Annotated in this window: 48 protein-coding genes (2 of these 48 cut by a window edge); 29 read left to right on the forward strand and 19 right to left on the reverse strand. The window is 44.7% G+C overall.

Features of this window, described 5'->3' with window-relative positions; genetic code table 11:
- The 3 genes in view from thiB to thiQ are tightly spaced (at most 14 nt apart) and all read left to right on the forward strand, a layout consistent with a single transcriptional unit that may run on beyond the window.
- On the forward strand, nt 1-832 hold the 3' portion of the coding sequence (gene thiB / locus KHO06_RS01680) for a thiamine ABC transporter substrate binding subunit (RefSeq protein ID WP_212582009.1). Its footprint begins 161 nt before the window's first position; 832 of the gene's 993 nt are visible here — the last part of the coding sequence; its start codon lies off the left edge, out of view; it ends in the stop codon at nt 830-832.
- 14 nt (nt 833-846) lie between these two features.
- On the forward strand, nt 847-2,433 hold the full coding sequence (thiP, locus tag KHO06_RS01685) for a thiamine/thiamine pyrophosphate ABC transporter permease ThiP (RefSeq protein WP_212582010.1): 1,587 nt from the start codon (nt 847-849) through the stop codon (nt 2,431-2,433).
- Nucleotides 2,433-3,137: a thiamine ABC transporter ATP-binding protein gene (gene thiQ / locus KHO06_RS01690; protein ID WP_045456307.1), complete on the forward strand. Its 705-nt coding sequence runs from the start codon at nt 2,433-2,435 to the stop codon at nt 3,135-3,137. The genes thiP and thiQ overlap by 1 nt, the downstream gene beginning before the upstream one ends.
- 75 nt (nt 3,138-3,212) lie before the next feature.
- Here the strand turns inward: thiQ and KHO06_RS01695 are convergent, their stop codons facing one another.
- The 4 genes from KHO06_RS01695 to argR all read right to left on the reverse strand — a co-directional run bounded on the left by KHO06_RS01695 (nt 3,213) and on the right by argR (nt 8,401).
- Nucleotides 3,213-3,650 carry a universal stress protein gene (locus KHO06_RS01695; protein ID WP_005430588.1) on the reverse strand — a complete coding sequence of 146 codons (438 nt, stop codon included), beginning with the start codon at nt 3,648-3,650 and terminating at the stop codon, nt 3,213-3,215.
- Nucleotides 3,651-3,694: 44 nt separating this feature from the next.
- Nucleotides 3,695-6,274, reverse strand: coding sequence for a TRAP transporter permease (locus KHO06_RS01700; RefSeq protein WP_182052780.1), 2,580 nt, complete (start codon nt 6,272-6,274; stop codon nt 3,695-3,697).
- A 304-nt stretch (nt 6,275-6,578) separates the two neighbouring features.
- On the reverse strand, nt 6,579-7,547 hold the full coding sequence (locus KHO06_RS01705) for a TAXI family TRAP transporter solute-binding subunit (protein WP_005430525.1): 969 nt from the start codon (nt 7,545-7,547) through the stop codon (nt 6,579-6,581).
- A 383-nt stretch (nt 7,548-7,930) separates the two neighbouring features.
- A complete protein-coding gene (gene argR, locus KHO06_RS01710; RefSeq protein ID WP_005430583.1) occupies nt 7,931-8,401 on the reverse strand; it encodes a transcriptional regulator ArgR in 471 nt (156 codons plus the stop codon).
- A gap of 359 nt (nt 8,402-8,760) precedes the next feature.
- On the opposite strand from argR, the gene mdh reads away from it, so the two are divergent.
- Nucleotides 8,761-9,696: a malate dehydrogenase gene (gene mdh / locus KHO06_RS01715; protein ID WP_212582011.1), complete on the forward strand. Its 936-nt coding sequence runs from the start codon at nt 8,761-8,763 to the stop codon at nt 9,694-9,696.
- Nucleotides 9,697-9,818: 122 nt separating this feature from the next.
- Nucleotides 9,819-10,010, forward strand: a complete 192-nt coding sequence (locus KHO06_RS01720; RefSeq protein ID WP_212582437.1) for a hypothetical protein — start codon at nt 9,819-9,821, stop codon at nt 10,008-10,010.
- Nucleotides 10,011-10,095: 85 nt separating this feature from the next.
- Here the strand turns inward: KHO06_RS01720 and ispB are convergent, their stop codons facing one another.
- On the reverse strand, nt 10,096-11,067 hold the full coding sequence (gene ispB / locus KHO06_RS01725) for an octaprenyl diphosphate synthase (RefSeq protein ID WP_012126911.1): 972 nt from the start codon (nt 11,065-11,067) through the stop codon (nt 10,096-10,098).
- A 257-nt stretch (nt 11,068-11,324) separates the two neighbouring features.
- Here ispB and rplU point away from each other — a divergent pair, with 257 nt between their 5' ends.
- The 6 genes from rplU to folA all read left to right on the forward strand — a co-directional run bounded on the left by rplU (nt 11,325) and on the right by folA (nt 15,180).
- Nucleotides 11,325-11,636, forward strand: coding sequence for a 50S ribosomal protein L21 (rplU, locus tag KHO06_RS01730; RefSeq protein ID WP_000271393.1), 312 nt, complete (start codon nt 11,325-11,327; stop codon nt 11,634-11,636).
- Nucleotides 11,637-11,656: 20 nt separating this feature from the next.
- On the forward strand, nt 11,657-11,914 hold the full coding sequence (gene rpmA, locus KHO06_RS01735; RefSeq protein WP_005383095.1) for a 50S ribosomal protein L27: 258 nt from the start codon (nt 11,657-11,659) through the stop codon (nt 11,912-11,914).
- A 211-nt stretch (nt 11,915-12,125) separates the two neighbouring features.
- On the forward strand, nt 12,126-13,301 hold the full coding sequence (gene cgtA / locus KHO06_RS01740; RefSeq protein WP_005430443.1) for an Obg family GTPase CgtA: 1,176 nt from the start codon (nt 12,126-12,128) through the stop codon (nt 13,299-13,301).
- Nucleotides 13,302-13,417: 116 nt separating this feature from the next.
- The gene (locus KHO06_RS01745; protein WP_212582012.1) at nt 13,418-14,218 is read left to right on the forward strand and encodes a threonine/serine exporter family protein; all 801 of its coding nucleotides are present in this window, start codon (nt 13,418-13,420) and stop codon (nt 14,216-14,218) included.
- Nucleotides 14,218-14,691 (forward strand): threonine/serine exporter family protein, encoded by a 474-nt coding sequence (locus tag KHO06_RS01750; RefSeq protein ID WP_005430446.1) that lies wholly within the window; start codon nt 14,218-14,220, stop codon nt 14,689-14,691. Before KHO06_RS01745 ends, KHO06_RS01750 begins: the two co-directional genes overlap by 1 nt.
- A 9-nt stretch (nt 14,692-14,700) precedes the next feature.
- Nucleotides 14,701-15,180: a type 3 dihydrofolate reductase gene (gene folA / locus KHO06_RS01755; RefSeq protein ID WP_045370107.1), complete on the forward strand. Its 480-nt coding sequence runs from the start codon at nt 14,701-14,703 to the stop codon at nt 15,178-15,180.
- A 72-nt stretch (nt 15,181-15,252) separates the two neighbouring features.
- Here the strand turns inward: folA and apaH are convergent, their stop codons facing one another.
- The 6 genes from apaH to lptD form a co-directional block, all read right to left on the reverse strand.
- Nucleotides 15,253-16,059 carry a bis(5'-nucleosyl)-tetraphosphatase (symmetrical) ApaH gene (gene apaH / locus KHO06_RS01760; protein ID WP_212582013.1) on the reverse strand — a complete coding sequence of 269 codons (807 nt, stop codon included), beginning with the start codon at nt 16,057-16,059 and terminating at the stop codon, nt 15,253-15,255.
- A 12-nt stretch (nt 16,060-16,071) separates the two neighbouring features.
- The gene (gene apaG, locus KHO06_RS01765) at nt 16,072-16,452 is read right to left on the reverse strand and encodes a Co2+/Mg2+ efflux protein ApaG (protein ID WP_005430416.1); all 381 of its coding nucleotides are present in this window, start codon (nt 16,450-16,452) and stop codon (nt 16,072-16,074) included.
- Nucleotides 16,453-16,528: 76 nt separating this feature from the next.
- Complete coding sequence (gene rsmA, locus KHO06_RS01770) at nt 16,529-17,338, reverse strand: 16S rRNA (adenine(1518)-N(6)/adenine(1519)-N(6))-dimethyltransferase RsmA (protein WP_005528601.1); 810 nt, start codon at nt 17,336-17,338, stop codon at nt 16,529-16,531.
- A complete protein-coding gene (pdxA, locus tag KHO06_RS01775; RefSeq protein WP_005430439.1) occupies nt 17,335-18,333 on the reverse strand; it encodes a 4-hydroxythreonine-4-phosphate dehydrogenase PdxA in 999 nt (332 codons plus the stop codon). The genes rsmA and pdxA overlap by 4 nt, the downstream gene beginning before the upstream one ends.
- The gene (gene surA / locus KHO06_RS01780; protein ID WP_212582014.1) at nt 18,323-19,606 is read right to left on the reverse strand and encodes a peptidylprolyl isomerase SurA; all 1,284 of its coding nucleotides are present in this window, start codon (nt 19,604-19,606) and stop codon (nt 18,323-18,325) included. Before surA ends, pdxA begins: the two co-directional genes overlap by 11 nt.
- Before the next feature lie 60 nt (nt 19,607-19,666).
- Nucleotides 19,667-22,012 (reverse strand): LPS assembly protein LptD, encoded by a 2,346-nt coding sequence (gene lptD, locus KHO06_RS01785; protein ID WP_045402412.1) that lies wholly within the window; start codon nt 22,010-22,012, stop codon nt 19,667-19,669.
- Nucleotides 22,013-22,281: 269 nt separating this feature from the next.
- On the opposite strand from lptD, the gene djlA reads away from it, so the two are divergent.
- Entirely contained in the window at nt 22,282-23,136 is an 855-nt protein-coding gene (gene djlA, locus KHO06_RS01790; RefSeq protein ID WP_005430459.1) for a co-chaperone DjlA, read from the forward strand.
- Nucleotides 23,137-23,276: 140 nt separating this feature from the next.
- On the opposite strand, the gene KHO06_RS01795 is transcribed toward djlA, so the two are convergent.
- The 5 genes from KHO06_RS01795 to leuA form a co-directional block, all read right to left on the reverse strand.
- Nucleotides 23,277-24,059 (reverse strand): DUF547 domain-containing protein, encoded by a 783-nt coding sequence (locus KHO06_RS01795; RefSeq protein ID WP_212582015.1) that lies wholly within the window; start codon nt 24,057-24,059, stop codon nt 23,277-23,279.
- 133 nt (nt 24,060-24,192) lie between these two features.
- Nucleotides 24,193-24,795 (reverse strand): 3-isopropylmalate dehydratase small subunit, encoded by a 603-nt coding sequence (gene leuD / locus KHO06_RS01800; RefSeq protein WP_005430484.1) that lies wholly within the window; start codon nt 24,793-24,795, stop codon nt 24,193-24,195.
- Nucleotides 24,796-24,806: 11 nt separating this feature from the next.
- A complete protein-coding gene (gene leuC, locus KHO06_RS01805) occupies nt 24,807-26,207 on the reverse strand; it encodes a 3-isopropylmalate dehydratase large subunit (RefSeq protein WP_039841408.1) in 1,401 nt (466 codons plus the stop codon).
- Between the two features lie 73 nt (nt 26,208-26,280).
- Nucleotides 26,281-27,372, reverse strand: a complete 1,092-nt coding sequence (gene leuB / locus KHO06_RS01810; RefSeq protein WP_005430431.1) for a 3-isopropylmalate dehydrogenase — start codon at nt 27,370-27,372, stop codon at nt 26,281-26,283.
- Nucleotides 27,373-27,466: 94 nt separating this feature from the next.
- A complete protein-coding gene (gene leuA, locus KHO06_RS01815; protein WP_010445640.1) occupies nt 27,467-29,014 on the reverse strand; it encodes a 2-isopropylmalate synthase in 1,548 nt (515 codons plus the stop codon).
- Between the two features lie 581 nt (nt 29,015-29,595).
- Here leuA and KHO06_RS01820 point away from each other — a divergent pair.
- From KHO06_RS01820 to KHO06_RS01860, 9 genes are all read left to right on the forward strand, one after another.
- Nucleotides 29,596-32,787 carry a thrombospondin type 3 repeat-containing protein gene (locus tag KHO06_RS01820; protein WP_212582016.1) on the forward strand — a complete coding sequence of 1,064 codons (3,192 nt, stop codon included), beginning with the start codon at nt 29,596-29,598 and terminating at the stop codon, nt 32,785-32,787.
- 241 nt (nt 32,788-33,028) lie between these two features.
- Nucleotides 33,029-33,820, forward strand: coding sequence for an SH3 domain-containing protein (locus KHO06_RS01825; protein ID WP_045419906.1), 792 nt, complete (start codon nt 33,029-33,031; stop codon nt 33,818-33,820).
- A gap of 210 nt (nt 33,821-34,030) precedes the next feature.
- A complete protein-coding gene (locus KHO06_RS01830) occupies nt 34,031-34,579 on the forward strand; it encodes a phosphatase PAP2 family protein (RefSeq protein WP_212582017.1) in 549 nt (182 codons plus the stop codon).
- Between the two features lie 3 nt (nt 34,580-34,582).
- On the forward strand, nt 34,583-35,629 hold the full coding sequence (locus tag KHO06_RS01835) for an MJ1255/VC2487 family glycosyltransferase (protein WP_005430440.1): 1,047 nt from the start codon (nt 34,583-34,585) through the stop codon (nt 35,627-35,629).
- A gap of 531 nt (nt 35,630-36,160) precedes the next feature.
- Nucleotides 36,161-37,120, forward strand: coding sequence for a LysR family transcriptional regulator CalR (calR, locus tag KHO06_RS01840; protein WP_005430441.1), 960 nt, complete (start codon nt 36,161-36,163; stop codon nt 37,118-37,120).
- A gap of 299 nt (nt 37,121-37,419) precedes the next feature.
- Nucleotides 37,420-39,228 (forward strand): long-chain fatty acid--CoA ligase, encoded by a 1,809-nt coding sequence (locus KHO06_RS01845; RefSeq protein ID WP_212582018.1) that lies wholly within the window; start codon nt 37,420-37,422, stop codon nt 39,226-39,228.
- 448 nt (nt 39,229-39,676) lie between these two features.
- Nucleotides 39,677-41,401 (forward strand): acetolactate synthase 3 large subunit, encoded by a 1,725-nt coding sequence (locus tag KHO06_RS01850; RefSeq protein ID WP_212582019.1) that lies wholly within the window; start codon nt 39,677-39,679, stop codon nt 41,399-41,401.
- 1 nt (nt 41,402) lies between these two features.
- Nucleotides 41,403-41,897, forward strand: a complete 495-nt coding sequence (gene ilvN / locus KHO06_RS01855; protein ID WP_005430438.1) for an acetolactate synthase small subunit — start codon at nt 41,403-41,405, stop codon at nt 41,895-41,897.
- Between the two features lie 112 nt (nt 41,898-42,009).
- Entirely contained in the window at nt 42,010-43,890 is a 1,881-nt protein-coding gene (locus tag KHO06_RS01860; RefSeq protein ID WP_212582020.1) for a diguanylate cyclase, read from the forward strand.
- Nucleotides 43,891-43,990: 100 nt separating this feature from the next.
- Here the strand turns inward: KHO06_RS01860 and KHO06_RS01865 are convergent, their stop codons facing one another.
- Nucleotides 43,991-44,668, reverse strand: a complete 678-nt coding sequence (locus KHO06_RS01865; RefSeq protein WP_005430420.1) for a GntR family transcriptional regulator — start codon at nt 44,666-44,668, stop codon at nt 43,991-43,993.
- Between the two features lie 151 nt (nt 44,669-44,819).
- Nucleotides 44,820-46,232: a pyruvate kinase PykF gene (pykF, locus tag KHO06_RS01870; protein ID WP_005528633.1), complete on the reverse strand. Its 1,413-nt coding sequence runs from the start codon at nt 46,230-46,232 to the stop codon at nt 44,820-44,822.
- A gap of 433 nt (nt 46,233-46,665) precedes the next feature.
- Between pykF and KHO06_RS01875 the strand changes: the two genes are divergently transcribed.
- The 8 genes from KHO06_RS01875 (at nt 46,666) to KHO06_RS01910 (ending at nt 57,216) form a co-directional block, all read left to right on the forward strand.
- Complete coding sequence (locus KHO06_RS01875) at nt 46,666-47,427, forward strand: DeoR family transcriptional regulator (RefSeq protein ID WP_005430429.1); 762 nt, start codon at nt 46,666-46,668, stop codon at nt 47,425-47,427.
- 115 nt (nt 47,428-47,542) lie between these two features.
- Entirely contained in the window at nt 47,543-49,375 is a 1,833-nt protein-coding gene (glmS, locus tag KHO06_RS01880; RefSeq protein ID WP_005430450.1) for a glutamine--fructose-6-phosphate transaminase (isomerizing), read from the forward strand.
- A gap of 201 nt (nt 49,376-49,576) precedes the next feature.
- Nucleotides 49,577-49,837, forward strand: coding sequence for a hypothetical protein (locus tag KHO06_RS01885; protein WP_212582021.1), 261 nt, complete (start codon nt 49,577-49,579; stop codon nt 49,835-49,837).
- Between the two features lie 305 nt (nt 49,838-50,142).
- Nucleotides 50,143-51,468, forward strand: a complete 1,326-nt coding sequence (locus KHO06_RS01890) for a DNA methyltransferase (RefSeq protein WP_212582022.1) — start codon at nt 50,143-50,145, stop codon at nt 51,466-51,468.
- Nucleotides 51,469-51,557: 89 nt separating this feature from the next.
- A complete protein-coding gene (locus KHO06_RS01895; RefSeq protein WP_212582023.1) occupies nt 51,558-52,526 on the forward strand; it encodes an ATP-binding protein in 969 nt (322 codons plus the stop codon).
- Between the two features lie 67 nt (nt 52,527-52,593).
- A complete protein-coding gene (locus KHO06_RS01900) occupies nt 52,594-53,994 on the forward strand; it encodes an ATP-binding protein (protein ID WP_212582024.1) in 1,401 nt (466 codons plus the stop codon).
- Nucleotides 53,994-55,772: a hypothetical protein gene (locus KHO06_RS01905; protein WP_212582025.1), complete on the forward strand. Its 1,779-nt coding sequence runs from the start codon at nt 53,994-53,996 to the stop codon at nt 55,770-55,772. The genes KHO06_RS01900 and KHO06_RS01905 overlap by 1 nt, the downstream gene beginning before the upstream one ends.
- Before the next feature lie 328 nt (nt 55,773-56,100).
- Entirely contained in the window at nt 56,101-57,216 is a 1,116-nt protein-coding gene (locus tag KHO06_RS01910) for a DUF481 domain-containing protein (protein WP_045419896.1), read from the forward strand.
- Between the two features lie 20 nt (nt 57,217-57,236).
- Here KHO06_RS01910 and KHO06_RS01915 read toward each other — a convergent pair whose 3' ends face one another.
- Nucleotides 57,237-57,671 carry the 3' portion of an HAD family phosphatase gene (locus KHO06_RS01915; protein ID WP_212582026.1) on the reverse strand. The gene runs 210 nt beyond the window's last position, so the window shows 435 of its 645 coding nt (coding positions 211-645); the start codon falls outside the window, past its right edge — the gene reads right to left on this strand; it ends in the stop codon at nt 57,237-57,239.

Genomic DNA, 57,671 nt, shown 5'->3' on the forward strand with positions numbered 1-57,671 from the left:
CGTTAATTTCGTTGCTCTGGATGACGGTGTTTCAATCCTTAACCGCCTTCGCTTGGAAGGAAACAATAGCAAAGCGGATATCGTGTTAGGTTTGGATAACAACCTGATGGCGGAAGCGAAAAAGACTGGGCTTCTGGCTGAGCACAATGTTGATACATCGAAGACGACCTTGCCTAACGGTTGGGATGATAAGACCTTCGTACCGTACGATTACGGCTACTTCGCGTTTGTATACAACAAGGAGAAGTTGGCGAACCCTCCAAAAAGCATGAAAGAGCTGGTGGAAGAGCGTGATGATCTGAAAGTGATTTACCAAGACCCTCGAACTTCGACGCCGGGTCAAGGCTTGATGTTGTGGATGAAGTCCATCTACGGCGATGATGCGACTCAAGCATGGAAGCAACTGGCAACGAAAACAGTTACGGTTACCAAAGGTTGGTCAGAAGCTTACTCGATGTTCTTGAACGGTGAGTCCGACCTCGTGCTGTCTTACACGACTTCTCCAGCGTACCATTTGATTGCAGAAGGTGATGCGAAATACGCCAGCGCAGACTTTACCGAAGGTCACTACATGCAAGTAGAAGTAGCGGCTAAGGTTAAAGGCTCAAAGAATGCGGAACTTGCGGATGAGTTTATGAATTTCATCTTGAGTGATGAGTTCCAATCTACAATGCCAACAGGCAACTGGATGTACCCAGTGACTGACGTTGAATTACCAAAAGGCTTTGAAACCTTGAGCGTACCAAGTAAACCATTGAGCTTTAGTGCAGATGAAGTAGCGAAAATGCGCAAGACTTGGATTCGCGAGTGGCAAAGCGCATTGACGTTCTAATATAGGTTCTACTTTTGAATTCTGTTCCGAAAATCGGGTTAGGGGTCGCGATGATTATTGCGACCTTTGTTGTTTCTGCCCTAGGTGCTTTGATTGTTCAAGCGCCTTCACTTGATGTGTCTATGGTGTGGGGAGACCCATACTATCAACACGTCACCAAGTTCAGTTTCTACCAAGCTTTCCTTTCTACACTATTGAGTGTTGGCTTTGCTATTCCTGTTGCTCACGCACTTTCTCGACGTGAGTTCTTTGGGAAGTCTCTACTACTAAAGTTGTTTGCGTCTACCTTAGTTCTGCCGGTGTTAGTTGGTGTATTTGGCTTATTGGCGATTTACGGTAACAGCGGCTTATTAGCACAATGGCTGAAAAGCATCGATTCGGAGCTGCCGTTTTCCATCTATGGCCTGAACGGTATTTTACTTGCGCATGTGTTCTTTAATATGCCTTATGCAGCGCGGCTACTTTTGCAGGCATTAGAGTCGATCCCCGCAGAGCAACATAAACTGTGTGCGCACCTTGGAATGAGCCATTGGGACAAATTCCGCTGGGTGGAATGGCCTCGCTTAAGACAACAACTGCCACACGTAAGCGGCTTGGTGTTTATGCTTTGCTTTACCAGTTTCGCCACCGTGATGGCGTTAGGTGGCGGACCGAAATCGACCACCATTGAACTTGCCATTTATCAGGCGATTAAGTTCGATTTTGATCTGCAGGCTGGGGCGCTTTTGGCACTGTGGCAAATGCTACTATGTGGCTTGTTAGCGATTGGCGTGCAGAAGTTGACGAAGCCAGTTTCAGTAAGCGCTGGCAGTACATCGGTACAGCAATATTTAACGAAGGATCATGGGTGGTCAAAAGCTTGGGATAGCTTTTGGATCATAGGTGCCTTTTTACTAGTAATACCACCACTTATGATGGTGGTGTTCAGTGGCATCAACCAGCAAGTTTGGTCGGTACTGACCGATGAGCGCTTTTGGTCCGCACTGTTCAATTCTCTCAACGTTGCGATACTGGCGAGCTCTCTTGCTGTTGCTGCTGGTGTGTCGATTTTGCTGACCAGTCGACGTTGGCGATTGCAGTATAAAAATACTCGCGCCGATCAAATTGAGCTTATCGGAACCATTATCTTAGTAACGCCGGGATTGGTGATTAGCACCGGATTGTTCCTATTACTGCGATCGTTTACCGATGTATTCAGCTTGGCGTTTTTTGTTGTCATCTTAGTTAATGGCTTGATGGCATTGCCATATGTCATTAAGACTTTATCTCAACCTATGTTGCACATTGAGCAGCAGTATCAGTACGTGTGTGCCAGCTTAGGCATGCGTGGTTGGCAACGATTTAAAGTCGTGGAATGGCAAGCGCTGCGCAAGCCGTTTGCACATGCTTTTGCTATCAGCTTTATGTTTGCAATTGGCGACTTAAGTGCGATTGCCTTGTTCGGTGGGCAAGAGTTTAGAACCTTGCCGTTGTACCTATTCCAATTGTTGGGAAGTTACCAGATGGATGCCGCTGCCGTGGTATCGGTTACTTTGCTGTTACTCAGCGTCGGCTGTTTTGCTTTGATTGAGAAAGTGTTGAAAACGAAGGAGAGAGCGTAATGTTAGTGTTGGATGATGTGCAGTACACCTATCAACGTGAACTGTTTCGTTTTGAGTTAGCTATTCAGCGTGGACAAATCGTTTCACTGATGGGGCCGAGTGGGGCGGGCAAATCAACCCTATTGGCGTTAGTTGCTGGTTTTATTAATCCAGACCATGGCGATATTCTGGTTGATAGTGAGTCTATCGTGCGTAAAGAGCCGTATCAGCGTCCGTTTTCAATGCTGTTCCAAGAGCATAATCTGTTTGCTCACCTGTCAGTAAGAGACAACATCGGTTTGGGTTTGCATCCGGGACTAAAGCTCACGGCAGACCAAAAGCTGCTTGTTGAGCAAGCGGCCAAGCAGGTCGGGGTTGCTGAGTATCTGGACCGTTTACCTGAACATCTTTCTGGTGGTCAGCGTCAGCGTGTGGCACTTGCGCGTTGTTTTGTTCAGCCGCACCCAATGTGGTTACTCGATGAACCTTTTTCTGCGTTAGACCCAGTATTGAGAGAAGAGATGCTGACACTGGTTAAACAACTTGCTGCTGAGCGTGGCATTACCGTTTTGATGGTGACGCACCACTTAAGTGACGCCAGAGCGATTGCTAGTCATTTTGCTTTTGTGGCTGCTGGTCAGGTTGAAGCTGCAGGAGAGATTGGTGAGCTTAACGCTCAACATAGCAGTACAGCATTGAAGGCTTTTGTTAAAGCGGCAGGGTGATTACCCTGAGATAGAAAAATAAAAGGTTGATGCAAGCATCAACCTTTTTTGGTTTTGGGAGTTTGAATGAGCGTATTAGCCTTGAGGCTTCACCACCATAACGTTGATTGGTGAGTTCTCAACGACTTTGCTTGCTACAGAGCCCAGCATCACTTTGTTGATCTTTGAGCGTTTGTGGCTTGGCATAATGATAAGGTCAGCACCTAAGCGTTCAGCGTAATCAAGGATGGTTGCATACGCTTTACCTTCTGCCACGTGGACTTTGTAAATTACTTCATCATCGATATGTTGGTCTGCAAAGGCTTTGAGCTGTTGCTTTACATCTTGCTTCATTTTCGCCGCCGCGTCTTTCGGGAAGTAAGTCGCGACCATCGACATATGAATACCAGGTAAGACAGTAAGCAAGTGAACTTCAGCATTGGCTTGCTTTGCTTGCCATACCGCTAATTCAACGGCACGGTCAGAAAAGCCTTGGTCATTTAGATCAACCGGAACAAGAATTTGTTTGTACATTCAATGTCTCTCATTAAGGCCCCTTATCCTCGGAGCCAAATCGGTTATGCGCTCAGCTGTTCCTTACGAGCACGACGTTTTTGGTTCAGGGCAAGTACCAGCAAAATCATCAAACAAGGCACAAATACCCATTCTTTCATTGGTCGTTCAGCATCTTGAACTACCCATTTGATCTCCCAATCGAAGTCGATTCCTGAAGATTCTGCCGGGCTGCCAAATTCAACCATGTCTACGATCATTTTGCCGTCGTTCTCGGTCAGCATTAGGCCCATTGAAGAAAGTCGTTCTTCAGCGGTTGCCGCTTTATCTTCGAACGGAAGACGTACCGTTTTTTCAACGTAGTCACCTTCAAGGTTTTCTCCAGCGACACGTAACTCTATGGATTCTCCTACATTTAACCCTTCTGTGATTTGAGCTATCTCAACACCAGGAGAAAGAACTTTCGCTGGGTAGAGCATGTCCCACCAAAAACCAGGACGGAAGAACGAGAAGGTTAATACTAATAGTAGGATCGTTTCCCACCACTTGTTACGTGTGAACCACCAACCTTGTGTTGCCGCGGAGAAGATCAACATCGCAATAATGGAAGAGATCACGGTTAACGCTAGGTGCCACCATGAATCAATGCCCATCAACAAGAGTTGAGTGTTGAAGACGAACATGAATGGCAGAATTGCGGTTCGAATATCGTAGGTAAAGCCTTGAATACCAGTACGAATTGGATCTGACTTAGCAATTGCGGCAGCGGCAAAGGCAGCTAAACCTACAGGAGGTGTATCATCTGCAAGGATACCGAAATAGAACACAAATAAGTGCACCGCAATCAGTGGGATGATCAGGCCATGAGCCGCACCCAGAGTTACGATAACCGGTGCCATTAGCGTTGATACCACGATATAGTTTGCCGTCGTTGGCAGACCCATACCCAGGATCAAGCTGATTACTGCCGTAAACAGCAACATAAGGATGATGCTACCGCCAGAGATGAACTCGACGAAGTCTGTCATAACCAAGCCGATACCAGTCAAGGTGACCACACCAACTACCGTACCTGCTGCAGCGGTTGCCACGCCGATACCGATCATGTTGCGCGCACCAGATACCAAACTCTCTGCGAGATCAACAAAACCGTCTTTGGTCTGCTCAATCAGGTCACCCTGTTTTGATAGCAATGCGATCAATGGGCGCTGCGTCAGCAAGATAAAGATCATGAACACGGTTGCCCAGAATGCTGACAGACCCGGTGAGAAGCGTTCTACAGTCAAACACCAAACCAGTACGACGATCGGTAGCAGATAGTGCAGACCAGATTTAATCGTTGGGCCTGGATCTGGTACTTCGGTGAGCTCCGCATCAATTTCAATCGCGCCATCTTTCACGTGATTTGCCGAAACCTTCACCAGACCGACGTAAGCAATTAATAGGGCGATGGTTACAATGGTTGTTGCAGCATCGCCAAATACGTCTTTAGTCCAACCCACACCGTAGTAAACCAAGGCGCTGATGACGCACAAGCCAAGGATAGTGCCAGTAAATGACAATAGGCTTTGTAGCATGGTTGGGTTGTGGCGACGGGGAAGGCCGGTCATGCCTGCTTTACATGCTTCAAGGTGAACGATGTAAATCAGAGCAATGTATGAAATAAGTGCAGGAAGTAGGGCTGCTTTGATTACCTCAACATAAGAGATACCCACATATTCAACCATTAGGAAGGCCGCAGCGCCCATGATAGGCGGCGTTAGCTGGCCATTCGTCGACGCAGCAACTTCAACCGCACCAGCTTTTGTACCCGGGAAGCCTACTCGCTTCATCAGTGGAATCGTAAAGGTACCTGTGGTTACTACGTTTGCGATGGATGAGCCCGAAACCAGACCAGATAGGCCGGATGCAACGACAGCCGCTTTTGCAGGACCGCCCTTCATGTGACCAAGCAGTGAGAAGGCGACTTTAATGAAGTAAGCACCTGCGCCCGCGCGTTCTAGCATGGCACCGAAAAGTACGAACAAGAATACAAACGAAGTCGATACGCCAAGTGCAACACCGAATACGCCTTCTGTGGTTAGCCATAAGTGTGACATTGCTTTGTTTAAGCTTGCACCTTTATGAGCAATGACATCTGGCATATATGGACCGGCAAAGGTGTAGGTCAGAAATACTGCAGCAACGACCATCAACGGTGGACCCAGTGCACGACGTGTTGCTTCAAGCAATAGAGCCATACCCGTTACTGAGACTACGATGTCAACGGTTGTCGGTGCACCAGAGCGCCCGGCCAGTTCGGTATAGAAAATATAAATGTAAGCTGCAGCAAAGCTACCCGCTAATGCCAATACCCAGTCGATTAATGGGATATGGTCACGCGGAGAGTTCTTCATTGCTGGGTAAGCAGTGAAAGCGAGGAAAGTGGCAAAAGTTAAATGAATTGCTCGCGCTTCAGTATCGTTGAGTACGCCAAAATTAAAAATAAATGGTAGCGGAGAGGCATACCATAATTGAAATAGCGACCAGCACAGTGGTACGAACCATAAGATTCTACCTTGCAAGCCCATTGGGCTACGCGCACCTGTGTCTGCCTGAGCCACCATTTCTTGCACATCTTGTGACGGAGTGTTGTTCGTCGCCATGTACTTTTTCCTTATTATTGATGGTCCTGTCTGTATTGTGTATCGAGAACCCCGCTTCGCTATAACAGTGTAGTGAATAGAGCGAAGTTTGCTTTCGAGTGAATCGCTACAAATCTGTAACCCATTGATTTGTGGGCAAAGGAAATGTGCGGTTTCTTTTTTAGGTGTGAGCGCGACTTCTGAAAGAAATCGGCAGATTGCATTATGCAAGTTGAACAAAGCATGCTGGCAAACGATCGTTACCAGCATACTTAATCAAGCAGAAAACCATCCTTTTCTGCCCGAGCTTGAAGTCAGTAGTTGCTTACTTAAGCAGACCTACTTCTTTGTAGTATTTTTCCGCACCTGGGTGAAGAGGGATAGAAAGGCCAGCTTTCACCATGTCTTCTTTCTTCAGGTTTGCAAATGCAGGGTGTAGACGTTTGAATGTGTCGAAGTTTTCGAATACTGCTTTTGCAACATTGTAAGCGACGTCATCTGAAACATCAGAGGTCGTTACCATTGTCGCCGCAACACCGAAGCTGTTTACGTCTTTATCTGTACCACGGTACATGCCAGCAGGTACTGTGCTGAATGCGTAGTAAGGGTTGTTAGCAACGATCTTTTCGATTTCTGCGCCTGTCGCTGGGACAAGTTTTGCATCACAAGAGGTTGTTGCTTCTTTGATTGAACCGTTCGGGTGACCAACCATGTAGATGAATGCATCGATCTTGTTGTCACATAGTGCTTGTGAACGCTCAGAGCCTTTTAGCTCAGATGCCAGTTTGAAGCTGTCGTTTGTCCAGCCCATTGCATCCATCACTACACCCATTGTCGCGCGGTCACCAGAGCCTGGGTTACCGATGTTGACACGTTTACCTTTAAGGTCTTGAACGTTTTCGATACCAGAATCTGCACGTGCGATGATGTTAAAAGGTTCTGTATGAAGAGAGAACATTGCACGTAGCTTTTTGTACGGGCCTTGTTCAGCAAACTTGCTCGTACCGTTATAGCCATGGTATTGCCAATCCGATTGCACGATACCAAAGTCTAGCTCGCCAGCACGGATAGTGTTGACGTTGTAAATTGAGCCGCCAGTCGATTCTACTGAACAACGAATGTTGTGATCTTTACGACCTTTGTTTACCAATTTACAAATAGCACCACCAGTAGGGTAGTAAACACCTGTAACAGAGCCAGTACCGATAGTAATAAACTCTTGAGCGTTAACTGCGCCTGCGCCCATAACTGCTGCAGCGATAGCGCCTACTTTTAGAAGTTTGTTAAATGCCATGAATTTCCTTCCTTATATTCATTATTAACCCGGAAATAACCTTAAATTATTTCAGGAGTTTCCTATTCGGAAACGGCATCTTTTCCAATCCAATCGTTTGAAAAAGCGAGCGAATCATAACAAAAAATTGGCAGAAAATTATCCGATTGTTAAAACTTATAGCGAATAAGTCTAAATCCTGCGACAAGTGTCGGAGATAAATTTGATGTGTAATTCTTTCCAGAACAAATACTTATGCTTGGTTTTGATAGGAGTATTAAAAAAATCAATAGCGTGATGTTAATCACAAAAGTGGTGGGTGAAAAATAGTCTGATAAATCAAAAAATTTACATTTTTCATGGGCTACAAAACTCAACGAATTTCATAGCCCACAAACAGTTACTTAGCCTGTGTATTCGAAAAGTTCACACACTGACTTGAACAATTGTTCTGTAGAAACTGGCATTGTTGGGGTAATGAAGATGGTGTCATCGCCGGCTACTACGCCAAGAATACCCTCAGATTTACCCAAAGAATCCAGTAGGCGGGCAATCAATTGAGCCGCACCAGGGCCAGTGTGGATGACTACTAATGCTGCGTTGTGGTCGATATCTAAGACCAACTCACGCAGAGAGCTACTTACTGTAGGTACACCTAATTCTGCTGGTAGACAGTAAACCATCTCCATTTTTGCATTACGTGTACGAACCGCACCAAACTTCGTCAGCATACGGGAGACTTTAGATTGGTTGATGCTTTCAAAACCTTGTTGTTTTAGTGCATCTACGATCTCGCCCTGTGAACCGAAGCTCTCTTCTTTTAATAAGGCTTTAAAAGCGCGAACTAAGTTATCTTGTTTTTCTGAATTGCGCATAGTCGTTATGATTCTCTTATTCAAGGGTCAGAAATTTTGCATATTCTCGCATATATATTCATGCAGTGCCAAAAAGTCACGGTAATATGTTAATTCCATCACTGTAAACCCTATACAGGACAGGGTTCTTTATGTGTAAAAATACTGACCTATTTATTGCACTGAATTTCTTGTCATTTCAACAGAATAACCGAATAATCAGCGCTCTGTTTGTAGCACGGTAACACTGAGTTGCGCGAGGTCGCAAAGCTGACGTTAATTGATTGTAATCAAGTTGTGATTCCGATAGCTTTGTTTCAGCTGGTTACAAAATACCCGACGAATACGTTTATAAGAGAAATACTCTCAAGGAGAACTACATGAAAGTAGCCGTTATTGGTGCCGCAGGTGGCATCGGTCAAGCCCTGGCCCTTCTACTTAAGAACCGCCTTCCTGCAGGTTCTGATTTAGCCCTATACGATATTGCTCCAGTAACTCCTGGTGTGGCTGCTGATCTTAGCCATATCCCAACTCCGGTTTCTATCAAAGGTTACGCTGGTGAAGATCCAACGCCTGCACTTGAAGGTGCAGATGTAGTACTGATCTCTGCTGGTGTGGCTCGTAAGCCTGGTATGGATCGTGCGGATCTGTTCAATGTAAATGCTGGCATCGTTAAATCGCTAGCAGAAAAGATCGCCGTTGTGTGTCCTACAGCATGTGTAGGTATCATCACTAACCCAGTTAACACCACAGTGCCAATCGCTGCTGAAGTTCTGAAAAAAGCGGGCGTTTACGATAAACGCAAATTGTTCGGTGTAACAACACTAGACGTTATCCGTTCAGAAACATTCGTCGCAGAGCTGAAAGACAAAGATCCAGGTGACGTTCGCGTTCCTGTGATCGGTGGCCACTCTGGCGTAACCATTCTGCCTCTACTTTCTCAAGTTGAAGGTGTTGAGTTTACTGCTGAAGAAGTGGAAGCGCTAACGAAGCGTATCCAGAACGCAGGTACAGAAGTTGTAGAAGCGAAAGCGGGTGGCGGTAGCGCAACTCTATCTATGGGTCAGGCGGCGTGTCGCTTTGGTCTAGCGCTAGTTCGCGCTCTTCAAGGTGAAGAAGACGTGGTTGAGTGTGCGTACGTCGAAGGCGACAGCGAGCATGCACCATACTTCGCACAACCTGTGAAGCTAGGTAAAGACGGCGTAGAAGAAGTACTAAGCTACGGCGCATTGAGCGACTACGAAAAGTCTGCGCTTGACGGTATGTTAGAAACGCTAAATGGCGACATTAACATTGGTGTTGAGTTTGCCAAGTAAGCTTCTTGCTCTGTAGAAGCCATATAAAAGAAGAAAGCCGATCTTACGATCGGCTTTTTTGATCCTTTCATCTCAATGCGCGTAACATAGTCAGTGTTAAGCCACTTTGTGAGGAGAAGATGATGGAAGCGAGTCGAATCCGTAAAGGTATGGTTGTAGAGTGTCAGCAAGGGGTGGGAACCATCTTAGTGGTTGACCAAGAAGCAGAAACGGTATTGTTGGCTAAGCAGGGCTCGGAAGAGCAGTTGGCGGTAAGCTTTGACGAGATCGAAGACAACCCTCAACTACATTGTAATTGTGATCAGTACTATTAGGTCTAACACCCATCCAACAAACCACAGATAACAAAAAGGAAGAGCTCGGCTCTTCCTTTTTACTTTAGGGTCTTTCTATTCAGCCTTAGCTAGTTCGCTTCACGGCCATGTGAGCGAGAGTAACCAATGCTTGCTTATAATCGGATTCAGGCAGTACAGACAGCTCAGCAATCGCTTTATCAGCTTCTTCTAGTGCTTTTTGCGTTGTGTATTCAAGAGAACCAGCTTCTTGCATGACAGCTAAGATGTCTTCTAATCGATCCATGCCGTTGGCTTTCTCGATTGCTTCACGAATCATCGCTGTGTTCTCTGGCGTTGTATTGCGCATCGCATGCAAAAGAGGGAGCGTTGGTTTGCCTTCTGCTAGGTCGTCGCCAACATTCTTACCCATGTCTTCACCGTCAGACGTATAGTCCATAACGTCATCGATAAGTTGGAATGCGGTACCCAGATATTTGCCGTAGTTTTGCAGCGCAACTTCTACGTTTTCTGGAGCGTCATTTAAGATCGCACCAATTTGCGTTGCCGACTCAAACAGACGAGCCGTTTTCGAGTAGATGACCTGCATGTAGCTTTCTTCAGTGGTGTCAGGATCATTGCAGTTCATTAACTGCTGAACTTCACCTTCTGCGATCACATTTACTGCATCACTCATTAGTTTAAGGATCTTCATTGATCCTAGCTCAGTCATCATTTGGAATGAGCGAGTGTAAATAAAGTCCCCAACTAATACGCTCGCGGCATTACCAAATGCAGCGTTCGCCGTCGCTTTACCACGACGCATGTCTGACTCATCAACTACATCATCGTGCAACAGAGTTGCTGTATGGATGAACTCGATAAACGCCGCCGCCATAGTATGGCCGTTACCTTGGTAACCAAGAGCACGTGCTGACAATATCGCCAGAAGTGGTCTTAAGCGTTTGCCTCCACCACTTACGATATAGAAACCGAGTTGGTTGATTAAAGAGACATCAGAATTTAGTTGGGCTTGAATTGTTTCATTCACTTTTGCCATGTCATCGGCAGTAAGCGCTTGGATAGTTTTAAAATCCATCGTATATCCGGCTGAAGTTAGACCCTGCAAGGCTTATTCGATTTATATAATTGTCGAATAATACACTAAAAAACGTTGATTAATACATTACTAAAGGGCATGATTGCCGCACTTTTCTTTGGCGATTAGCTTTTCGCCAATTTTTTCAAAATATGGCTTGTCATAGGGGCATCTCTTCTGTAGAATCTGCGCCCTATTGATGATTAGTTTAGCGCACACCCTCATGAAAAGGCTGTGCGGAAAAAGCGGAGTAAAATATGTACGCTGTTTTCCAATCTGGTGGTAAACAACACCGTGTAAGCGAAGGTCAAACTCTTCGTTTAGAGAAATTAGACGTTGAAACTGGTGCAACTGTAGAATTTGATAAAGTTCTTCTTGTTGCTAACGGCGAAGACATCAAAGTTGGTGCTCCTCTTGTAGAGGGCGGCAAAGTTGTTGCTGAAGTTGTACAACACGGTCGTGGCGATAAAGTTAAAATCGTTAAGTTCCGTCGTCGTAAGCACTCTCGTAAGCAACAGGGTCACCGTCAGTGGTTCACTGAAGTGAAGATCACTGGTATCAACGCTTAATCTATTAGGAGAGTTTAACAATGGCACACAAAAAAGCTGGTGGTTCTACTCGTAACGGCCGCGATTCAGAAAGCAAACGTCTAGGTGTTAAGCGTTTCGGTGGTGAATCTGTTCTTGCAGGTAACATCATCGTTCGTCAACGTGGTACTAAGTTCCACGCTGGTAACAACGTAGGTATCGGTAAAGACCACACTCTATTCGCTCTTACTGAAGGTAAAGTGAAGTTCGAGGTTAAAGGTCCTAAGAACCGTAAGTTTGTAAGCATCGAAGCTGAGTAATTTTACCTTTTAGGTTAATTACTAAAGCTTTAAAGCTGAATTCAAAAGCCCTGCCGATTCGGCGGGGTTTTTTATTTGTAGCAGTCGACATATCGAAGTTTCTCGTCCTGACCTCGAACGGTAGGTATCTGGGAGCTTAGATCTGTCATCTGCTAAAATTGTTTGATGACAAGTCAGATTTAATCCACGCACGAAGTAGTCGGAGTAAAAGATGAAGTTCGTAGATGAAGCGGTAGTAAAAGTTCAGGCTGGTGACGGCGGTAGCGGCGTTGTAAGTTTCTGGCGTGAAAAATTCATCACTAAAGGTGGCCCAGATGGTGGCGACGGTGGTGATGGTGGTGATGTATACATCCAAGCCGATGAAAACCTAAATACCCTGATCGATTACCGTTTCCAACGCTTTTACGAAGCAGAACGCGGTGAAAACGGTCGCGGCGGTAACTGTACTGGTAAACGTGGTAAAGACATCACACTTCGCGTGCCAGTAGGTACTCGCGCAGTTGATATCCATACCAATGAAATCGTTGCAGAAGTAGCAGAACACGGTAAGAAAGTGATGGTCGCTAAAGGCGGCTGGCACGGTCTTGGTAACACGCGTTTTAAATCTTCAGTAAACCGCGCTCCTCGTCAGAGAACGCTAGGTACTAAAGGTGAAATCCGTGAAATCCGTCTAGAGCTATTGCTATTGGCTGATGTTGGTATGCTTGGTCTACCTAACGCAGGTAAATCAACCTTTATCCGCGCAGTATCAGCAGCAAAACCGAAAGTAGCAGATTACCCATTTACTACGTTAATCCCAAGCTTGGGTGTGGTGAGTGTGGTTCCTGAGAAGAGCTTTGTGGTTGCAGACATTCCTGGTCTCATCGAAGGCGCAGCTGACGGTGCTGGTCTAGGTATTCGCTTTCTTAAGCACCTGGAGCGTTGCCGCGTATTGCTTCACATGATTGATATCATGCCTATCGATCAGTCAGATCCAATTCAAAATGCCCTAACCATCATTGATGAACTGGAGCAGTACAGTGAAAAACTAGCAGGCAAACCTCGTTGGCTAGTCTTCAACAAAACGGATCTGATGCCAGAAGAAGAAGCGAATGAAAAGATCCAAGAGATCTTGGATGCGCTAGGTTGGGAAGACGAGTACTTTAAGATCTCGGCGATCAACCGTAACGGTACAAAAGAGCTTTGCTACAAGTTAGCTGACTTTATGGAAAACCTACCTCGTGAAGAGGAAGAAGTTGCTGAAGAAGATAAAGTGAACTTCATGTGGGATGACTACCATAAAGACGCGATCGCTGGCAAAGACGTTATCACTGAAGAAGATGACGACGATTGGGATGATTGGGACGATGAAGAAGACGACGGTCACGTTGTTTACGTCCGCGACTAATCGCTAGCTAATTCATTAAGCCGCAATATTTATTGCGGCTTTTTTTGTATCTAAATCATGTTTAGACGATGTGATTTGCGGCACAATAATGAGCTTAACGGACTTAGGAAGTATTTATGACATCGGAAGTTTTACCGTCTTGTGCAACGACGGCATCCAACCAAAGGGCCATTTCTCGGCTTGTTGCCCAAGCTGGGCAAATGCTATTAGCCCACGGGGCAGAGAGCACGCTTGTGAGTGACATCATGCAGCGCATCGGTATTGCCTGTGGTGTCAGCGAAGTGGCAGTGGCATTATCTGCGAATGCTTTGGTGGTCACGACAGTCAAAGACGATCACTGCATTACAACAACCAGAAGTTGCGCCGATCGCGGGATCAACATGCGAGTGATCACCCAGATCCAACGCATTTGTATCATGATGGAGCGCGGCTTGCTCGATGTGAGAATGGCGCAGAAGAAACTCAACACCATTAGCCCTGAGCGCTATAACCGTTGGTTGGTGGTGTTCATGATCGGTCTTTCTTGTGCGGCTTTCAGTCATCTGGCTGGTGGAGACTTAGGTGTGTTTGTCATGACGTTTCTTGCTTCTGCTGGCGGTATGATCGTTCGACAAGAAATTGGCCATCGCCACTTTAATCCTCTTCTCAACTTCGCTGTCACGGCGTTTGTGACCACACTAATCTCTGCTCAAGCGGTGATTTTTGACATTGGTAACTTGCCAACCGTTGCGATGGCATCCTCAGTATTAATGCTGGTTCCTGGTTTTCCATTGATTAACTCGGTCGCAGATATGCTGAAAGGCCATATCAACATGGGCATTGCACGATTCACTATGGCGAGTTTGCTTACTCTCGCAACTTGCCTTGGCATTGTAGCGGCGATGGAAGTCACCGGTATCTGGGGATGGATAAGCTAATGAGTGTGTTTGATTTGGCCTTAGGGCTCTTAAACGATATGTTCTTTGCCGCTATTCCTGCCGTTGGTTTTGCAATGGTGTTTAATGTGCCACAGAAGGCGCTGAAGTACTGCGCGATAGGCGGTGCGATTGGTCACGGCAGCCGCTATTTAATGATGCACTTCGGCTTGCCAATTGAGTGGGCAACGTTTTTTGCGGCGACGTTAGTAGGTTTAATCGGTGTTCACTGGTCTCATCGTTTTCTTGCCCACCCAAAAGTCTTCACTGTGGCTGCTTTAATCCCTATGGTACCGGGAGTATTCGCATACAAGGCCATGATTGCCATGGTGGAGATAAACCATTTGGGTTACTCACCTGAACTTATTGCGACGTGTATGGAAAACTTTCTTAAAGCGATGTTTATTATTGCAGGCTTAGCGGTTGGCTTGGCGGTTCCGGGGCTGCTATTCTATCGCCGTCGACCAATAGTTTAAGGACACAGTATGATCATCAGCATGATTGCCGCGATGGCAGACAACCGAATCATCGGTAAAGACAACCAGATGCCTTGGCATCTTCCGGCAGATTTTGCATGGTTTAAGCGCTGTACAATGGGTAAGCCTGTTGTGATGGGACGTAAAACTTATGAATCAATCGGACGTCCTTTACCTGGCCGTTTGAATATTGTCATCAGCCGTGATGCTTCACTTTCCATTGAAGGTGTCACGACCGTTACGTCGATTGAGCAAGCGCTTGAGATTGCTGGTGAAGTGGAAGAAGTGATGATCATTGGTGGTGGAGCGATTTATGCTGCGTGTTTACCGATGGCTAACAAACTGTATGTCACGCATATTGAAGCCGAAATTGAGGGCGATACTCAGTTCCCTGATTGGGGGAATGAGTTTAAGGAAACATACTCTGAAGCGTATCAAGCGGATGAGAAAAACGCTTACAACATGCGTTTTACGATTTTAGAAAAATAATCAAATTGAGCCGAATAAGAAAAGCACCGCAAATGCGGTGCTTTTTGTTTTCTAGTCAGGCAATCGGGGCTGTTAACTGAGTGCTTGTTGAGTGAAAACTTGCTTGTCTTCCCAACGAATCATGGTGAGCGAGCCTCCCCAAACGCAGCCTGTATCAAGACCAATGATGCTTTCATCTATATGACCTTGCAGTGCAGCCCAGTGGCCAAACAACACCGCTTTTTCTAAAGGAACACGTTGTGGCAGTTTGAACCACGGCACGAGCTCATCTTCCGAGACCTCTTGCGGTGGTAGTTTGCAATCCATATCTAAGCGACCATCAGGGAAGCAAAAACGCATGCGAGTAAATGCATTGATGGTGTAGCGATAGCGGTCGAGTCCTGAAAGGGATTCATCCCAGAGATCAGGCTGGTTGCTGTACATATTTTCTAGCAGCCAAGGCAATTGTTTACTTCGAATGATCGCTTCCACTTCACGTGCACAGCTTCTAGCAGTATCAAGATCCCATAGTGGAGAGATGCCTGCATGACACATGACAAAGTCATCGTGTTCTGCCAACAGTGGTTGTTGTGATAGCCAAGTCAGCAGTTCTTTTTTGTCTGGAGCAGAGAAGATTGGCGCGGTCTTATCCTTGTCTTTGACCTTTTTTAGCCCTTGAGAAACGGCCATTAGGTGCAAGTCATGGTTACCCAAAACGACTTTTGCGCTGTCACCAAGAGACTTAACAAAGCGCAATGTCTCTAAAGACTTAGGCCCTCGAGCGACAAGGTCGCCAGCCAACCAAAGTTGGTCATGTGACGCAGAAAAATTGACTTGCTCTAGCAGTTGTTGCAGTTCATCAAAACAGCCTTGGATATCACCAACAATATAGGTAGCCACTGAGTCTCCTGATTAATTTAACACGTTTGGTATCGCCAAACGGAACGGGTCGATCTCGGTGATAAATTCATTGCCCTTTTCATCCAGTAGAATGTAGTGTCCTTGCATTACTCCAACCGGCGTCTCAAGTGCGGTGCCACTACTGTAGGTGTATTCGTCGCTACCGGAAATAAAAGGTTGCTGACCGACGACACCTTCGCCTTCTACGGTCATTTGCTTGCCATTGGAATCGGTAATCAACCAGCGTCGGCTGATTAATTGCACGGTTTGTTGGCTGAGGTTTTTTATCGTAATGACGTAAGCAAAAACGTAGCGTTGCAGTTCAGGGTTGGACTGTTCTTCAATGTATTTGGTATGAACTTGAATTTTGATGCAGGGTTGAATGACGTCCATGTGCACTCCTCGAGAAACGTAATATCCCAATAATAATAAGCCAAACCGGCAGGGGTTTGGCTTATCGTTTGAGTTCTTAGTGCTGCGGGTTATCCGCGAGCCAGTTCGCCATGGCGACGAATTGTTGTAGCGTCAGGTTCTCTGGACGCATGCTTGGATTGACACCAAGCTCTTCCAGCACTTCTGCACTGATCAGTGCTTTGTAACAGTTACGTACTGTTTTACGGCGTTGGTTAAAGCCTTCACGACATACTCGCTCCAGCAAACGTAAATCTTTTGCAGGATGTGGCAGCTCTTCGTAAGGCACAAGACGAACAACAGCAGAGTCTACTTTTGGTGGCGGAACAAACGCCGTTGGCGGTACTTCTAGTACAGGCACAACTTTACAGTAGTATTGAGCCATAACCGTTAGACGGCCGTAAGCTTTGCTGCCAGGGCCTGCCGCCAGACGGTTTACCACTTCTTTTTGAAGCATAAAGTGCATGTCTTGAATGTCTTTATGGAATTCAAATAAGTGGAACATCAATGGTGTAGAGATGTTGTATGGCAAGTTACCGAAGATACGTAGCTTGTTGTTTGGCTTCACCAACTGAGTGAAGTCAAAGCGCATTGCATCGCCTTCATGAATTGTAAGCTTGTCAGCCAATTCTGGGTGATTGCGTAGACGCTCTGCTAGATCTCGGTCTAACTCGATAACCGTGAACTTATCGACTTCGCGGCCAACAGGTTCGGTAATTGCACCAAGACCCGGGCCGATCTCAACAAGGTTTTGACCTGGTCTTGGGTTAATTGCTGATACGATACCGTCAATAATGTATGGATCGTTCAGGAAGTTTTGACCAAAACGTTTACGCGCTTTGTGTCCTAAATGGACATCATTTCTCATTGTTTCTTCTCTACCAATTCTATCGCATGCGTGAGCGCTGTTCGGAAGCTCCCTGTATCCGCTTGACCTGTCCCTGCCAGCTCTAATGCAGTACCGTGATCCACCGAGGTTCTTATAAATGGTAGACCAAGCGTAATGTTTACTGAACGACCAAAGCCTTTGTATTTTAATACTGGCAACACTTGATCGTGGTACATACCTAAAACAGCATCAGCATCGTTTAAATACTTTTCATTGAAAATGGTGTCTGCCGGCAATGGGCCGATCAGATTGATTCCTTTTTCTTGTCGAATCTTTTCCAATGTCGGAGTGATGGTCTCGATCTCTTCGCGACCCAAACAGCCATCTTCTCCCGCATGTGGATTTAGCCCGCAAACATAGATGTTTGGCTGCGAGATGGCAAATTTTTCTACAAGATCTTTATGAAGAATATCGATGATTTTTTCTAATCGCTCTTCCGTGACGGCTTTAGATACGTAAGCCAAAGGGATATGCGTTGTTACTAGAGCAACTCGCAGGCCTTCGGTGGCTAGCATCATCACGACCAACGGTGTGTTGGACTTCTCGGCGAAGAATTCAGTATGTCCACTGAACGCTACACCTGAGCGATTTATCACCCCCTTATGTACAGGGCCGGTGACAATAGCATCAAATTCATCATTCATACAGCCCAAAGCGGCTCTTTCTAGTGTTTTTAACACGTAGTGGCCGTTGGCTTCATTAAGTTGACCAGCTACCGCAGTCTCTGCGATTTCGATGTGGTCTACGATTAAGGTGCCAGCTTGTTGCGCCTTGGGTGCTTCTTCTGGATTGTAATCAAACAGTTGAACGTTTATGCCAAGTTGATTGGCTCTTTCTGCCAATACATTTTTGTCTGCACATACGACGATTTGGTGCGCCCAGTCTTCCTTAGATAGGGCCAGCACCAAATCAGGGCCGATGCCCGCAGGTTCCCCTGCGGTCACGACGATTCTACGAATCGAATTAGTTGCCATCATTGTCATCCACGATTTCAACGAATGCGCTTGCGCGTAGCTCTTGCATCCATGCGCCAGCTTCTTCATTAAACTTACGGTTAAATAGAATGCGGTAAGCTTTGTTCTTCATTGCTGAGTCTGTGCGGTCGACTTGGCGACGGTCTAGTACTTCAACAATATGCCAACCGTGTACGGTTTTGAACGGTGCACTGATTGAGCCTACTGGTAGTGTTTCTACTTGGTGTTTAAATTCTGGTACGTATAAATCAGGCGTTTGGTAACCCAGTTCACCATTTTGCGCCGCTGAGCCTGGGTCTTGGCTGTATTGTGTTGCTAATTGGCCAAAGGTCGACTCACCCGCTTTGATACGACGGATGAACTCGTTAAGCTCTTTCTTCGCGCCATCGTCACTTAAGATAACGGTTGGTTTGATAAGGATATGGCGAGCATTTACCTCTGTGACCGCTACGGTTTCAAGACCTTTCACATCTTCAATTTTTAGGATGTGGAAACCGATGCCACTGCGGAATGGGCCAATGATACTGCCTTTGTTTTGCATCTTGATTTGGTCAGCAAAGATGGTCGGCATTTCTTCTTTACGCATCCAACCCCAATCACCACCTTGTAGTGCTTTCGGGCCTTTTGAATAGGTGTACGCCATTTCAGAGAAATCTGCACCGTCTTTGAGTTTCTTAACCAATGCATTGGCTTCTGCTTCGACTTCTGACTTGTCTTTGTCGTCAGAGAAACGAAGTTGGATATGGCCAATCTTGTATTGAACGGTTGCGTTAGTTTCTTTCGCCAATTGGTCTGCAAGGCTATCTACCTCAGCAGGAAGAATGTTGATACGACGACGAACCAGTGCATTACGCGCTTCAGAAGCGGCAATTTCTTTACGAATCTGTTCGCGGAATTCAGAGTAGCTTAGACCTTCTGCTTGTACAGAGGCTGCCAACTGTTCCACACTTTGGTTGTTGTTGCGAGCAATCTCTGCAATCGCTTGATTAAGGCGGTTATCATCGATACGTACACCGATGCGCTCAGCTTCTTGGCCTTGAAGCGTGTCGATAATAAGCTTTTCTACCACTTGGTCTTTCAGCACGCTTGCTGAAGGTAGACTCTTGCCACTTTGGCGAGCGTTTGCTTGAAGCGTTTTCATCGCGGTATCGATGTCGCTTTGCAGAATCACACCATCGTTTACGATGACTGCAACCTTATCAAGCTCTACTGGCGCTGCTGTTACACCACAAGAAAGTAGGGTGGTGAATAAGAGTGATTTCCAAATTTTCATTAAAAATTCCGTCAGTAATAGTGATTAAGCGTCTTGTTATAGGTAAGACGCTTAATTTGATTAATTGTTCAAATAGAATGGTCGACCGTATTTGATCGCATTGTCTGAGCCATCAAGTTCTTTCGCGGCGGTATCTGCACGTTGGTTGGTTGCAAAACCCTGAATACCGAAGTTAACACTGATGTTATTTTCGTATTTCGGTGATGAACCATCGCTACCGATCGCTTTTTCATCCCAGCCCAATAGTTGGTTTGAGTAGGTTAGACCGAAGTACCAACAATCTGATTGGTAGCGCAAGCTGGCTAGCCATTCCATATCAATATTTTCATTTAGGTCGTAGTAGTACTGACCGCTTGCAGACCAGCTCGGGTTGAACTCGTATGCCGCTACGATACCCGCTTGTGAAATGCCTTTACGAGTGATCGTATCTAGGTTTTCGACAATGATCGTATCTTCGATGTACTCACGCGTTACGTAGCGGTAGTTACCTTGAATAAAACCGCCGTTAAATTGGTATTCCAAGGTGCTGTTTGCCAGTTGCATTGAGCTCAAGTCGATGTCGTACTGGAGACCACCGTGGTAGAACAGGTAATCGTTGTAGTTGAAATCGGTTTCAATTGCCCATGATGAATAGTTTGACGTTTCATCGGGCATGCTTGGGTTATTGCTGAGCTTAGTCTTCTTGTCGAAGTAGTAGATCTGACCAAACGAAACGTTCAGACGTTCTTTGTAATCATCATCGAAGAAGCGAGTACTTGCACCGTAGCTTAACTGGTTTGCAGAAGCGATCTTGTCGATACCACTGTATTTACGGCTGCGGAATAGACCGTAGTAGTCGGTTTGCAGCAAGGTGGTGTCGTAGTTGTAGATGTTGCTCTGGTCTTCATCCGGCACATACAAGTATTGCAACTGTGGCTCAAGTGTTTGGGTATAACCTTCAATCCAACTTGTATCACGCTCAAGGTACATACGCGCATGGGTACGGAATTCTGGAATGACACGTGACACGTTTTCATCCAGTGTATTACGTAGGTCTGGATCAGTCAGTCCTTCTAAGTCTTGCGAGTAGTATGTCGACAAGACGCGAGCTTCTGTAGTCCAAGTTGCCCAAGAGTTCGATAGAGGAATAGTAATGCCTGGCTCGACGTGAACACGGGTTGCATCTGGCTTCGCAGTATCATCGGTATCGAAGCGGCTAAGTTGGCTCTTCACATCGAAGTTTACGTAGCTACCCCACAGTGGCGTGTAGTAGTTCAACTCAAGTTCAGGCAGAAGACGGTATGGTTGGTTGTCTTCTTCTAGCAGGATTTGGAAGTCACGGACTCGTAATGATGCATCCCAGAAGTTTGAGCGGTATTTCACTTCACCTTCTTGGAGTAACTGGCCATCTTCACGGTTACCAATGTCAGAATCTAGATCTCGGAAGTAGTTGATATCACTCACTTTAGAGTAATCAAGGCTGACTACCCATTGCTTGTTGATAATACCATCGTGTTTAAATTGGTAACCCCAGCGCGACTCGTCATCGTATTTTTTGTCGCTGCCCATGTATTCGCCTTTGATCTCACCGTCACCCCAACCATCGGTTAGGTAGCGGAAATCAGTATCCAGCTTATTACCACGCTTTTGCATGTACATAGGTGTAATCGTCATGTCGTACTGTGGCGCGATATTCCAGTAAAATGGAAGCTCGACCTCCATACCATCACTCGAGCCATACGACATAGACGGGAATAGGAAACCCGTTTTACGTGTGTCGCCAATTGGCATGGTCATATACGGTACGTAGAAAACTGGCACATCCAATATTTCGAAACGTGGGTGGTGCAGGGTTGCTGTCTCTTCGTCTTGGTCGACATCGATGCCCGATGCAACTAATCGCCAAGCGTTATCACCCTGAGGACAAGAGGTAATCGAACCATCTTCTAGCTCATACACTGACTGACCAGTACGTGCGATGTATGCCGCTGTACCTCGACCTTGTTGGCAAAGGAACTGATAATCGGTGTTTTCGAGTGAGAAGGTATCTTGGTTGATGTCGTTGGTCACACGGTCAGAGCGTGCTTTCACTTTACCATCGTTGAAGGTCACGTTACCTTCGGCCACAACCACGTTGTCTTGCTGGTGAAGTGTTACGCTATCCGCGGTGATTTTCTTCGGGCCTTGCGTTACTTCAACGTTGCCAGAGTACTGAGCTTTGTCGCCATTGATGGCTTGTAAGCGATCTGCTTGTACGACGACTTCAGAGTTAAGCGCGTCCTCCTCACCACTTGTTTCGACCAAACATTGATCTGTGGTGGGCATTTCCTGCACACTATCATTGATATTCGCTTCAGCTTGAGTGGTAGGTACAAACAAGGCGGTGCTGATAGAGGCCGCTAAACATGTGCGGGAGAAATGTTGCATTGAATTGAACTTTCCTGTGTCACTGCTACTCGATGGCTATAGGGCTTGTTGTACCCTCGCGTTATAGCCAAATGAATCAACTATAGTTTGCAATTATCCCAGAGCATGGATTCGCTGTGGCATAATGCCGATATAAAATAGCTGCAAAGATAGCCAGGCTAAATAGCCTGATCTGAAAAAAACTAATTCCATTATCATAAAGGAAATCGTTGCGTCCGGCACTATAAGACCGCCGTCGTCGATAAAAATTCATTGATAGAGAACACATAATGCATATTTTTGGCAAAATTTTGGGTGCCTTTTTTGGCTTGTTACTCGGTGGCCCATTCGGTTTATTGTTTGGCCTATTTATCGGTCACCAATTCGATAAAGCGCGCCGTTTAAGCCAAGCTGGATTTTCTACAGGTGGTTTCGGTAAAGGGCCTAGCCAAGCTCAGCGCCAAGAAGAATTTTTTAAAGCTGCATTCGCAGTAATGGGACACGTGGCAAAAGCCAAAGGTCAAGTCACCAAAGAAGAGATCCAATTGGCTTCGACTATGATGGATCGTATGAATCTCCATGGAGAGCAACGACGTGCTGCACAAGATGCTTTTCGTGAAGGTAAAGAGAGCGATTTCCCACTAGAGGATGTGTTGGTTCGTGTGAAGATCTCTTCGGCAGGGCGCTTTGACCTGCTGCAATTCTTCCTAGAACTGCAAATCTCGGCAGCCTTTGCTGATGGCTCGATTCATCCGAGTGAACGTAATGTCCTGCATAAAATTGCCCGTGGCTTGGGTTTCTCTTCAGAGCAATTAGAGCGTCGCCTGCACATGCAAGAAGCGGCGTTCCGTTTCCAAAGCCAAGGTGGTTTCCATGGTCAGCAACAAGGACAATACCAATCCGCTGGCTGGCAACAAGCTTCGCAAGCGGATCAGTTGGCGGACGCTTATAAAATTCTGGATGTGTCTTCAGATGCAGACGGCAAAACGGTCAAACGTGCTTACCGTAAATTGATGAATGAGCATCACCCAGATAAGTTGATGGCAAAAGGCTTACCACCAGAGATGATGAACGTCGCGAAAGAAAAGTCGCAAGAGATTCAAAACGCTTACGATCTGATTAAGAAAGTCAAAGGCTTTAAGTAGCCGGAAGTTTTCTATCAAGTATTGGATTTAAAAAAGGGCACAGGGTGCCCTTTTTTCATATCTTAGTCTTTGAGTTGCCGGTAGCTTTAGCTTTTGGCCTGTCATGATCCTAACGCTAATTGACCTCAAATATCCCCAGTTTAGTTGGCTTGATTCAAGTCCCAATCGTATTCGTATTTCACGTTGCCTGAGAAGTTTTTGTATTGCGGGGCATATTGAGCAATGTGGTTGAATACTTGCTTCTTACCGCCAAAATCTTCGGCAAACCAATCATAAATAGAAGACAGCTGTGCCTTGTTACCTTGGATGGATACGCCTTTACTGCTGTTGATAAATGTTTTTGCAGCGCTTTCGAGTAAGGCTTGAGTGTTGTCGGCAGTGAATGCTTGAGTCTGTAAATTTGGGCAACCTAAGCTGGCACAGTTCACCGCGTAATGGGTTCTTGGATCATTCCAGATTGGACGCAAAATTCGATGCTCAATATCGTTTAAAGTCAAGTTCTTCCCATTTATCTCGACTACATCATCTCCCCAAGGGCCAAAGCTAAATAAGCCACCCAGTTTGGTTATCGATTTGACGGGATAGTTATCCAAAATCAGATCGACCGTGATGGCGTTGTAAAGGTTCACCCAATAGGCGTATTGCTCTGCTTGGTTGTATTGCAGAGGGTCGAGTTTTGCCAAGCGTTGGATGTATTGTTTCAGCTTAGTTTTATCGGCCGAGGTCACTTGGCTGTAACGAAACAAGGTATTCTCGCCTTGTTCAACCAAATAAGCATCGAGCAATTGCTGCCAATCTTGATGAGAGATTTGACTTTGATTAGCCTGATTCGATTGTTTCCAATACGGCCATAAGTCGGATTTAGGTGCGGCAAATGTCGAGAAAGAAACCAGAGCACACAATAGCAATAACAGACGCTTCATAGAGAGACCTTTGGGTTAAACCTTGTTGATAGTGTAGACCTGTCTACGATGGGATTTCTTTCCTTACACAATGAATATAAAGAAAAAAGGTTGGCCAATGCCAACCTTGTATTTGTTTCAATTACGATTTGAATTAGCTCAAGAAACTCGGGATATTCGCCTCGTACTCGGCAATCTTGTCTTCGTGTTGAAGGGTAAGACCGATATTGTCTAAACCGTTTAGCAGGCAGTGACGACGGAACGAATCGATTTCAAAACCATATTCTTTGCCGTTGGCGCGAACCACATTCGCTTCTAGGTCCACTTCTACTTCTGCGCCTTCATTCGCCTCAACAAACTGGAAGATTTCATCCACTTCTTGCTCAGTCAAACGAACTGGCACCATTTGGTTGTTGATCGAGTTACCGTAAAAAATATCGGCAAAGCTTGGTGCGATCATCGCTTTGATGCCGTAATCCGCCAGTGCCCACGGTGCGTGCTCACGAGAAGAACCACAACCGAAGTTTTCACGCGCTAGCAAGATAGAAGCACCTTGGTAGCGAGGTGCGTTCATCACGAACTCTGGGTTCGGTTGTTCGCCAGCATCGTCTAGGAAGCGCCAGTCATGAAATAGGTGCTTACCAAACCCTAGGCGAGAGACCTTTTGCAGGAACTGCTTTGGAATGATGGCATCAGTATCTACGTTCGCTGCATCTAGAGGAACAACTAAGCCTGTGTGTTGTTTAAAGCCTGACATTTGTTTGCTCCTTAGTCTAGTTCACGAATATCTACAAAGTGACCAGCAATTGCTGCCGCCGCTGCCATCGCAGGGCTCACTAGGTGGGTACGGCCATCACGACCTTGGCGGCCTTCAAAGTTACGGTTTGAAGTAGACGCACAACGTTCATGTGGACCCAAACGGTCGTTGTTCATTGCTAGACACATTGAACAACCAGGTAGGCGCCACTCAAAGCCCGCTTCTTTAAAGATAACGTCCAAGCCTTCCGCTTCCGCTTGCGCTTTTACTTGCTCAGAGCCAGGAACGATGAGCGCTTGAACGTGAGACGCGACTTTGCGACCTTTCGCTACTTCAGCGGCTGCGCGCATGTCTTCGATACGTGAGTTAGTACAAGAACCAACGAAGACTTTATCGACGTTGTAATCAGATAATGATTTGCCCGCTTCTAGACCCATGTAAGCCAATGCTTTTTCTGCCGATGCTTTTTCTACTGGGTCGGCAAAGCTTTCTGGTGCTGGGATCGGCTGGTCTACTGCGATCACTTGGCCTGGGTTAGTACCCCAAGTGACTTGTGGTTTAATGTCTGCTGCGTTTAGTGTTACAACTGCATCAAACTGAGCATCATCGTCAGTTTTTAACGTCTTCCAGTATTCTACTGCTGCATCAAAGTCCGCACCTTGAGGTGAGAATTTACGGCCTTTAATGTATTCGAATGTGGTTTCATCTGGCGCAATCAACCCCGCTTTCGCACCTAGCTCAATCGCCATGTTACATACGGTCATACGGCCTTCCATTGAAAGGTCGGTGATCGCTTCACCGCAGAATTCAACTACGTAGCCTGTACCGCCAGCAGCTGTGGTTTCACCGATGATCGCTAGCACGATATCTTTCGCCGTGATGCCCGGAGCCACTTTGCCTTTCACTTCGATCTTCATAGTTTTAGCGCGCGCTTGTTTTAGCGTTTGAGTTGCTAATACGTGCTCAACTTCTGATGTACCAATACCAAATGCTAGCGAGCCGAATGCACCGTGTGTAGCTGTGTGCGAGTCACCACAAACAATGGTCATGCCCGGTAGGGTAATACCAAGCTCTGGGCCCATAACGTGGACAATACCTTGGTATTTATGGTTGATGTCGTAAAGCGTAACGCCAAATTCTTCACAGTTTTTCGATAGCGTTTCCATCTGGATACGAGCCATCTCACCCGATGCGTTGATGTCTTTGGTGGTTGTGGAGACGTTGTGGTCCATGGTGGCAAAAGTTTTGCTGACCTGACGCACTTTACGACCTTTTTCACGCAAGCCGTCAAATGCCTGCGGAGACGTCACTTCATGTACCAAGTGACGGTCGATGTACAAGATTGGGTTTTCCCCTTCTGCTGCGACGGCAACGTGTGCGTCGTAGACTTTTTCGTATAGTGTTTTGCCCATTGTTTGCTATCTCGTGTATAGCTCCCGACAACGGCTCATCAGGAGCAAATAATTATTATTAAGTCGTGCTGTATTAAGAGTTTAAGATGTACTCAGCGATCTTATCGCCCATCTCAGACGTCGAAAGTGCTGGGTTGTCACCGGCAAGGTCACCCGTTAGCTCACCTGCAGATAGTGCTTTTGAAACGGCCGTTTCGATGTCTTGTGCCGCCGTTTCTTCACCTAGGCTGTAACGTAGCATCAGTGCCGCAGATAGGATTTGCGCCACTGGGTTAGCGATGTTCTTACCTGCGATATCTGGTGCACTGCCGCCTGCTGGCTCGTACAGACCGAATTTGCTTTCGTTTAGGCTCGCTGATGGCAACATACCCATAGAGCCAGTGATCATCGCGCACTCATCAGAAATGATGTCGCCGAAGATGTTTGAGCATAGCATTACGTCGAACTGTGCTGGATCTTTGATAAGCTGCATGGTTGCGTTATCAATGTACATGTGTGACAGCTCAACATCTGGGTAGTCTTTTGCGATTTCTTCGACCACTTCACGCCATAGGATAGAGCTTTGTAGAACGTTCGCTTTGTCGATTGAGCACACTTTCTTGCGACGTAGACGAGCTGACTCAAAGGCAATTTTTGCGATGCGTTCAATCTCGTAGCGGTGGTACACCTCAGTGTCGAACGCTTTCTCTGTTGGCCCTTCACCTTCACGACCTTTTGGTTGGCCGAAGTAGATACCGCCTGTTAGTTCACGGACAACCACGATGTCAAAGCCGCGACCTGAGATGTCTGCGCGTAGTGGTGAGAAAGCTTCAAGACCTGAGTGAATTTGTGCTGGGCGTAGATTACAGAACAGTTGGAAGTGCTTGCGTAGTGGTAGTAGGGCACCGCGTTCAGGTTGGTCATTTGGTGGCAAGTGTTCCCACTTAGGACCGCCAACTGAGCCGAATAGGACTGCATCAGACTCTTCACACGCTTTTACTGTGCTTTCTGGAAGTGGGCAACCGTGATTATCAATCGCGATACCACCTACATCGTGCTCGTCACGCTCAAACGCAATGCCGTGTTTCTTTTCGATTGCATCCAACACTTTATGTGCTTGCGCCATTACTTCTGGGCCGATGCCGTCGCCTGGTAAAACGGCAATTTTGTATGATTTGTCTGTCATGTTAATCCTTTAAATTTTCTAAATTTTTTGAGTTTGTCTAAAACGAATTTGGTTGGAGCCTGCGCTGTGGGACTCAAGCTCCTTGAATTAATGATTAAACCGTCGCAATTCTCTTTTGCTTCATCTCTTCAATCTTATCGGCACGATGAATGCTGTTGATGACGTGCAATAGCGCTTGGCCAGATGCTTCTACAATGTCGGTAGAAACGCCAGTTCCGTGGTACTTGCGGCCTTTGTAGTTGGCGATGATATCTGCTTGGCCCAGACCGTCTTCACCTTCGCCTTTTGCGGTTAGGTCGAACTTGTCTAGGACGATCTCGTAACCTGTCACGCGGTAGATACATTGGTATAGCGCATCAACCGGACCATTACCGACGGCAGCTTCACACATTTCTTCATCGCCACATTGCATTTTGACGCTGGTGGTCGCCATTACGCTGCCAGATTGCACGCTTAGGTAGTTCAACTTGTAGAAATCGTCTTCTTCACGCAAGTTCGAGAAGTGCATTAGTGCTTCTAGATCGTAGTCGAACACCTGACCTTTGCGGTCAGCAAGCTTCAAGAAGTCCTCGTACAACGCATCTAGGTTGTACTCTTCTTCTTTGTAGCCCATTGCGTCCATGTGACTCTTAACCGCAGCGCGGCCGCTGCGACTGGTTAGGTTCAATGCTTGGTTCTTAAGGCCAATCGACTCAGGCGTCATGATCTCGTAAGTGTTCTTGTTCTTTAGCATGCCATCTTGGTGAATACCTGAAGAGTGGCTGAACGCGTTAGCACCAACGATAGCTTTGTTGCTCTGGATTGGCATGTTACAAAGCTGGCTGACCAACTTGCTGGTACGGTGGATTTCGTCGTGTTTTAGACCCGTATGCACACCCATGAACTCTTGGCGCGTTTTTAGGATCATCGCGATTTCTTCAAGAGAACAGTTACCCGCACGCTCACCGATGCCGTTGATAGTCCCTTCTACCTGACGAGCACCTGCTTGCACGGCTGCGATAGAGTTGGCAACAGACATACCCAAGTCATCGTGACAGTGAACAGAGATGATTGCCTTGTCGATGTTTGGTACGCGGTTGAATAGGGTCTCAATGATGCCGCCAAATTCACTTGGTACTGTGTAGCCAACGGTATCTGGGATATTGATGGTGCTTGCGCCAGCATCGATAGCCGCTTCAACCATACGACATAGGTTGTCGATAGGGGTGCGACCAGCATCTTCACAAGAAAACTCAACGTCATCGGTGTAGTTACGTGCGTGTTTTACGGCTTTCACGCCCATTTCTACAACATCGTCGTAGCTGCGGCGCAGTTTGTCTTGAACGTGAACAGTCGAAGTCGAGATGAAAGTGTGGATTCGGAATGCGTCTGCGACTTTTAGCGCTTCAGCGGCAGCATCGATGTCTTTCGCAACGGCACGCGAAAGGGCACAAACTCGGCTGTTTTTAATGTGTTTTGCGATGGTTTGTACGGACTCGAAATCACCCGGAGAAGAAACAGGAAAACCCGCTTCGATAACATCAACGCCTAGCCTTTCCAGCGCATAGGCAATCTGCAGTTTTTCTTTAACCGTCAAGCTTGCTGACAACGCTTGTTCGCCATCACGCAATGTGGTGTCGAATATAATGACCTGATCGTTCATGTTTGCTTCCTTCATGATTTCTGCACTTTTCGTGCAATTTAATCGTTTACTTCCGGTATTTAGATATAAAAAAACCCGCATTTGCATGCGGGTTTTTTAGAAATTGGTGTGGTTATTTTTCTTCCACAGCCTACCCGCGCGAATTGGTCACGATAAGGAGGAGGCTAAGCAGGATAGAAAAACGTGCTGACATAGTTGTTAAGCATTCCACAAAATTAAGTTAACAAATTAGTACCGCACTCAATGGAGCACGTCAACCCTAAAGTCGATTTTTTATTCATATCGGATGAGTGGATTTCTGTTAATGACTTTCTTAGGCGGTTCAGGTGTTGGTCAGTATTCGCAGCATGAATCGTTTTTATTTCGTTCAGAGGGTGAGGATCGTGAGTCTCACAATAGCTTTTAATATAGACGGTTATTGCTCTTTAATACCAAGTGTAACTATATGTTTTGCCAAGTTATAGTTGCCCTATGTTTCTCAATTGTTTTCGATTGAGATCTTATTATTAGTTGGGTGAATGGCTTTCAGCTAGTAAAGAGAGATTTAAAATGGAGGGCAAATTAATCAAGGATGGTGAGTTATGTTCTATAAATCCCGAGTTGCATTGGCGATCAGCAGTACTTTGGTTCTATCTGCCTGTGGTGGTGACGATTCTAATCCGCCGCCAGTTACCGACAATGTGTTAACCGTTAAGGTGATTGATGGTTACATTCAAAATGCGAAAGTGTGGTTGGAGAGAAAAGACAGCGTTAACTACATTTTGGAAGATGGGGAAGTGAGTGGTACCACCGATGAAACTGGCGCGGTGTCTCTGGATCTCACTCAAATTGATGACATTAATAACTATCAGCTCATTACCTATGCTGAAGCGGGTGTGGCGATCGATTTAGATCATGGAAAACCCCTTGCTCACGATCTACTTATGACCGCCTATCAAGGTAAGGTTGTGACGCCTTTAACGACGTTGATTGAAGCCAAAGTGCGCACTAAGGCTGGCGAAACGGATGCTTACCAACAAGCGGTGAGTGAAGTAGCGAAAGCACTTGGGGTGAGTGAAAGCGTGGTAGTTGCTGACTATATTGCAACTCAAACTGAAGAGGCAAAGAAAGTACAAAAAAGTGCGGTCTCTCTAGTCGCTTCTGGCGCGATGCCTGATTCTGTTCAAGAGCTTGAACAAGCCCAAAACATTATCGCAGATTCTGAGCAAGTGAACCTTTTGGTTGAGAATGCTGCTGATGATCATATCGTCATTAAAGATCCTGAAACGAATGAGTTGACGCTAGTTTCCACTCATGACAGTGATGGCGATCTTATTATTGATGCGCTTGATGCCTTTCCTAATGATGATACTGAATGGTACGACAGTGACGGTGATCAGGTAGGGGATAACCAAGATCTTTTCCCTCTCGACCCAAGTGAGAGCAAGGACACAGATAAAGACACCGTTGGTGATAATGCTGATGCTTTCCCTAACGATCCCTCAGAAACAAAAGACAGCGATAAAGATGGTGTCGGAGATAACAGTGATGTCTTCCCGACTGATGCATCGGAATCGGAAGACAGTGATAAGGATGGCATTGGTGACAACAGCGATGCATTTCCAAATGATCCATTAGAGTCTAAAGACAGCGATAAAGACGGCGTTGGCGACAATAGCGATGTTTTCCCAAGTGATGCATCAGAGTCAAAAGACAGTGATAAAGACGGTGTTGGCGACAATAGCGATGTTTTCCCAACTGATGCATCAGAATCAAAAGACAGCGATAAAGATGGCATTGGCAACAATAGTGATGCCTTCCCAAATGATGCATCTGAATCTAAAGACAGCGACAAAGATGGTGTCGGCGACAATAGTGATGTCTTCCCAACTGATGCATCAGAATCTAAAGATAGCGATAAAGATGGCGTCGGCGACAACAGCGATGCGTTCCCAAGTGATGCTACAGAGTCTAAAGACAGCGATAAAGATGGTGTCGGTGACAACAGCGATGCGTTCCCAAGTGATGCCACAGAGTCTAAAGACAGTGATAAAGATGGCGTCGGCGACAACAGCGATGCCTTCCCAAATGATGCGTCAGAATCTAAAGACAGTGATAAAGATGGTGTAGGCGATAATGCTGATGCCTTGCCAAACGACCCGACGGAAACGCTTGATACCGATGGGGATGGTATTGGTAACAATGCAGACAATGATGATGATGGAGACGGTTACTTAGATAACGAAGACAATCAGCCTCTCGAGGCTCTAAATGTACCCAACACTCTAGCGCAGTGTATTGCCTCTTTACCGGAAGGTCAGTTTGCCACAGTTCCGGTCGATGAAACGAGAGACAGTAAGCTTTATTCCATTACGCGTGAAATGAACAATGGCGACACCCAACAGTTTTCTCAAACAGAAATCTTACTTGGCCAGCAATCAGGGTTACCTAATGGATTGCTATCGGATCGAACCTTCCATGTTACCCAAGTGACGCCTGATTTTGGTGGTGCTGTCAGTGAATGGGATCCGATTGCAGAGTTAGAGTATACCGATGCGGTAAGTGGTATGTATTACGGCTTCCATGATACCTACTATCGCTGGTGGGGTTTTGTCCCTACGATTCAGCAAGATCACGACGTGGCACTCAATACCCCACTTGTTGTTGATTACACTCGTATCCATAAATGGAACACCAATGCCGAGTCTCCAACCTTTAATCAAAACGCCACCACGTTGTTCTACCAAGGAAAAGATATTTTAAATGTGGATGGTACTCTCGTTGAAGTGTGTGTTTCAGGGCATGAGGGCAACTATGCCTTTGTAGACAATGATGGTAGCAACGAGCCTGCACCAGTATATATTTCAGAGACAACGACAAACTACACCGCTAGCCAAAATCTGGTAGTGAAAAGTGAACGTTCATATATGGAGTATGCAGACGAGGAAAAAGTGACACCTGTTTGGGGCTGGAGCAACTACGTCAAGCAGCTAGAAGGCTTCACAATCAATAATCAAGCTTATGGTAAAGACCCAATGCTCTCTAGAGTTCCTGAAGGTGAGTTTGTGACATTCGAGCAGTGTTTAGCATCGCTAGAAGGAGGGGAGTATGTTGCTCAAACCGGTGATGTTAACTCCTACAGAATGACCCGTTCGCGTTTCAATGAGTTTAGTGAGTATGTGGAACAGGAAGCGAACTATGAGTGGCACCTGTTAGCGAATGAAAATTACCAGTGGCACGATATGAGCGTTCGTTTAGAGCAATTGTTTGCGACGCTACTAGATGGCTCACCATGGTTCACTGAGCATTATCATATTGCGCAGAATGGGGATTGGCTGGGTATTGAGGGCTATGAACCAAACAGCGATGTTGATATCAAGTGGGGTTCTAGAACAACCGAAACCTTAGGCTGGAGTGAGAATGCTTACTATCGAATTCCTAATGTGACTTACAGTCAGTTTTCTATCCACGATCCCTCCACTCAGTACGGCAGTGACGTCGATGGCGATCAGTTGGTGGATTGGCGCTCTGGTAAGGTGATGTACAGCCAAACCTACGCAGGTAAGAAAACGATCAATTACGATGTGGACGGACAGCAGTATCAAGCTGAGGTATGCCAGCAGTTTAGCTACAGTACATCGGAATACTTCGATGAATCAGGCACAAAACTAGACGATATGACCGAGTGGCAACGACAGGTCGATAGCTACGATAGTAAGGGTATTGTGCAGAGAGAGCGAAGCAACAATACTTGGTCAACCGAGGTTTGGAACCGAACTTCAACCAATCACTAACGAGTCGGAAAGCGGTTACTTTGGTAGCCGCTTTTTTTGATCTCATTGGCTTGTTAAATGCTACCAAAGCCGTGGGGCTGGTGTCTTAATGATGAGAAGAGCGCTGGAGAGGACGGTTTTATACCGCATGCTTTGCGAGCTATCACACAAAGGGATCAATTGGTTGGTATCTTTCTATCAGAGCGTTTTATAGTAGAGCGGTTGCATTTGTAGAGTTTTAGCACAAACAGGTTAGGGATTAATGAATTTGGCAAAACAATTTGGACGTTCTGCTCTGGCTTTAGCGGTGATCTCTTTGTCTGGTTGCCAGTTGTTACAGTTTGGAGCACCGACACAAACGACTTCTTCTGTGATGAAAGATGACCATGCAAAAAGTGTTATGGCGATCAATCATCAGATGGATCAGTATTTGAGTGAAGATGGTCGAGAGTCGTTTTTGAACCAGATGCTGGTGGCATTGGAATCAGATAACCGTGATAAGTTTAAAGGCAAAGATCCCGACACTTACACCTGGTGGAAGATTCGCGTTCAGCCAAATCAATGGAAAGAGGCTGAAGTGAGTCGCCCGGTTGTCGAGGGGGTGGATACCTCTAGTACACTTGAATTTATGGATGTGTCCTATCGTTCTAAAACCACACTCAACTTACGCGCTAAACCGAGCTTACAAGGAGAGAAGTTGGGAGAGTTAAGTAAAGGGGAAGTGTTTAATGCCTTAGCGAAAGTGGAAGGTGAACCTTGGCTCTTGGTTGAACAAAAAGGCATGATCCGCGGTTATGTACACAAAGACTATGCGCGCAGCAACGTCGTAAATCGCGATATTCTTTCCATCAAGCCGAACCCTTTGCTAAGTAGTGAGGCTCCATCGGCAGAGAAATCCAAAGATAATGAGTTGTTCGGTAGCTACACTTGCCGTGACCTGAGCTACGAGTTGACCAAAGATGGTCACATTACGAAGGGCGCGTTGAGAGCTTGTCGAAAGCAACGCAAAGTCTGGTATATCGATGTGCCAGTGGCGAATGCCAACCCGTCCTAACGACAAATCATAGATAACACCCTAAGGTGAAAAGTTCGGTCGATAATTCAGTTATCGCCGAGCTTTTCAATAAAGCTATTTTGTCCCCTTTTTCTTCTCTTCTCCCTATGCTTGGTCGTTGTCATTAATTGTCCAAGTTCCCGTCATGTAGTTGTCACTTTCAACGCCTACTTTTCATACAAAGTCGTTGTCAAAGTAAAGGACAGTTACATGCGAGCTTTAGAGACAATAACCCAACCAATAGCAAGTATTGCTAAATTCGATTTGGCATTCTCCAGTCTGTGTTTGCAGCACCGCTTCAATCAACAAGTCGCTAATATCAGTAAAGGCGTATCAAACAGTGGAGATGGGCATCTCTACTTGGTGCTGGGCCTGCTAGCGTGGTTTCTTGATAAGCAGCAAGGGCAATGGTTCTTGCTCGCTGGACTCATTGCGTTTGCCATAGAGCTGCCAATCTACTGGGCGTTAAAAAACAGTTTTAAACGCCGTCGTCCTGAAGAACTTAGCGCATTGCTTCCTGCGTTTATAACCCCCTCTGATCGCTACAGTCTCCCCTCAGGCCACACGGCTGCAGGTTTCGTGATGGCGACGCTCATCAATCATTTTTATCCCGAACTGGGCACGTTTGCTTTCGTTTGGGCAGGGCTAATTGGTATTTCGCGCATTCTGCTTGGAGTGCATTTTTTCACAGATATCATCATCGGCGCGCTGTTAGGCAGCCTTTGTGGTTCTATTGCGCTAGCCATAGTGGGAGGCTAATTGATGAAAATCCTTTACGGTGTCCAAGGTACGGGGAACGGCCATATTGCTCGGGCACGAGCAATGAGTGAGGCATTTAAAGCACACGAGGTGCAGGTGGACTTTCTCTTCTCAGGCCGTGAACCAGACAAATACTTCTCGATGGAAGCATTTGGTGATTATCAGACAAGGCGTGGTTTCACTTTTGTCACAGAAAAGGGCTCAGTGAACTACACCAAAACGGCGCTGAACAACAATCTGATTCAGTTTTTCAAAGAAGTGCAGCATCTTGATCTCTCTTCTTATGATCTGGTTATTAACGACTTTGAGCCAGTCTCTGCTTGGGCTGCACGCAAGCAAAACAAGCCATGTATCGGCATCAGTCACCAGAACGCCTTTCGCTATCCCGTACCACAGAAAGGGGCGAGTTGGTTTGATAAATCCGTGATCGAACACTTTGCCCCTTCTCAGCATCATCTTGGACTACATTGGTATCATTTTGACCAACCTATTCTTCCTCCGATTGTACATACTCTTGAGCATGCCTCAGGCAATGAAGATTTTGTGTTGGTTTATCTGCCGTTTGAATCGATAGAAGACATCAGTGACTTGCTGTTTCATTTCAATCAGCAGAGTTTTGTTTGCTATCACCCGAATGTGATTGAGTGTGAGCGAATTGAAAACATCGAGTTGAGACCTTTATGTCATACCAATTTCCAGCATCATCTGCAGCGTTGCAGTGGTGTGATTGCCAATGGTGGTTTTGAACTGCCATCAGAGGCACTTTCGTTAGGTAAGAAACTTTTGCTCAAACCGTTAGCTGGGCAATTCGAACAGCAGAGTAATGTCGCCACTTTGGAGGACCTTGGGCTGGCGACTTCGATGGACAATCTCGATATCTCGATAGTGCGTCAGTGGCTAAAGGAACAACAAGCAGAAAGTGTGAAGTATCCCGATGTAGCAAAAGCGATTGCCAGTTGGGTACTGCAAGGGGCTTGGGATGCACCTGAAAAGCTCTCTGAGCAGCTCTGGGAGCAGGTCGATTTTCCTAGCTATGTATCCAGTCTTTAGCCGCTTTTGGTACTGAACACTCGCAGTCACTCATGACCTGATTGGCTGCATTTTTATGCCCCTATGATCATTTCTATTCACGGTAATTTCGCTGCCTCTTTAACTGATTTGTGCATTTTGTGAACCAAACTATTGATGCTGCTTTTTGAACTGAAATGCGAACGATAATCTCAGTAAATGAATAAAGTGCTACCTGTAGATTGTCATTTACGTGCTAAATAAGTTGTCAGAAATCTCTGAATTCGTTGTTTTATACTTTTTTATGTTTTTCTTAAGGTTATGATAATTAATAGATAAATACCTAATTGGCTAAAATTTAATGATTAAATATCAATCTAGTTGATAAACCTTAATCGATTAGTTGATAGTACGGTTCAAGCCGGAAATATCCGGACGATAAATATAATACAAATTCGGTTTTCTATTCCTTACAAATGATTCGAATCCAGCCACGGTCGTCTGTGTGCGAAGGGATTCTATTCGTTAAGAATTCATTGAACCAAGTTGACGATTACATAAGAGGCGCACTCCATGTTAGATAAAAAAGACGCGATGAGCGCAATTGCTAGCTACCGTATGGAAAGCACATTGCGTGGTGTAGATTTAAATCTATTGACTGTATTTGATGCTGTGATGCAAGAGCAAAATATTACTCGTGCAGCACACAATCTAGGTATGTCACAACCAGCGGTAAGCAACGCGGTTGCTCGCCTAAAAGTGATGTTTAATGATGAGCTATTTATGCGTCAGGGTCGTGGTATTCAACCAACTCAACGCGCTCGTCAGTTGTTTGGCCCAATCCGCCAAGCACTGCAACTTATCCGCAACGAATTACCGAGCTCAGTATTCCAACCTGAGTCTTCAACTCGTCTATTTAAGCTCGCGATTTGTAGCCCGTGTGACATGCGTTTCGCACCTCGCATTATGGCGAACATCAATGAGCAGGCGCCAAGCGTACAACTTCACCTAGATGCGGAATTTGATCGTCTTCTTTCAGAGCGTATGCGCTACCAAGAAATCGACTTCGTGATCGACTACGCTCGTTTCGATGACCAAGGTTTCTCAAGCACTGAAATCTTCAAAGATGAGTTAGTTGTGATTGCTTCTAAGACGCACCCTCGCATTCAAGGCGGTGTATCAGCTGAGCAACTGATCAACGAAAAACACGCGAAACTTTCACGCGTACATGGTCAACGCAGCTTCTCTGAGCAAGCGTACCGCGAGCTTGATTGCCAAGCAGCGTACGAAGGTTCAAGCCTAAGCAACCTGCTTTACGTAGTAAGCCAGTCTGAGCTTGTAACTATCGCACCACGTTGGATGGCTGAAAACGCAGTAAACAGCGACCAACTGCAAATCCTAGATTTCCCATTTGAAAACAAAGAAATCAGCGGTTACCTAAGCTGGCACGAATCAAGTGAGAAAGACAAAGGTCATATCTGGCTACGTGATCAGCTAATGATCACTTGTGGTGAAGTGGTAGCACTTAAATAAGCCGATTTTTTAGCCTGACTAACTGGTCAGACTGGATTTGTAATCATCAATTTTTACAATTCCTTGGCCCCGAGAGATTGCCGTCTTTCGGGGTCTTTTTATATCCACCAAATGACAGCTGAAACAGCGACTTAAGTTGATTAAACCTTCATCACTCAAACATGAGCTATGCTCTCATTAGTGATAGTCGTCTCTTAATAATAATAAGTTTGATAATGGTCAGTTGCGTTTTTAAGCGTCGAGGTTACACTTGTGCGCTCAAATAGCTTACGCCTGTAAGCCAAAAGGTAATGTAAAGAATGGCCAAGTTAGATTTTCATATCGTAAAACGTATTCGTGAACAAATTGCGAAGGGTAGTACTCGTGTTGCGCTTAAACATAAAGTCGGCGACACATGGCAAGGTATTACTTGGGAGCAATTTGGTCAGCAAGTAGATGCTTTATCACTTGCGCTTTTGGCTCAGGGATTGGGCGTTCAAGATAAGATCGGTATCTTCTCAAACAATATGCCGCAGTGGACGATTGCTGACTTTGCAGCGTTGCAATTGCGTGGCGTGACTGTACCGATTTACCCAACTAACACAGCAGCGCAGTCTGCTTACATCATCGATAACGCAGACGTAAAAGTGCTGTTTGTCGGTGAGCAACCTCAATTTGAAGCAGCCGTTAGCATTTTTGACGAATGTCAGCAGCTTGAGCTTATCGTTGCAATGTCAGACGACATTGATCTGGGTGAGCATGCCTTTGCGATGTCTTGGCAAGACTTTATTGCCAAGGGGGACAATAGCCAGCACGCTGAGCTTGAGGTTCGCTTAGAGCAAGCACAAGAAGATGATTTACTGACTCTGATTTACACTTCGGGCACAACAGGTCAGCCAAAAGGCGTGATGTTGGATTACGCTAACATCTCTGCACAGCTTGAAGGTCACGATCAACGCCTAAGCTTGACGGAAGACGACGTATCGCTATGTTTTCTACCACTATCACACGTATTTGAACGTGCGTGGACATTCTACGTGCTCTACAAGGGCGGAACTAACTGTTATCTGCAAGACACGATGCAAGTGCGTGATGCGCTGAGCGAAGTACGTCCGACAGTAATGAGTGCAGTACCTCGCTTCTATGAGAAAATCTTCTCTGCTATTCATGAGAAAGTGTCACGAGCACCTGTTCACCGTAAGATCATGTTCACTTGGGCCGTAAACATGGGCGCGAAGATGGCGGCTTGTCATCAAGAAGGTCGCAAGCCATCGTTGATGCTGCGCAAGTCGTATGCTCTGGCGGATAAACTGGTTCTGAGCAAGCTACGTGCATTACTTGGTGGCCGCATTAACTTCATGCCATGTGGTGGTGCGAAGTTGGATGAAACAATTGGCCGCTTCTTCCACGCAATTGGCATCAACGTGAAGCTTGGCTATGGCATGACAGAAACCACAGCAACGGTTTCATGTTGGGATGACCAATGTTTTGATCCAAGCTCTATCGGTATGGCAATGCCGGGTGCGCAAGTTAAGATCGGAGAAAATAACGAGATCTTAGTTCGTGGTCCAATGGTGATGCGTGGCTACTACAAAATGCCAGAAGAGACCGAGAAGACATTCGACGAGCATGGTTTCTTGAAGACGGGTGATGCAGGCTACATTGATGAGAATGGCAACCTGTTCATTACTGACCGTATTAAAGAACTGATGAAGACCTCAAACGGTAAGTACATTGCACCTCAGGTCGTAGAAGGTGCAATTGGTAAAGACCACTTCATCGAGCAGATCGCGGTTATTGCTGATACACGTAAGTTTGTATCCGCGCTTATCGTTCCTTGTTATGACTCGCTAGAAGAGTACGCGAAAGAGCTGAACATCAAGTACCACGATCGTGTTGAGTTGATCAAACACCACCAAATTGTCGAGATGCTTGAGAAGCGTGTTAATGACCTTCAGAAAGAACTGGCTAAGTTTGAACAGGTTAAGAAATTCAAACTGTTGCCTAAAGCGTTCTCGATGGATGATGGTGAGTTGACCCCAACACAAAAACTTCGCCGTAAAGTCATTAACGACAAATACCAAGATGAAATCGAAGAAATGTACAACGAAAAGTCAGATAAAAAGTAACTTAAGCTGACTTAGATTTCAGATTGATGAAAATGTCCCCAGTTGCCTAATATTGTGCTGCTGGGGATTTTTTATGACCGCTTTTCACACTTCTTTCCTCTCTACAAAGAGAAAAAAACACTCCGGGTCGCTATTTTTAGTGAAATTTTTCACTTTATTTTCAGTGTATACATTTTGTTGATTCTAAAATGCTCTCTATTGGTAGCGTCTAACCCTGACTTTGTTCTAATTTATAGCATCTTGTTTAAAATTTGATTTATCTCTCATTAGACCCGTTGATAATAAAACGTTACATTTGTTGTGTTACCTTGCGTTTTGTTATGACAGGCGTAAGACATAGCTGAAAAAGTGGAAGTATTTCTATTAGGCTACGAATAAGACCTAGACTATGTAAAACCAGACCAAACCGTTGGCCTTACGGTGAGGAAAACTGGTAAGGAGAGCAATTATGACAGCAATGTTGTCAGGCGCAGAGATGGTAGTGCAATCTCTGATCGCAGAGAGCGTAGAACAAATCTTTGGTTACCCAGGTGGTTCCGTTTTAGATATCTACGATGCCTTGCACGCCAAAACCGATCAAATCAAACACGTACTAGTAAGACATGAACAAGCTGCCACTCATATGGCGGATGGTTATGCCCGAGCAACGGGTAAGCCAGGTGTAGTACTGGTATGTTCGGGTCCAGGCGCGACCAATACCATCACGGGTATTGCGACGGCGTACATGGACTCCATTCCAATGATCGTCATTTCAGGTAACGTGCCAAACAACCTGATTGGTAATGATGCCTTTCAAGAGTGTGACATCGTGGGTGTATCGCGCCCAGTAGTGAAACACAGCTTCTTAGTAAAAAAAGCAGAAGACATTCCAGAGACGATCAAAAAGGCGTTTTACATCTCGACAACTGGCCGTCCTGGTCCGGTTGTGATTGATTTGCCAAAAGACATTTTGAACCCGCAAATCAAGCTTCCTTACGAGTATCCAGAAAGCATTTCGATGCGTTCATACAAACCGACGACATCAGGTCACAAAGGTCAGATCAAAAAAGCATTGAAGTCGCTTGTTGAGGCGAAGAAGCCGGTATTGTACATCGGTGGTGGTGCCGTTATTTCTGGTGCCCATGAGCATATCCAAGCGCTATCAGATGAATTGAACTTGCCTGTGGTAAGTACATTGATGGGGTTAGGTGCTTTCCCTGGTACACATAAAAACTCGCTGGGCATGTTAGGCATGCATGGTACCTACGAAGCCAACATGGCGATGCACGAAGCTGATCTTATCTTCGGTATTGGGGTCCGTTTTGACGACCGTACCACCAACAACCTAGAGAAGTACTGTCCGAATGCCAAAGTGATGCACATTGACATCGATCCTTCTTCCATTTCTAAAAACGTGAAAGTGGATCTGCCAATCGTAGGCTCGGCGGATAAAGTCTTGGCAACCATGATGGGCCTATTGAAAGAGCAAGGCAGCAGCAACGATCAAGATGCGATCACCCAGTGGTGGGAAGAGATCCAAATATGGCGTGATCGTCAGTGTCTGGCCTACGAAACCTCTCCTGAGCGTATCAAGCCTCAACAGGTGATTGAAACCCTACACAAGCTAACCAATGGTGATGCTTACGTGGCGTCTGATGTTGGTCAGCACCAAATGTTTGCGGCGCTTTACTACCCATTTAATAAGCCACGCCGTTGGATCAACTCTGGTGGCCTTGGCACCATGGGCTTCGGTCTGCCTGCTGGTATGGGCGTGAAGTTCGCGATGCCAGAAGAAGAAGTGGTGGTGGTGACTGGTGACGGCAGTATTCAGATGAACATTCAAGAATTGTCGACAGCAATGCAATACGACATACCTGTGAAGATCATCAACCTGAACAACCGATTCCTAGGCATGGTAAAACAGTGGCAAGACATTATTTACCAAGGTCGTCACTCCAATTCATACATGAGTTCTGTTCCTGATTTTGCAGCGATTGCAGAAGCTTATGGTCACGTCGGTATTCGTATCGAAACGCCAGATCAGCTTGAAGCGGGTCTACAAAAAGCGTTAGACATGAAAGATCGTTTGGTGTTTGTCGACATCAACGTAGATGAAACCGAACACGTTTACCCAATGCAGATCAAAGGCGAGGGTATGGACAAGATGTGGCTAAGCAAAACGGAGCGTACTTAATATGAGACACATTATTTCTTTGCTAATGGAAAACCAACCTGGTGCTTTGTCTCGTGTTGTTGGTCTGTTTTCGCAGCGTGGTTACAACATCGAGTCTTTGAACGTATCACCAACCGATGATGAAACGTTATCGCGTTTGAACATCACGACCACATCCGATGAAATGCAGCTTGAGCAAATCCAAAAGCAGCTGCACAAATTGATTGATGTGCTGAAAGTTCAAGAAGTGACAGAGTTCGAGCATATTGAGCGCGAGCTGATGATGGTGAAGGTCAAAGCAAGTGGTTTTGCTCGCGCTGAAGTTAAGCGCACGGCTGATATCTTTCGTGGCCAAATCGTGGATGTGACCGCTTCTCAGTATACAGTTCAGTTAGCGGGTACGAGTGAGAAGCTGGATGCTTTTATCCAAGCGATTTCTGAAGTGACTGAAGTCGTGGAAGTAGCTCGTAGTGGTGTGGTTGGTATTGCTCGTGGAGAGCGTTGCCTTAAACCTTAATGAAACCAAGTGCATTTAAGAAAAGCCATCGTTCATCGATGGCTTTTTGTTTAGAAAATAACAAATAATGATATAATTGACGTTTTCGTAAACAATGTGAGTAGTAGAACGCGTGAAAGTCAGGAAGTTAGTCAGCGCCTTGCTGGCGACGACGCTATTTTTTAGCGCGCTCATCTCAATCTACTACTACCAGAAATATCAAACTCTGCTAGCGAGTAACGTCAAGAATACCGCGAAAGAGGCCCTTCACCAGTTAGCTTACTCTGAGCGCGAATATAACAACGTTCAAGATCAGATTTCCTCCATCAGTGATCTTCTCGGTCACAGCCAAAGCCTTTACGACTACTTACGTCATCCAAATCCAAAGAATCTTGCCATCTTAGAAGAGGTGTGGAGTTCGGTTGCCGTAAACCAAAAATGGTACCGACAAATCCGTTTTCTCAACCTCGAAGGTCGAGAGAATGTACGGATTAATTACGATTTCAAAACTGGAACGGCCGCCGCAGCCCGCACGCTACAAGACAAATCAGACCGAGAATATTTCCAATATGCGCAGAATCTGGAAAATGATCAGATTGGCTCTTGGGGGATCGAGCTAGAGCAAGAAAATGGCGCGCTTGTGTATCCTTACAGACCATCGGTTCGCATTATGATGCCGGTCGCAATGGATGGTGTACGTGAAGGTTACCTGGTGCTGAATATCGATGTGCAATACCTATCGTCTCGCTTGAACTACTCACCGGTCAGAGACTTCAATATTGAGTTGCTCAATCAAGCGGGTTACTACGTTGCAAGCCCATACTCTGGAAAACTTTATGGCGATATTATTCCAGATCGCTCTCGATTTAATTTTGGCTTATTGCAACCCGATGTTTGGCAAAACATGGGCTCAGAGAAGATGGGCTATGAGTACAACGGTAAAAACCTGACTGTATTCAATACGATTGCCTTCGTACCAGGCGAGCCTCTCCACTTAATTATCGATCTTTCGCAAGAACAACTGCTCGAGAGAGCGGACCGTGATATTGATGACTTAGTCCAAGAAGCGTTTTTTGTGCTCAGCTTAATGCTGGTGTTTGCACTTCCGATTACCTCTCTTGCACTGCATTACCGTCGCCATAGTATCGAGTCTAAATTAGCGAGAGCTGCGCTAGATGGGATGACTGCCGTCGTTATTTCAGATACTTCACACCGCATTATGATGGTGAACCAGGAGTTTGAAAACATGATGGGTTATTCGTCTTCTCGATTACGAGGTTGGAATGCCCATAATCTAATTTTTATTCCTGAAGACCTAGAAAACATTCTCGCGATTTGGAACAAACTGGGCGTGGAGCAAGTATGGGAAGGGGAAGTGCGTTGCCGCACTAAGCTTAATCATGTGTTTACGGCCATTATGCGTATTCAGGCCATTATGGCGAAGTCGGGTAAAGTCAGTTATTACATAACCTCGTTAGTGGATATCTCAGAGCGTAAAGAACTGGAAGAAAAGTTGCGTAACTTAAGTGAACGTGACGGATTAACCAATCTTTGGAACCGACGCAAGTTTGAAGAGCAGCTGTCTCAGCATGCCAATATGCTAGAGCGTTATCCGAATACGCCAACCACTTGTTTAGCGCTGTTTGATATTGACCATTTTAAGCGTATCAACGATGAGATGGGCCATGATGAAGGAGATCGAGTCATCTGCAGCGTGGCGGAAACATTACTGAGCGGAGTAAGGAATACTGACTTCGTTGCTCGTGTTGGTGGTGAAGAGTTTGCAGTGCTCATGCCGCACACGACGATACAAGAAGCGGAAGTGGTATTAAATCGCTTGAGAGTCGCTGTCGAGTTGAGTGGTGATGGCTCAGTGACGGTAAGTGTTGGTTATAGTGATTTAACTGCCGATCGCACTCGTAGCTATAAGTGCGCAGATATTGCCCTGTACGAATCAAAAAGTGCAGGGCGTAACCGAGTGTCTATTTGTCACAGTTTCGATGACATTGCTTAGCTAAGTAAGCCGTGGGAAACGTTCATCACTGAAGGCGTTTCTCCAAAACAAAAAAAATCGGGATAGCCCCGATTTTTTTACTATCTATTGGGCGATATAATTAAGCAGGCTCTAGCTCTAGTACCGTTTCAATGCGTTGCATTGAGCTCAGTAAGTGCTTATCTAAAAGATCCATGGCTTCTTCGCTGTTCTTTGCCAGCACCAACTTCATGATCATCTCATGCTCATCGATATTGAATAGGGCATCTTTCTCTGAGCTTACCGCTTGCATTGCAAAATAGCGGTAGCGTTTGATTTGGTTAATCAGATCGCTAAAGAACTCAAACATGTTCTTTGAATCGGCACCTTCGAGCAGAGAGACGTGGAACTGATGATGACGCTCTTCCCACTCTTTCCAGCAGAATGTCTCATCAAAGTTCAGGCGTGATAGCTTGTGGTATGAAGTCAGCACGTCCAGCTCCCAGCTTTCATCACCCGCTAAGATTGCTTTCTTAAGCAGTACAGAAGAGACCACACGAAGGCTTTCGTATAAGTCGTTCAATTCTTTTTTGCATACAGGTGCAACCCAACAGCCTTTTTGTGGTTCAAGTTTGACATACTTGCTCCAGGACAGTTGCACAAGTGCTTCGCGGATAGGTGATGCACCAACGTTGTATTTCTGTTTCAGCTCAGCAACCACAAGCTTTTGACCTGGTTTTAATTCACCCGTCAGGATGTCCTGACAGATCATTTTCGAAACTTTGTCGGTAAGGGTAGGACTAGACACAAGCAACCTCATGAAATTTTATTATCGTGACGACAACTAAACAGTACGTAGTTCGGTTGTGATTGATAATACAGCGTACTGATTATGAGGGCAAGATTAAATATATAAAAAAAGAGGGCTGAAGCCCTCTTTTTTATTGAACTGATGATTGAATTCTTCAGTCTTATAGAACGTGTACAGAAGCTGTGTTCGTTGTACCTGAAGCTACTAGAGCACCAGAAACCATAACAACGATGTCGCCTTTGTTACCTAGACCAGATTCTAGAGCAAGTTCTTTACCTGCTACGTAGAATGCGTCAGTGCTGTCGATTGAATCAACAACTACTGGAGTAACACCTTTAGTTAGAACTAGCTGTGCAGCAGTCTTAGTGTTAGTCGTTAGTGCTAGGATGTTTGCAGTTGGGAAGTACTTACGTACTGAACGTGCAGATTTACCGCCTTCAGTTGCAACAACGATAAGTGGAGCAGCTAGTTTCTCAGCTGTATCTACTGCGCCTTTACATACTGCTTCAGTGATGCGTAGACGTGGGCTGTCTAGACGAGAACCTAGCTCAGCTTTTAGAGCTGAATCAGTACGGTTCGCGATTTGAGCCATGATAGTTACCGCTTCAACTGGGTACTTACCTTTAGCAGTTTCACCAGAAAGCATTACTGCGTCAGTACCGTCCATTACTGCGTTAGCAACGTCGCCTGCTTCTGCACGAGTAGGACGTGGGTTGTTGATCATAGAATCAAGCATTTGAGTTGCAGTGATAACCATCTTACGTGCACGGTTACACTTCTCGATCATCATTTTCTGAGCGAAGATTACTTCTTCAGCCGGGATTTCAACACCTAGGTCACCACGAGCAACCATGATGCCGTCAGAAAGCTCTAGGATCTCGTCGAAGTTATCAACACCTTCTTGGTTTTCGATCTTAGAGATGATGTGGATGTTCTCGCCGCCGTTTGCAGCAAGTACTTCACGGATTTCTTGAACGTCAGAAGCTTTACGGATGAAAGAAGCAGCTACGAAGTCAACGCCTTGCTCACAACCGAATTTAAGGTCGTTCTTATCTTTTTCAGATAGTGCAGGTAGGTTTACAGAAACGCCAGGAAGGTTAACACCTTTGTTTTCGCCTAGAGCACCGTTGTTAAGAACTTTACACTTAACTTCAGTTTCAGAAGTTGCAAGCACTTCCATTTCGATTAGACCGTCGTCTACTAGGATGGTGTTACCAACGTTTAGGTCGTTAGCAAAACCAGCGTAAGTTACTGCAACTTTGTCTTTGTTACCTACAACTGAGATGTCAGTTGTGAAAGTGAATTCTTGACCAGCTACTAGATCAACGTCGTTGCCGTCTTCTAGTTTGATTGTGCGGATTTCTGGACCTTTAGTGTCTAGAAGGATTGCAAGTTGCTTGCCTGTAGCTTCCATTACTTGGCGGAAGTTCGCGATACGAGTGCCGTGCTCTGCGTAGTCACCGTGAGAGAAGTTAAGACGCATTACGTTCATGCCTGCGTTTACTAGTTCAGTTAGCTTCTCTACAGATTCAGTTTTAGGGCCAATCGTACAAACGATTTTGGTCTTTTTCATGGAAGATACTCTCCGGTAAGTATAGTTACAATTTGAAAGTCGGTTGTTTAGTCTGAAGTAGGGGCGTTTTTGGTGACATTTAGTGCCTGCCACCCACCGATTTTCCGCCACATTATTGGAACTTCAGATTCTGTAAGTCTTTCACCAAGTTTAGTCATTTTATGACTAAAAGATCGGCGATTATGGTTACCTTTTTGTGACTAATCCCACTTTATATGCAGAAAGTTGCAAAAAAATAACCGTCAATTCTGTAATTTTTTTTCTTTTCGGTGGCGAATTCTACCACCGAATGAATCCAATATCACTGTTTAAGAATTGTCTTAGGACAAGGTTTTATCGAGAAATATTAATTTTTTGGATCGAAATAAATGGACTTAAAAGTTTCGTTTTGACTATAATAAATTTCAAATCGAAACTTAAAATCAAAACATAAATGTCGAAACGAAACACTCAACTAAGAAGACACGCCATTTCTAACCTAGTAAATGAGCTTGGGGAAGTTAGCGTTGATGAGCTAGCACAGAAATTTGAAACCTCAGAGGTCACGATTAGAAAGGACTTAGCTTCTTTGGAGAAAAACGGACAACTTTTGCGCCGTTATGGTGGTGCAATCTCTATTCCAACGGAAGTTATCCATGAAGAATTGAGTCCAATTGTTTCGAGTCGAAAGTTAAGTCTAGCAAAAGCAGCCGCATCACTGATTCGTGAACATAACCGAATTGTGATCGACAGTGGCAGTACGACTGCGGCGCTGATTCAGCAATTAAACGACAAACGAGGCTTGGTTGTTATGACCAACTCGTTGCATGTCGCCAATGCACTTAACGAATTAGAGAGCGAACCAACCCTGTTAATGACAGGCGGAACTTGGGATACGCACTCAGAATCCTTCCAAGGCAAAGTAGCCGAATCTGTATTAAGAGCTTACGACTTTGACCAGCTATTTATCGGTGCTGACGGTATCGATCTAGAGCGCGGAACCACAACGTTTAATGAATTGGTTGGCTTAAGTAAAGTCATGGCGGAGGTGTCTCGTGAAGTCATCGTCATGATCGAGTCTGAGAAAGTGGGGCGTAAGATCCCGAACTTAGAACTCGCTTGGGACCAAATTGATGTGTTGGTTACCGATGCAGAGTTGCAGCCAGAACACAGAGCAAAGATTGAACAACATGGCGTAAAAGTCATTTGCGCCTAATCTAATTAAGTAAACAGTTTCATATTTCACTTCCCTCTGGATAAAGGCCTTTGCTTGCTGCCTCTATTTGAAATCATGGTCAGGGAAGAACAAAACAATAAACGGAGATAAGCACATGTGTGGAATCGTAGGTGCAGTAGCACAACGAGACGTTGCAGAAATTTTGGTTGAAGGCCTACGCCGCCTGGAATACCGCGGGTATGACTCTGCGGGTGTCGCGATTGTTGATGGCGAAACCAACCTAACGCGTATTCGTCGTCTGGGTAAGGTTCAAGAGTTAGCTGACGCAGTAGACCAAGCGAAAGTCGTTGGTGGTACGGGTATCGCACACACTCGTTGGGCTACTCACGGTGAGCCATCAGAAGCGAACGCGCACCCACACATGTCTGGTGACATCGCGGTGGTACACAACGGTATTATCGAAAACCACGAAGAGTTGCGTGAACTGCTTCAATCTCGCGGTTACGTTTTCGAATCTCAAACAGATACTGAAGTTATCGCACACATGGTTGAGTGGGAACTTCGCACTTCAGAAACGCTACTAGAAGCGGTACAGAAGACAGCAAAACAACTGGATGGCGCATACGGCACAGTAGCGCTGGATCGTAAGGATCCTTCACGTATTGTAGTAGCACGTTCAGGTAGCCCAATCGTTATTGGTTTTGGTGTGGGTGAAAACTTCCTTGCTTCTGACCAACTTGCACTGCTTAACGTGACACGTCGCTTCATGTATCTAGAAGAAGGTGATGTTGCAGAGATCACTCGTCGCGAAGTGACTGTATTTGACGCGGCTGGTGAGCGTGTAGAGCGTGAAATTATCGAATCAAACGCTGAACACGATGCGGGTGATAAAGGTCAATACCGTCACTTCATGCAGAAAGAAATTTACGAGCAACCAACAGCGCTGATCAACACAATGGAAGGTCGTATCACGGCTGATTCTGTTGTTACTGAGGCAATCGGTGTAAACGCGGCAGAAATCCTAAGCAAAGTAGAGCACGTACAGATCGTAGCTTGTGGTACGTCTTACAACGCAGGTATGACAGCACGTTACTGGTTCGAAGACATTGCAGGTGTCAGCTGTGACGTAGAAATCGCGTCTGAATTCCGTTACCGCAAGTTTGTGACGCGTCCAAACAGCCTATTGATCACGCTTTCTCAGTCTGGTGAAACAGCCGATACGCTAGCAGCACTTCGATTAGCAAAAGAGAAAGGTTACATGGCGGCAATGACCATCTGTAACGTAGCGGGTTCTTCTCTGGTTCGTGAATCTGATTTCGCGTTTATGACCCGTGCCGGTGTAGAAATCGGTGTAGCATCAACCAAAGCGTTCACGACTCAGCTTTCTGCGCTACTAATGCTAGTGACAGCGCTAGGTAAGCAACAAAACCGCATCAGCAAAGAGAAAGAAAAAGAGATCGTAGAAGCGCTTCACGCTCTGCCGCAGCAAATCAACGCAGCGCTGTCTTTCGAGAAAGAAATCGAAGCACTGGCAACCGATTTTGCCGATAAGCACCACACACTATTCCTAGGTCGTGGTGAGTTCTACCCAATCGCGATGGAAGCGTCTCTAAAACTGAAAGAGATCTCTTACATCCACGCAGAAGCGTACGCGGCGGGTGAACTGAAGCACGGTCCCCTAGCGTTGATCGATGCAGATATGCCAGTGGTTGTTGTTGCACCAAGCAACGATCTTCTAGAAAAACTGAAATCAAACGTTGAAGAAGTACGTGCGCGTGGTGGCCTGCTTTACGTATTTGCTGATGCTGACGCAGGTTTTGAAGGTGACGAGACCATGAAGATCATCACTATGCCACACGTTAGTGAAATCACGGCGGCGATCTACTACACCATCCCAATGCAGCTGCTGTCTTACTACGTAGCATTGATCAAAGGTACGGACGTAGACCAACCTCGTAACCTAGCGAAAGCGGTAACCGTAGAGTAAGCAATGCAAGGTGTGATTAATATTATGTTGGAAGACAATAAAGATTGAAACTAAACAATTAAATTTGAAACTGAAATATTAAAGTTGAAAACTTTTTAAACCCGGTTAGATTGATTGAAATTTGACCGGGCTTAATTATATGTTCCGCCCCTCTTTCAAGCTTTTAATTTCAGAGTAGGCTCTCGTAATGAGGTGAGCCATATGTCTACCATCCACATCTTAGGTATCGACCTAGGCAAGCACTATTTCCACGCTAACGCTCATAAACGTTCAGATGTGGAAGTATTACGTCGTAAGTTTAATCGAAACCGACTCCAACATTTCCTCTGTAAAATCGAACCAACAACCATTGCTTTTGAAGCTTGTGGTGGTGCTCATTGGCTTGCTCGCAAGTGTGGTGAATACTCACTTCTCCCCAGTACTTTAAGTCTTATGTCAAAGACAACAAAAATGATTTCATAGATGCACTAGCAATCGAAGAAGCTGCAGGTAGACTAAAAATGAGGTTTGTCGCCGCAAAAAGTTAAGAGGCCCAAGTCATCGCAGCGATTCATCGTGTTAGAGATGGCTATATCAAGGAGAGTCTGCGGAAGTCCTTAAAGAGTCGATATTGGTTGATGCAACCAGAGTGTTGTCCAAACTTTTATAGAGATATAGGTGGTTACTCTACCTGGTGTCTACGTTTAAATGATGCTAAAATACCTTACAAAATAACGATGTAGATACATTAAAATCTTTATCATTCACTTAAATTGAGTTCGACCTAAATGCCTTTAACAATACATGACAAAACAATTATCAATAAAATCAAGGCTTACTCATTAGCAGATGACTCGTACTGGTCTTTTAAAGGCCGTTCAAGTCGACAACACTGCCACGCTCTTATTCAATACCCTGCGATGATGGTTCCTCAAATGCAGGGCGAGCTTATTGATGCGATTTGTAGTGAAGATAACGATATTCAGACTGTATTTGACCCATTCGTGGGCTCTGGTACCACTTTAGGTGAAGCTATGATGCGCGGGCTCGACTTTGTGGGCCATGATATAAACCCTCTGGCTATCCTAGCTTGTGAAGTTAAAAGTGGTCCTTTATATATCAAAAAACTTCAAGAGAAAGTAGCTAACCTTCTTTTGACTATCGAAACAAGCAAAGCAGATGCTGTTGCCGTAAATTTCACAGGTATTGATAAATGGTTCTTACCGAATGTTCAAATTGAACTGAGTACGATCTATTTGGCAATTAAAGCCGAACCTTCAAAATGGGCACGCAAGATCTTCTGGCTAGCACTCAGTAATACAGTTCGATCTACATGTAACTCCAGAAGCTCAACATACAAGCTTCATATTAAATCTGAAGAACAGATTGAAAAGATTGGTTCGCCTGAAGACATTTTTAAGCGCAATATTCTAAAAAGCGTTGAAAACATCAAAGCTCAAAAGCAATTGCTTGCTGACAACGGACATTTAGTTCGTTCAAAAAGTGTAAGCAAGGTTAGCATCAAGAATGTAGATGCCAAGGCTCGTAAGCGTTCAAAAATGAAATACGACCTGCTAATTAGTTCACCGCCATATGGTGATAACGCCACAACAGTGACATACGGCCAGTTTTCATATTTACCATTACAGTGGATAGATACGAACGACATTAATGAAAGCACCCAGCCGCAACTGCTGAGTCAACAAAACACGATTGATAGCTCTAGCTTAGGTGGCTCGTTGAAAGAGTCAGTGGAAAAGCATGAAGCACTTAAAGACAAATCCCCTTCATTAAATCAATGCATTGAGACTATTCATCTGGTGAACCCAGACAATACAAAAAAGCTCATTAGCTTTGTTTATGATCTTTCTCTAGCTCTTGAGAATGCAGTTGATGAATTGCGTGATAATGCATATATGATTTGGACACTAGGCAATCGACGAATCTCAAACATAGAAGTACCACTAGACAAGATTATGCGTGAAGTACTTGAAAGTTTTGGCTGTAAATTTGTTTATCAGCTAGAAAGAGACATACCCGCTAAACGCATGCCTTCAAGAAACAAAGTCGCGACAACGATGGGCAAAGAAACTGTCCTGATAATGCGGAGATAATATGGCAACAACGTCAGAAAAAGAAAAAAAAAACAGACCCACTAAAGCTAAAAATCGATGCTCATGTCATTCAGCAATTAGGTGCTGAGTTGATCAGTGGGCCAGATATAGCTTTAGTTGAACTTATTAAAAACTCGCACGATGCTGATGCGAGTTTTTGCTATATAGAAGTTGATACTGAATATACCGAAACCATTGAACACGTAACGATGGTCGATGGTAAAGAAGTAAGAAAGGAAAAGGTTTACAAAGGCCGAATTTCTGTAAGAGATAATGGTCACGGTATGGACAGAAACCGGATAGATCGCTCTTGGCTTACAGTGAGTTACTCAGAAAAAAAAAGAGCAAAAGAACGAGGTCTTGTTACTAAAAAGTACGACCGAACTCTAGTCGGTGATAAAGGTCTAGGTCGATTAGGTTCTATGCAGCTCGGCTCTTTATGTAGAATATCAACGCACGATCAAGCTAACCAACCAGGGATTGCCGTTTCGTTTAACTGGGACGACTTCTCTCACGGTAAAACTATTGACACTATCCATATTGAAGAAAAACTTCTTTTACCAAAACCCTCAAGCGGAACTATTATTGAAGCTATTGGACTTAGAGATATAGATTTCTGGGAGAGTCAAGAGTCGAACTCTGTAAAGAACAAGATAGCTTCTATGGTTTCTCCTCATGGTCAAATCTCAGACTTTAAAACATTTTATGTCTGTAATGGAGTTAACGAAGAATTAGAAGTCGTTTCGAATAAACTTTTAGAACAAGCGTCCAGTATATTTGAATTCGAAGTAACTGAAACCGAGGCTATTGTCAAAGGCAAGATAGACCTCATGCCTTATAAACCTAATTCAACTGATTCTCGAAGAGCTCCTTTCGACAATCACGTACTCTCAGATAATGGAGTTGCACTTCTAGACTACATAAAAAGCCAGCCTCGTTTTCACGGATATGAGTTTACTCACTCTGAAAATAAGTACTTTCTGAATTTTGAACATAGAATTGAGTTTGATGAACTGAGCACTGCCTTAATAAAGGAAAGCTTTCCCGGCGTTTTTTGAGGCAAAAATATTCAATTTCTTATTAACAAAAGAAGCACTCAATGTCGAAGAAATCTCTCTCCAAGCAATGCGAGAAACGATAAAAGAGATTTCTGGTGATATATCCGTTTATCGTGATGGATTTAAAGTGGGTTCAGGAGGAAAAGACTGGCTTGGGCTATCAAAAGATATGACATCAGGCTCCGGTGCATACTCACTAAGGCCTGGTAATGTAACAGGCTATGTCAATCTAAGTTGGTATGACAATAAATACTTAATCGAAAAATCTGACCGTGAAAGCTTTGTAGATAATCCTCAATATCGTGCTTTTTATATTCTTTGTCGTCACTTCATCGAAACGGTGAACCATTTTCTAAACACCAGTAGAAGAAGTACGCATATGTTTCTAGATGAGATGACTCTAGAAGATGCAGGAAAGCCTAAAGGCTACTCGGCAAAGCAAGCCACTGTTGAACTCGATAATCTTGTCAAAAAGAGTATAAAACTTCAGCCCAAGGTGACTAAATCCACTTCGCGAATTCAGGAGAAATTTACCGAAAAGCGTGCTGAGATTGATAAAGCGATAGATGAAAATCAGCAAGACATGTTCAGTGATCCTATTTTGGCGGAGAAACTAGCATCCATTAAAGATCTAGTGACATCTTTAGAGTCTGAAGTAAATTCTAGTTTAAAGCAGTACAAAGCCTTTACTGATGACTTAGCTAGCCACATTCACTCTACGACAAAAGTTATTGATGAAATTAAAAGCTATGAGAATCAAATTAAAAACTTTTACGATCACGTAGCGATTGGTTTATCTGCACAAACATTGGCTCACGAAGCTAATGAGCAGATTAGGAATACGCGATTACACCTAAATGCAGCCAAAAAACGAGTAGAAGATTTAGGTATTAAAGATGTTACATTGACCAAAGAACTTAACGGTATTAGAGGTGATACTCAAGTTCTGTCAAAAGCTATTTCATCACTTAACCCTCTAGTAAAAGCTCAACGACAAGTAATGGAAGAAATTAGTATCTCTGATTTCGTTCATGACTATTTTGAGTTACGAGAGGGTTACTTTTCAAGTAAAGGGCTTGAAATAAAATTGGATGATAAAAAAAATTCTAAATTAGTATCCTTCAACCGAGGTAAGCTATACCAAATTATCGATAACATTGTGCGAAACTCTGAGCATTGGTTAACCGTATTTAAAGCTCACTACCCTCAAGATGAGCATTCAATAACAATTTCTGTCGACAATAGCATCGTCACAATTTGGGATAGTGCTAAAGGCGTCAGACCTGCACTGGAAGATGTGTTATTTGATATGTTCGCATCTGATAAAGAATATGGCCAAGGCTTAGGGCTATATATTGTACAAAATCTACTAAAAGAAAGAGGGTGTTCTGTCAAGTTATTAGATGAAAAGAATAAATTTGGTAGAAGATATAAGTTTGAAATTAATTTAATTGAGGCGTTGGTGTAATGGCTGTGGAACAATTTAAACAAAGCGTTTTTAACGCTATTAAATTAGATAATGTAATTTGGGTGGATGACCGATTTTCGCCTAAAAACAATAGTATTGTTGATGACTATTTATCTAGTGTCGAAGTTTTTGCACAGGCCAACCCTGAAGCTATATCTAATTTTGAACACATTGTTAATAAAAATATTGACATATCAGAACCATTTGAAATATGGAAAGAATATCTACCAACAGAAGACCACGTTATAAGTGATTACTATAGCCATATAGGGCAGAGTAAACCTGACTTTACGACAACGGAATTTAATGGTCTTATTGATATCTTCGACCAGTACTCTATTGGAAAGCTTGAAAAGCTAAGTCTATCTGAATGGAATGAAAAAAAATCCAATTGGTTAACATCTAATTCGAGAAATTTATTTTTAATTGATTATAACTTTGAACATGAAGGCGCAAGTAAAACATTTGGCAAAGAAATTATAGAAGAGATATTAAACCAAACTCAATTATCTGATATATATTGTGTTCTTTTCACTAGTGAAGCAAAGCACGGTCTTGAAGAAGAAGCAAAACGTAATGAAATAATTAAAGAATTAAATAGTAGTCTTGATACTTATAACTTTTCTGTATTATCAAAAGATATTATTTCTGTTGAAGATAAGTCTGATGACGTTTGTCTTGATTTTAAAGCTTCTGAGTTTATCAAACGAATATTTCTTAGAAAATTGAGCGCTGAAATGGTTGGTTCTTTATCTGAAGAGCTAGTCAAGTCAATACAAGAACTTAGAAATGATCTTAGCCAAAACTCCATCTATGAAATAGACCATTCAATATTTTCAAGCTCTCTGAAAGAAGGTGCATCTGAAATCGAACTTCTAAATCGACTTTTCTCAATTAAACAAAACAAGTCCATTGGTGAGTTTTTCAAAACTTCGAGCCCTTTAATTAACAAGTTGGCTGATTTTCGTTCTGTGCAAGCAGTAGTTTTTAATGAAGATAAATACAAGAGCTATCTAGATAAAATAATTCCTGCAAATACCCATTTTTCTTCTTTAAGAAAAGATGAAATATTTGACTTCTCGATAAATAGAATTCACTCGCCTCTAAGTAGTGGTGATATTTTCGAATTTGAGAGCAAGAAATATATTCTAATTGAACAGGCTTGTGACCTTCTAGTTCGAGGTAGTACAGGCTCTAGAAAATTAACAGAAGCTACTCTTATACCTTTTACCGAGAGGGAAATTAAGCAAGGTAATAATAAACAGAAAGTCTCTTTTTATCAAAAGGAGTCTGAATCGAAATATCATATGTTGCAAGTGCCAAACGCTGAGTCTACTAATTATTATTACTTATTTAATTTTTCTGAAGCTATAACTGTAAATATAAATTGGCTCGATCTTTGTGTTTACAATAGTGATGGCTCCTTAAGAGTTGAGTATAGACAAAGCCCATCAAAACTAGTTCACTTACCAGGTTGGATTAAACGCTATAATAATTTGATGGAAAAACTAAGCCAGGTGCATCACGCATCTCACTATCACGCTATAGCACCAAAACCGCCCCTGCAAGAGGGGGACTATCAAGCCTTGCTAGAAGAATTCAGCACTTTCAGTTTGGCAAAACTATCTTGGCTAAAAACATCGGTGAGCCGAAGCTCACTTTCAATGGCTGGAAAACGAGTCGCCCGGCTAAGAGAAGGGTTTACGGAGTCTGTTTGCAAAGCCTACTACATAGGCTACAAAGCACGAGGCGCATTAGGTAACGATTTCTCTAGTTGAGCAGATTTAACGAAGAGAATTTAATCGTAGAAAAGAGTGATGGCATAGACAGCAGCTAAAGCAACCACTATAGAGTACTGGTAGTCGTAGGTCATGTTTAGTTTTAAACGTTAATGTCTGCTGATAATCACACTTGTTTATGTCGCGCTATGTAAGTAGCGAGAACCTAAAGCGAAGTCACATGACTTCGCTTTTTTTTATGTCCGTAGACATGGTTATGATGCGCAATACGTTGACATTCAATTGTTTACTTTCTGACACGCCGAGCGGTGAGCATCACTATCGTAAGCCCAACGGATGTGGTTGCCACTGAACTGAAAAGGTCACTATGAAAATCAAACTCTTGGCTTTATGTATCGCGTCCTCGTTTTACCATCCATCAGTGATGGCAGAGGAAGAAACACAAACAGAAGAGCGCAAAAGCCAAACGGTATTTATCGACGAAAGCGATGACTGGTTACAACTCAAATCGGGTGAAGTGATCAAAGGAGAACTGATTGGCACGATCAAGGAAGAAACAAACTCGTTCGATCAGGAAGTTGAATTTGATAGTGATGATCTTGGCGATCAAGAAATCGAGATCGAAGACATCGCGGTATTAGAAACGGCAAGCTTCTTTACCATTCGAACCTCTAGTGGTGATGTATACGATGGTTACCTGTCGATTCGTGAGGATAAGTTGTATCTCACTAACGGCGAGGAAGAAATCTCGTTTCCCGTTACTGAGATTGTGTCGATTTATCGCGGATCGGAGAACGACTCCGATCATTGGACAACCGAGATCTTTTTGGGCTTGGACATCAGTAAAGGTAACACTGATGAGTTCTCTTTATTGGGTGAGGTTGAGGCAGAGCGAAGCACGGTCGGATCACGCACTAAGCTAAAAGCAAAGCACGAAAACTCGCAAACCAATGATCAAACGACCGCGAACAACAGCTCGTTTGATGGCTCGTATGATATCTATCTCAATAACCGTTTGTTCTTCAGACCACTTAAGCTCTCGTTGCTCAGCGACGAGTTCCAAAACATTGATTACCAAGTCAACGCGTCTTTGCAAATGGGTTACTTCATTATTGCCAATCCTCAAACGGAATGGGACGTCTCTATCGGTCCGGGTTATCAGTACACTGACTTTAAAACCGTGGAAGAAGGGGAGGCCGGTGATGTTTCCAGTAATACTCTTACCTTTGAATCGAACTTTGAGTATGAGCTGACGGATGACATCGATCTAAGCCACACCTATAACCTGAATTGGGCAAGCAATGACGCAGGCGGTACACGTCATACCAATGAGCTTGGTTTTGATATCGATCTTGTTGATGATCTGGAACTGAGCATCAAAGCAGTGTGGGATCACTTGTCAGAAACCAAAGCCGATGCTGAAGGCGTAGTACCAGAGAAAGACGACTATAAGTTCCATTTTGGTCTGACTTACGAGCTGTAGTCCGATAGTTGTGATGAAAGCTAAAGCTGACTCAGCAGTGGAATCACTTCCTCAAGAGACGCTTTAATGATGACTTTGTCTTCGAGCTCTGGCAGAGGTGGAAGTAAATCCGGAATCATTACCGCTTGGCATTTCGCAGCGAGTGCGGCTTTGATGCCGTTGTTCGAATCTTCCAATACTAAGCATTGCTTGGCGTCCACACCCAATTGGCGATAAGCCATTTGATAGCAATCAGGGTTTGGTTTACCGCGTTCTACATCTTCGGCGGTAATCACTAAATCAAACTGAGCAAGGTACGTGCTGCCTGAGAAATTGTGTTTTACCTCAGGAAGGTGAGAAGAGGTAACAATCGCGGTTAATAAACCATGTTGTTTGATGGCATAAAACAGGGCGTCGAATCCGGGTTTGAGCGCAATGCCTTGGTTTCTGAGATTATGGAAGTGCTCATCTCGCAC

The sequence above is a fragment of the Vibrio sp. B1FIG11 genome (assembly GCF_905175335.1).
In the GTDB taxonomy this organism is placed as follows: domain Bacteria; phylum Pseudomonadota; class Gammaproteobacteria; order Enterobacterales; family Vibrionaceae; genus Vibrio; species Vibrio campbellii.

Excerpts from the sequence above, each read along its gene's own strand:
- thiQ (WP_045456307.1), top strand. The coding sequence starts at position 2,433 with ATGTTAGTGTTGGATGATGTGCAGTACACCTATCAACGTGAACTGTTT.
- KHO06_RS01695 (WP_005430588.1), bottom strand. The coding sequence starts at position 3,650 with ATGTACAAACAAATTCTTGTTCCGGTTGATCTAAATGACCAAGGCTTT.
- KHO06_RS01700 (WP_182052780.1), bottom strand. The coding sequence starts at position 6,274 with ATGGCGACGAACAACACTCCGTCACAAGATGTGCAAGAAATGGTGGCT.
- KHO06_RS01705 (WP_005430525.1), bottom strand. The coding sequence starts at position 7,547 with ATGGCATTTAACAAACTTCTAAAAGTAGGCGCTATCGCTGCAGCAGTT.
- argR (WP_005430583.1), bottom strand. The coding sequence starts at position 8,401 with ATGCGCAATTCAGAAAAACAAGATAACTTAGTTCGCGCTTTTAAAGCC.
- mdh (WP_212582011.1), top strand. The coding sequence starts at position 8,761 with ATGAAAGTAGCCGTTATTGGTGCCGCAGGTGGCATCGGTCAAGCCCTG.
- KHO06_RS01720 (WP_212582437.1), top strand. The coding sequence starts at position 9,819 with ATGGAAGCGAGTCGAATCCGTAAAGGTATGGTTGTAGAGTGTCAGCAA.
- ispB (WP_012126911.1), bottom strand. The coding sequence starts at position 11,067 with ATGGATTTTAAAACTATCCAAGCGCTTACTGCCGATGACATGGCAAAA.
- rplU (WP_000271393.1), top strand. The coding sequence starts at position 11,325 with ATGTACGCTGTTTTCCAATCTGGTGGTAAACAACACCGTGTAAGCGAA.
- rpmA (WP_005383095.1), top strand. The coding sequence starts at position 11,657 with ATGGCACACAAAAAAGCTGGTGGTTCTACTCGTAACGGCCGCGATTCA.
- cgtA (WP_005430443.1), top strand. The coding sequence starts at position 12,126 with ATGAAGTTCGTAGATGAAGCGGTAGTAAAAGTTCAGGCTGGTGACGGC.
- KHO06_RS01745 (WP_212582012.1), top strand. The coding sequence starts at position 13,418 with ATGACATCGGAAGTTTTACCGTCTTGTGCAACGACGGCATCCAACCAA.
- KHO06_RS01750 (WP_005430446.1), top strand. The coding sequence starts at position 14,218 with ATGAGTGTGTTTGATTTGGCCTTAGGGCTCTTAAACGATATGTTCTTT.
- folA (WP_045370107.1), top strand. The coding sequence starts at position 14,701 with ATGATCATCAGCATGATTGCCGCGATGGCAGACAACCGAATCATCGGT.
- apaG (WP_005430416.1), bottom strand. The coding sequence starts at position 16,452 with ATGGACGTCATTCAACCCTGCATCAAAATTCAAGTTCATACCAAATAC.
- rsmA (WP_005528601.1), bottom strand. The coding sequence starts at position 17,338 with ATGAGAAATGATGTCCATTTAGGACACAAAGCGCGTAAACGTTTTGGT.
- pdxA (WP_005430439.1), bottom strand. The coding sequence starts at position 18,333 with ATGGCAACTAATTCGATTCGTAGAATCGTCGTGACCGCAGGGGAACCT.
- surA (WP_212582014.1), bottom strand. The coding sequence starts at position 19,606 with ATGAAAATTTGGAAATCACTCTTATTCACCACCCTACTTTCTTGTGGT.
- lptD (WP_045402412.1), bottom strand. The coding sequence starts at position 22,012 with ATGCAACATTTCTCCCGCACATGTTTAGCGGCCTCTATCAGCACCGCC.
- djlA (WP_005430459.1), top strand. The coding sequence starts at position 22,282 with ATGCATATTTTTGGCAAAATTTTGGGTGCCTTTTTTGGCTTGTTACTC.
- KHO06_RS01795 (WP_212582015.1), bottom strand. The coding sequence starts at position 24,059 with ATGAAGCGTCTGTTATTGCTATTGTGTGCTCTGGTTTCTTTCTCGACA.
- leuD (WP_005430484.1), bottom strand. The coding sequence starts at position 24,795 with ATGTCAGGCTTTAAACAACACACAGGCTTAGTTGTTCCTCTAGATGCA.
- leuC (WP_039841408.1), bottom strand. The coding sequence starts at position 26,207 with ATGGGCAAAACACTATACGAAAAAGTCTACGACGCACACGTTGCCGTC.
- leuB (WP_005430431.1), bottom strand. The coding sequence starts at position 27,372 with ATGACAGACAAATCATACAAAATTGCCGTTTTACCAGGCGACGGCATC.
- leuA (WP_010445640.1), bottom strand. The coding sequence starts at position 29,014 with ATGAACGATCAGGTCATTATATTCGACACCACATTGCGTGATGGCGAA.
- KHO06_RS01820 (WP_212582016.1), top strand. The coding sequence starts at position 29,596 with ATGTTCTATAAATCCCGAGTTGCATTGGCGATCAGCAGTACTTTGGTT.
- KHO06_RS01825 (WP_045419906.1), top strand. The coding sequence starts at position 33,029 with ATGAATTTGGCAAAACAATTTGGACGTTCTGCTCTGGCTTTAGCGGTG.
- KHO06_RS01830 (WP_212582017.1), top strand. The coding sequence starts at position 34,031 with ATGCGAGCTTTAGAGACAATAACCCAACCAATAGCAAGTATTGCTAAA.
- KHO06_RS01835 (WP_005430440.1), top strand. The coding sequence starts at position 34,583 with ATGAAAATCCTTTACGGTGTCCAAGGTACGGGGAACGGCCATATTGCT.
- calR (WP_005430441.1), top strand. The coding sequence starts at position 36,161 with ATGTTAGATAAAAAAGACGCGATGAGCGCAATTGCTAGCTACCGTATG.
- KHO06_RS01845 (WP_212582018.1), top strand. The coding sequence starts at position 37,420 with ATGGCCAAGTTAGATTTTCATATCGTAAAACGTATTCGTGAACAAATT.
- KHO06_RS01850 (WP_212582019.1), top strand. The coding sequence starts at position 39,677 with ATGACAGCAATGTTGTCAGGCGCAGAGATGGTAGTGCAATCTCTGATC.
- ilvN (WP_005430438.1), top strand. The coding sequence starts at position 41,403 with ATGAGACACATTATTTCTTTGCTAATGGAAAACCAACCTGGTGCTTTG.
- KHO06_RS01865 (WP_005430420.1), bottom strand. The coding sequence starts at position 44,668 with ATGAGGTTGCTTGTGTCTAGTCCTACCCTTACCGACAAAGTTTCGAAA.
- pykF (WP_005528633.1), bottom strand. The coding sequence starts at position 46,232 with ATGAAAAAGACCAAAATCGTTTGTACGATTGGCCCTAAAACTGAATCT.
- KHO06_RS01875 (WP_005430429.1), top strand. The coding sequence starts at position 46,666 with ATGTCGAAACGAAACACTCAACTAAGAAGACACGCCATTTCTAACCTA.
- glmS (WP_005430450.1), top strand. The coding sequence starts at position 47,543 with ATGTGTGGAATCGTAGGTGCAGTAGCACAACGAGACGTTGCAGAAATT.
- KHO06_RS01885 (WP_212582021.1), top strand. The coding sequence starts at position 49,577 with ATGTCTACCATCCACATCTTAGGTATCGACCTAGGCAAGCACTATTTC.
- KHO06_RS01890 (WP_212582022.1), top strand. The coding sequence starts at position 50,143 with ATGCCTTTAACAATACATGACAAAACAATTATCAATAAAATCAAGGCT.
- KHO06_RS01900 (WP_212582024.1), top strand. The coding sequence starts at position 52,594 with ATGCGAGAAACGATAAAAGAGATTTCTGGTGATATATCCGTTTATCGT.
- KHO06_RS01905 (WP_212582025.1), top strand. The coding sequence starts at position 53,994 with ATGGCTGTGGAACAATTTAAACAAAGCGTTTTTAACGCTATTAAATTA.
- KHO06_RS01910 (WP_045419896.1), top strand. The coding sequence starts at position 56,101 with ATGAAAATCAAACTCTTGGCTTTATGTATCGCGTCCTCGTTTTACCAT.